We start from the raw sequence: 56,054 nt of genomic DNA on the forward strand, positions 1-56,054 counted from the left end.
GGCGCGCTCGGCGAAGCGGACCGGGTGCTCCTTGCGGGGCGACAGCGAGTTGATGCCGGTGCCCAGGTGGATGCGCTCGGTCTTCGCGGCGACGTAGCCCATCGCGACCTCGGGGGCCGACATGTGGGAGTACTCGGTCAGGGCGTGGTGCTCACCGAACCAGACGTACTTCCAGTTGTGCTTGTCGGCCTTGATCGCGAGCTCCAGCTCACGCATCAGCGCCAGGTGCTCGGAGGGGCGGTCGTGGGCGGCGAGGCCCGGTATGAATCCGTTGAGGAAGAGACCGAACTCCACAGGGAGCCCTCCTTGCTGGTCTGGGCTGGTCTTGGCTGGCAGGGTCCGGTCCGGCTGCGCGCAGGCAGGCGTCGCCACGGTCCGGCGGGGGTCGTGGCGTAACGGTTACACAAACCGGTGCGGGCCTCAAGAGCGGGCGGGGCACTCCCTTGCCTTTTTTGTGTAACCCATATTTTATTTCGTCAGGGCGGGCGCCCGAAGCGCGCCCGAGCCCCTTCGCACGGCTTCACCACGAGGAGCACACCCCATGGCCGTCATCGACGTCGACGCCCACTTCGAACCCGCGCGGGACTGGCTGGACCAGTTCCCGAAGCTGCGGGACCGGCTCCCGGCGTGGCTGCCGGACGACGACCCCGAGTTCGCGCCGAACACGCCCGAGCACTTCGCGTACGCCGCCTTCCCGCTCCGGCAGGCCGCCGCCCGTGACGGGCGCGTCCCGATGTCGGACATGACCACGCCGTTCATGCGGGCGATCTTCCCCGAGGAGCGGCCCGCGGACTTCAACCTCGGCGGGCACTCGCAGTGGCAGGAGGTCGACACCGCCGCCCGCATACGGCTGCTGGACCAGCAGGGCATCGCGCTCCAGAACATCATGAGCGGCCTCGGCATGGTGTACATGTCCCTCATCCGCGATACGGAACTCGGCAAGCTCGCCGTGGGCTCCCTCAACACCCACATGGCCGAGGCGACCGCCGGTCACCGTGACCGCCTTCTCCCCGTGACGCTGCTGCGCTACGACGACCTCGACTGGTCGATCCAGGAGCTGACCCGGATGCGCGCGCTCGGCAGCCGCGCCTTCCACGTCACCACCGAAGCTGTCGGCGGAGTCCCGCTGTTCCACCGGGACTTCGACCGCTTCTGGTCCACTGCCGAGAACCTCGGCATGATCGCCATCCTGCACGTCGGCCTCGCGAACGCGGCGTTCGATCCGGGATACGCCAACACCCCCGACCCGAGCGTCCTCACGCACATCGCCACGGCGCAGACCCACCAGATGGGCGAGGTCTTCCTCAACGCGATGGTCTTCGGGGGAGTCTTCGAACGGCACCCCAAGCTCACCGCGCTCATCGCCGAACTGGGTGTCGGTTGGGTGCCGTACACCGTCGCCAACATGGACGGTCGGGCCACCCCGGAGTCGGCCGTGTTCCTGCACGAGTACAAGCTGCCGCTGAAGCCTTCGGAGTACGTGCAGCGCAACGTGCGCATCACGCCGCTGCCTAACGCGGGCCAGCTGCCCTTCGACCTGTTCGAGCAGTTGCCGGGCGTCGCGGTGTTCTCCTCCGACATCCCGCACTTCGAGGGCAACCTGACCCCGGTCGAGTTCTATGAGAAGGAGCTCGCGGAGACGGCGGCCGACGTCCGGGACGGCTTCCTCTCGGGGAACATCGCCGAGTCCTATGCCCGGATGGGCGACCCGCTGGCGCTGCCTTCCTGAACCCCGCGCCCGCGCGCACCGTCCGTATTGATCCGAGGAGACCCGCACTATGCACGACCGCCTTGCCGTCCACGAGCTCCTGCAGCGCTGGTGGTTCATCTACGACGAAGGTGACTTCGACGCCTGGGAGGACGCCTTCACCGAGGACGTGTGGTTCACCACCCGGACGGACACCGGCAACCACCCGCACGAGGAGTTCATCGCCTCGGACAACCGCGGCCGCGCGGACGTCCTCACGTGGCAGCGCGAGCACCGGCTCGGCAGCCCGTACCCGCTGCGCCACAATGGCACGAACATCCACATCACCGCGCAGACGGACGACGAGGTCTCGGTGTCGTCGTACATCTTCGTGACCACGACGCAGGACGGGCTTCCCTCGAACCTGGCCAGCGGCATCGTTCGAGCCGTGCTGCGGCGCGAGGAGGGGGTGTATCGCTTCGGCGAGGTGCACGTCGTCCTCGACACCATGAAGGCCGTGACGCTCGCCGAGCACCGAGCGGTTTGATCCCGGCCCGGACGACAGCGTGGGGCGGAACCGACCATCCGGCCGGCTCCGCCCCACGCGTGTCTCCTCCGGGCGTGGAGACTGGCCTACAGCTGGAGGGACTGCACCTCGTAGTACTCCTCGAGCCCGAGGCGCCCGAACTCCCGCCCGGTTCCCGAGAGTTTCATACCGCCGAACGGGGCCGCGGAATTGAAGGCCCCGCCGTTGACGTCGACCTGGCCGCTGCGCAGTCGGCGCGCGACCGAGACGGCGGAGTCCTCGTCCGGGCCCCACACCGCGCCCGACAGGCCGTACGGCGTGCCGTTGGCGATCCGCACGGCGTCGTCGACGCCCTCGTACGGCAGCACCACGAGCACGGGGCCGAACACCTCCTCCTGGGCGATTTCGCTGCCCGGATCGGCGTCGGCGATGACCGTCGGACGGACGAAATAGCCGCGGTCCAGCCCGTCTGGCACCGCCGCGCCCCCCGTCGCGATGGCTGCCCCGTCGGCGACGGCCCGGTCGATGAAGCCGCGAACACGGTCGCGCTGCGTCGCGGAGACGAGCGGTCCCTGCTTGGTGGCCGACTCGCGGGGGTTGCCGGGGGTGAACCGGGCGGCGATGGCCGCGGCCAGCTCGACGGCCTCGGCGTAGCGCTCGCGGGGGACGAGGAGACGGCTGATCGCCAGACAGGTCTGCCCGGAGTTGAGCAGGCAGCTGCTTACCGTCGCCTTGACCGCGCGTTCCAGATCGGCGTCGGGGAGGGCGATCGCGGCGGACTTGCCGCCCAGCTCCAACGCCACGCGCTTGATCCCCCGCGCCGCCGCCGCGGCGACCGCCCGCCCGCCGGCGGTCGAGCCAGTGAAGGAGACCATGTCCACGTCCGGGTGCCCGGCCAGTGCTGCCCCGATCTCCGGACCGACGCCGCTGACCATATTGAAGACCCCAGGCGGCAGGCCGGCTTCGTGGATGGCTTCCGCCAGGACATACGGCACCAGGGGTGCGACCTCGCTGGGCTTGAGAACGACCGTACTGCCACTCAGAAGGGCGGGCACCACCTTGCCGATGGTCTGGAGCAGCGGATAGTTCCACGGGGTGATGGCCGCGACCACGCCGACGGGGGAGCGGTGGATGCGCGAATTGCGGAACCGGACGGGCTCCTCGATGCCGTCGGCGGCGCCGATGAAATCCCGGACGGCGGCCAGCGGAAGCTGCGTCTGGAGCTTGTCGGCGATGCGGTGCGGGGTGCCGACGTCGTCGACGACGGCCTCGGTGAGCTGCGACGCCCGGGCCTCGAGCGCTTTGTGCAGCGACTCCACGGCGGCGACGCGCTCTGCCTGCGGCCGTGCTCCCCAGGCGTCCTGGGCCGCGCGAGCCGCCGCGACTGCGCGGTCCGCGTCGGATGCGGACCCACGGGGGACGTAAGCGAACACCTCCTCCGTCGTGGGGTTGGTCACGGCGATCCGATTCTGGCCCGATGCTTCGAACCACTGGCCGTCCACGTACAGCGGTTTCGCGGGGGAACGGGACATGAAGTGCCTCCTTGCGCGCCCGGGCGGTGCGCCTCGGCGAAGGCCCGGGCCTTGACGTTCAACCCTGGTGATGATGTATTTCATGTACAGGAATTACAAGATCCTGTCACCGTCGGGTCACGTGAGGCGCACCGCCTCCGAGCACGCGCAGAGCGCGGAGACCCAGGAAGGCTGCCTCTCGTGTTCGAAGGACGTATCGCGCAATTCGTCGCGCCGAACGAGCCGTTCGAGATCCGTGAAGTCTCCCTCGCCGGCCGCGGCGTGCGGCCCGGCGAGATTCTCGTCAAGGTGACCCGGGCCAACGTCTGCGGCAGCGACCTGCACGCCTGGCACGGCCGCTTCAACACCCGCGGCCTGGGCGGCAAGCTGCCCACGGTTCTGGGCCACGAGATGGTCGGGGTGATCGCGGGGCTGGGCGAGGGCGTCTCGCGCGACGCCGACGGCGCGGCGCTGGCCGAGGGCGCGCGGGTGGTCTTCCCGTACTTCTTCCCGTGTCGCGTCTGCCGATACTGCGTGGCCGGGCGCAGCGCGAGCTGCGCACGCATGACCATGGCGATGCTGGCGAGCTCGGCCGAACCGCCCTACTACGTCGGAGGATTCGCGGACTACTTCCTCCTGCCGGCCGGCGCGCTCGTCTACACCGTCCCCGACAGCCTGTCCGACGAGGTGGTCAGCGGCGCCAACTGCGCGCTCGCCCAGGTCATGCAGGCTTTCGACCGCGCACAGCTCACCTTCGGGGAGACCGTGGTCATCCAGGGTGCCGGCGGACTTGGCTTGTACGCGACCGCGCTGGCCAAGGCACGCGGGGCCGCCACGGTCGTCGTGGTCGACGCCGTGGCCGAACGCCTGGAGCTGGCCCGCGAACTCGGTGCTGATGCGGTGGTGGACATCAGTGCCGAGAGTGACGAGCGGGCCCGCGTGAGGCGCGTCCACGAACTCACCGGAGGCGGTGCGGACGTCGCGGTCGAACTCGTCGGCTCCCCGGGCGTCGTCAATGAGGGGATCAAGATGCTCGGGCGCTTTGGCCGTTATCTGAGCGTCGGCAACATCGGCCACGGCCAGGCGTACGATGCCGACCCGTCGCGTCTCACCCTCACCAACAAGAGCATCATCGGCGTGTCCCTCTACGAGCCGGATGCGCTCGGCAAGAGCCTGGTGTTCCTCGAATCGGTACGCGACCGGCTGCCCAAGCGCTGGCTGGAGAGCACCACCTTCCCGCTCGCGGAGATCAACGACGCGTTCCTCGCCGCCGACCGCCGCGAGGTCGTCCGCGCCAGCATCGTGCCGTAGCCCATACGTCTGATTTCGTCACGCCAGGAGCCAGAGTGAGTGATTCGGAGAGCCGCGAGCTCGACTACCACGTCGCGGACCACATCGCGACGATCACGCTGAACCGCCCGGACCGCAAGAACGCCTTCACCATGGAGGTGGTCGACGCGTGGGCGGACGCGTTGCGCAGCGCCCAGGCCGACCCGGACGTACGCGTCGTCGTGGTCACCGGCGCGGGAGACGCGTTCTGCTCGGGCGTGGACCTCGAGGCCTTCGCCGAACGCGAGCGCACGCCGTGGGCGGAGAAGAGCCTGCTGACCGACCGCATCCATCAAGTCGCCTTCGCTGCCGAAGCGTTGACCAAGCCGTACCTCGCCGCGGTCAACGGCGTCGCGGTCGGCGCCGGCATGGACATGGCACTCATGGCGGACATCCGCATCGCCGCGCGCTCCGCCCGCTTCAGCGAGGGCTACATCCGTGTCGGCCTGGTCCCCGGCGACGGAGGCTGCTGGTACCTGCCGCGCATCGTGGGCACGGCGACCGCGCTGCGCCTGCTTTGGACGGGCGACTTCGTCGACGCCGACGAAGCACTCGGAATGGGCCTGGTGAGCGCCGTGCACGACGACGCCGACTTCGCCGCCTCAGTCCGCGCCTTCGCGGCGCGCCTCGCGGCCCAGCCCCCGGTGGCCGTCCAGCTGATCAAGCGCGCCGTCCGCGAAGGCGAGCGGCACGACCTGCGCACCGCACTGGACCTCATCTCGTCGCACCAGGCCGTCGTCACCGCGACGCAGGACTCCCAGGAGGCACTCGCCGCCTTCCGGGAGAAGCGCCCCGGCACCTACACCGGCCGCTGAGGCGCACATGACGACCACGACATCACCCGAAGCACCCGAGCTCGCGGACCTGCGCACCCAAGTCCGCGAACTGACCGGCCAGTGGCGGGCCGACGGCCGCTACGAGCCGCGCAGCGACAACTGGATGCGCGGCTTCGACCCCGACTTCAGCCGCGAGCTCGCGGCCCGCGGCCTCATCGGCATCACCTGGCCGCGCACATACGGGGGCGGGGGCCGCAGCCAGGCCGCCCGGCTGGCCGTGAACGAGGAACTCTTGCGCGCGGGCGCCCCCGTCGCCGCGCACTGGATCGGCGACCGGCAGATCGGCCCCGCCGTCCTCCGCCACGGAACCCCCGAGCTACGGGCGGAGATCCTGCCGGGCATCGCCGCGGCCCGGTACGTCTTCTGCCTGGGCATGAGCGAACCGGAGGCCGGCTCCGACTTGGCCGCGGTCCGCACCACCGCCGCGCGGGTCGACGGTGGCTGGCGGGTCAACGGGCGGAAGATCTGGACGACCGGCGCCCACAAGGCCACCCATACCTACCTGCTCGCCCGCACGGAGCGCACCGAGCGCAAGCACGAGGGCCTCACCGAGTTCATCGTGGACATGGACACGCCCGGTATCGAGGTGTCGCCGATCGTCGACCTCGCCGGTGACCACCACTTCAACGAGATGACCTTCACCGACGTCTTCGTCCCCGAGCACCGGGTGCTCGGTACGGTCGGGAACGCCTGGCGGCAGGTCACCGAGCAGCTGTCCTTCGAGCGGGGTGGGCCGGAGCGGTTCCTGTCCACGTACCCGCTGTTCGCCCTGACGCTGCGCGACGCCGAGGCGCACGGTGCCGACACCGAGGAACGGCTCGGCCGGCTCGTCGCCGACCTCGCCACGCTGCGGCGCCTTACGTGGCAGGTGGCCGCGAGTCTCGATCAGGGCGCCGCACCTGTCGTCGACGCCGCCACCTTGAAGTACCTGGGCAACGCCTTCGAGAACGACGTCGTCGACTTCGCCCGCCGCGTGTGCACACCCGATCGGGCCGAACTGCACGCGGCATGGGCCCAGGCGTTGCTCGCGTCTCCGGGGTTCACGATCCGAGGCGGCGCCGCCGATGTCCTGCTGTCCATCATCGCCAAACAGGAGACCCGGCCGTGAGCGAGTATGCCGAGGAACTGCGAGGACTCGTCAGCGACGTCGTCGGCGGCACGCCGGTCGAGGCGCGGTCGTCGGATGAGGTGTGGCGCAAGCTGGCCGAGCTGGGTTTGCCCCTTGTCGGGGTCGACGAGGCTGCGGGCGGGTCCGGCGGGAGCTACGACGACCTCGTGACCGTCGTGCGCGCCCTGGGCGAGCACGCGACCGGCCTGCCCGTCGGCGAATCCGCCCTCGCGTCATGGGCGCTCGCGCACGACCGCGCCGCGGGGGAGCGGGTAACACTCGCCTTCGGCATGGACGCCGTGTACGAGGACGACCTGTCGGTGGTGCGCATCCCCTGCGTCCCCTGGCTGCGGCAGGCGAGCGCAGTTGTTGTCTACGGCCGAAGCGGCGGAGCCACGTACGTCGACCTCGACGCGCCGGGTGTCGAGGTCCACGAGGGTGTGAACCTGGCCGGCGAGCCACGCGACGACCTGGTGCTGCGCGGCGCGGCGATGCCGAACCTGCCCGGGGCACCGGACCTGGCGGAGGCTCGTGCCCGCTTCGGACTGCTGAGGTCTGTGGCCGTGGCCGGCGCGGCAGTCGGGGCGTACACGCTGACGCGTGGATACGTCATGCAGCGCGAGCAGTTCGGGAAGCCGCTTGCCCGCATACCCGCGGTCGCGACCGCGCTGGCCACGATGCGGGTGGCGACCGTGCGACTCGACGCCGCCCTGGAACGGGCCGTCGCGAACCTTGCCCGTTCCGGCGGCACCTCGCAGCGGTTCCTCGCCGCCGCGGCCGCCGCCGGAGTCACGGCGGCCGCGACCGCGGCCACCTGCGCCCGAACGGCGCACCAGCTGCACGGGGCAATGGGCGTCACGGCCGAGTATCCGCTGCACCACTACACCAAGCGGCTGTGGTCGTGGCCCGAAGAGGCGGGCGCCGAGGCCGACTGCGCCCGGTACCTGGGGCAGCTCGCGCTCGCCGGGGGAGAGGCGGCCGTGTGGGACGAACTGACCTGCTGAGCACGCGAGAACGGAACTGCGAAAGGATCACCGCCCCATGACCCGCCCGCTCCGCTACGGGATGACGCTGCCGTTCTCCGCACCGCTGCCCGACCACCCGCGCATCGCAGGCGAGTTGGCTGCGGTCGGCTACACCGACATCTGGAGCTGCGAGGTCGACGGCCTCGACGGCTTCACGCCGCTGGCCCTCGCCGCGACCGGCGCCCCCGATGTCCACCTGGGCACCGCGATCGTCTCGCCCTTCACCCGCGGCCCCGCCGTCCTCGCGATGACCGCCGCCGCGCTCGCCGAACTCGCGCCCGGGCGCTTCCACCTGGGCATCGGCTCGGCGTCCCGGCCGATCGTGCAGAACTGGAACGCGGCCGCGTTCGAGCAGCCGTACGAACGCGTGCGCGACACCGTCCGATTCCTCCGCGCCGCACTCGCGGGGGAACGGGTCGCCGAGCGGTACGAGACCTTCGCGGTCGACGGCTTCCGGCTCGCACGTCCGCCGCAGACGCCGCCTCCGATCTACCTCGCCGCGCTGCGCGAGGGCATGCTGCGGCTGGCCGGCCGCGAGGCCGACGGCGTGATCCTGAACTGGCTGTCCGCCGACGACGTCAAGAAGGTCGTGCCCTACGTACACGAAGGTGGCCCTGGGAAGGAGATCGTCGGCCGCATCTTCGTGTGCCCGACGGACGATGCCGACGCGGCCCGCGCGGTCTGCCGCCGCATGGTCACCTCGTACCTCAACGTCCCCGGCTACGCGAACTACCAGCGATGGCTGGGCCGGACCGAGCTGCTGCAGCCGATGTGGGACGCCTGGGCGGCAGGTGACCGCCGCCGCGCGCTCGCGGCGGTCCCGGACGAGGTGGTCGACGACCTGATCGTGCACGGCACCCCGGCGCAGTGCCGCGCGGCCATCCAGCGCTACGTCGACAACGGTGTGACCGTTCCGGTCATCATGTTCGTCGACCCGGGTCTGGGGACCGACCCGTTGGAGGACGCGCTGGCGCTCGCGCCGGACCCGGCGTGAACCGCCCGCTGCCGAGCATCGGGGCCGGCACGCTCAGGCGCCCGCGGCCTCCCACACCGCGCGGGTCGTGGTCAGCGCCGTGTCGGCGAAGGCGTCGAGGTTCGCGGCGCGCCATTCGTCCGACAGGAGTTCGACGCTGACGACACCGTCGTAGCCCTTGCCGACGAGTTCCCCGCAGAATCGGGCGAGGTCGAACTCGCCCTGCCCCGGCATCACCCGGCGGTGCATCGACTCGGTGTGCACGTCGTCCGACACCGGCGCCGGCGCATCCGCGAACTGGACGAAGCCGATCCGGCCCAACGGCAGCGCCGCGAGGTCGTCCCAGCCGCTGGGGCCGCGGAAGAAGTGCCAGCTCTCCACGACGATGCGCAGGTTGGGATGACCGACGCGGTCCTGCAGGCGCACCGCTTCGGGAATCGAGTCCAGATGCCGGGTGGGTAGGAACTCGACCGAAAGACCGATGCCTTCCCGGTCCAGCGCGGCCGCGCACATGGCGGTGTTGGCCACGACGCCCCTGTCGACCTCACCGGTCACCACGCACAGAACCTCAGCCGGTTCCAGGACCGCCGCTGCCTCAAGCACCCGCGCCAGACTTCTGCGGGTCGCATCCGCATCCGCCGAAATGGAGAGGGACACCAGCTCGTAGCACGGCAGTTTGTACTCCTTCAGCAGTGCCGCCAGCGCCTCGACTGGCAGCCCCGCGCGTTCGTGGGCCAGCACCGAGAAGACGTCGAGGCCGATGCGGTCATAGCCTGCCGCCGCAGCCGCGGCGATCTGCTCGGGCAGGGACGGTGCCAGGCCGTAGTAGGTCGAATGGTTGAAGGTGTTGAAGCTGTACAGCACCCGGCTCCTCCGCGGGCGTCAATCGGCTGCCCGCTCCAGGGCGAGCGCCGGATGGTCGGCGCCGAAGTGGTCGATGAACACCGAGCCGAGCGCATCGGCCGCGACTTCGCCGCGATCCAGAGGGACCGCGACATCCGCGACCAACGGGCCCGCCTGCGCCGCCAGTGCGTCGAGCCGGTCCAGATCGAAGCCATACACGCGCGCCGCGTTGCCGGCAAGCATCGCGCGGACCTCGGCCTCGGGCACACCCTCGAACGTCAGGCGCAGCGACTCAAGCGTGTACGGGAACGAGCCCTCGGCGTGCGGGTAGTCCGAACCCCACATCAGCCGGTCGACGCCGATCTGGTCACGCGTGGCGCAGTCCGCCTGCCGCAGCGGGCTCGCACCGATGAAGCAGTTGCGGGCGAAGTACTCGCTCGGCAGAAGACTCAACCCCTCGGCCATGTCCGCGCCGAAGAAATGCTGGGCGGTGCCGTCGAGCGGCATCGTGCGGACGAACTGGTCGAGCTTCGCCAGCTCCCGGGGCACCCACGCGGAACCCTGCTCGGTGAAGACGACCTTGAGGCCGGGGAAGCGCTCGAACACGCCGCCGAACACGAGGTGCCCCAGCACCCGGTTGGAGAACCAGGTGATCTCCGACAGCAACACCGCCAGGCCGCGCGGGTCGTGCGGATAGTCGGGTACTCCGCCGCCACTGTGCAGATTGACGACCACGTCCTCGCTCTCGCACGCGCGCCAGATCGGGTCGTACACCGGATCGAACAGCGGTGCCTGCGCGGCGCCCGGCGGTACGCCAGGGACGAGGATGCCGCCGAACATCCCGTGCGCCTTGGCCCAGTGGACCTCGGCGACCGCGTCGTCGATGTCGTTCAGCATGATCTGCGCGACCCCGGCTCGCCGTCCCGGTGACGCCGCGCAGAAGTCGGCCATCCAGCGGTTGTGTGCCCGCAGCCCAGCCCAACGGCGCTCGTACTCCTGGCGATTGGTCGGTGGCGGCGGGACGAAGAACTGGGTCTGCGGAAAGAACGGCGGCACGGTGTTCGGGAACACCACTTCGCCCACGATCCCCTGCGCCAGCAGGTCGGCGTCGCGTACGGCGCCGTCCCAGTTGCACTCCTGGCTCTTGCTCAGCAGGTGCTCGGACTCGAACGGATTGACCATCGCCGCCGCCCACGCGTCGAAGGCCTCATGGTGCTCGGTTGTGAGGTAGGGGCGGTAGTCGAGCAGGTCGGCACCCGCATGGCAGTCGGAAGAGATGACGGTGTAGCGGTCGGCAGTCATGAAGCTCCTTCTCGCAGTCAAGGGGCTTAACATGTCTAACATAGCTATGATTAGACCGCTAGAGCGCGACCGAACCCGCGGGCAGGACACGACATCCGCCCGGACGTGGTCGCTACATAGCTATGATCGACACCATGGTGGACAGCCCCGGGAGGGTCAGGGTCGCGCAGCGCCCGGCAGGCGAGGCAGCCGACGAGATCCGCTACGCGGCCATCGCCGAGGTCGTCGCCGGCGTACTCCGCCGCCGCATCCTCGACGGCGAACTCGCCGACGGCGACGTACTGCCCAAGCAGGACGAGCTGATGGCGGAGTTCGACGTCGGCCGCACCACACTTCGCCAGGCCATTCGCATTCTCGAGACCGAAGGCCTGCTCACCGTGCGCCGCGGCAAAGTCGGCGGCTCCGTCGTGCACCAGCCGACGCCCGAGGACGCGGCACGCATGTTCGGCATGGTGATGCACACCCGGCACGTCACCCTCGCCGACCTCGCTCAGGCGCTGCGCCGCCTCGAACCGGTGTGCGTCGCCCTGTGCGCAGGGCGGGAGGACCGGGCCGACGCGGTCGTGCCCCGCCTGCGTGAAGTCCACGAACGCATGGCCCTGACCGTCGACGACGGCCTCGCCTACATCCGAGCCAGCCGCGAATTCCACGAAGCGATCGTCGGCTCATGCGGCAACCAGACCATGCAGATCGTCCTCGGGATGGTCGAGACCCTCTGGGCGCGCCAGGAGCAACTCTGGGCCGAGCGCTCAGCCGCCGAGGTAGGCGCCGACATCCGCCGCGCCGGCGTCCGGGAACACGAACACCTCATCGACCTGATCGCCGACGGCGACGAGACCCTGGCCTACCGCTACGCGGTCCGCCACCTCGAAGGCGCCCACGCATACCCACTCCAGGAGTACGCGGCCCGACCCGTCCAGTCAGGCCCGGCCGGCGCCTGACAGCCACCCGGGTGCGTCGGTGCGCAGAAGCTGTATGCCGCTTCAGCGTGCGAGTGCCGGCTCGTCGGCCAGGCTTTGCTCGGCCCAGATGGTCTTGCCGGATTGTTGGTATCTGCTGCCCCACCGTTGGGTGAGTTGGGCGATCAGGAAGAGTCCGCGGCCGCCTTCGTCGGTGGTGCGGGCATGGCGCAGGCGCGGTTGCGTGTTGCTGGGGTCGGACACTTCGCAGACCAACACGTTCCCGCGGATCAGGCGGAGCGTGATGGGACCGCCTCCCCCGTAGCGGACGGCGTTGGTGACCAGTTCGCTGACGACGAGTTCAGTGGTGAAAGCGAGTTCGTCCAAGTTCCAGGCGGCGAGCTGTCGTGTGGCCAGGTCGCGGGCCGGTCCGACGCAGGCGGGGTCGGCGGGCAGCTCCCAGGTGGCGCTGTCCTCGTCCGGCAGCCGATGTACGCGGGCCAGCAACAGGGTTGTGTCGTCGTTGCGGGGCGCGGTGACGTCGTCGAGCAGGTCGTGGCCGGCTTTGTCCAAGTCCCGGTGCGCGACGTCGAATCGCTCGATCTGGTCCAGCAATCTGCGCATGCCGTTGTCGAGGTCGCGGTCGGGGCCTGCCACCAGGCCGTCGCTGTACAGGACCAGGACACTTCCTGGAGCCAAGGTGATGTCGGTGAACTCGAAGGGCATGCCGCCGACGCCCAGCGGCGGCCCAGGCTCCAGCTCGATGTAGCGTGCGCGTCCGTCGGGCTCGATGACCGCAGGCGGTGGATGGCCGGCCGAGGCCACGCGGCAATGGCCGGAGACCGGGTCGTACTCGGTGTACAGGCAGGTCGCGCCGGCGATCGCCTGCGGGCTTTCGGGTTCGCCGGAGAGCCGCAGGATGAGGTCGTCCACGCGAGCTAGCAACTCGTCCGGGGGAAGGTCCATATCGGCGAGTGCCTGAACGGCGGTGCGCAGCCGCCCCATCGTGCCGCTTGCCGCCAAGCCGTGGCCGACGACGTCGCCGACGACGAGGGCCAGCCGCGTCGACGACAGCGGGATCACGTCGTACCAGTCGCCGCCCACGCCTGCGGCGGTCGCTGTGGGCAGGTAGGCACCGAACGTCTCTGCAGCCGGTTCGTCCGCTCGCCTGTCGGGCAGCAGACTGTGCTGCAGGGCCAGCGCGACACGGTGCTCGCGGGTGTATCGGCGTGCGTTGTCCACGCTGAGCGCGGCGCGTGAGGCAACTTCCTCCAGGAGTCGGGCATCGTCCTCGTCGAAAGGATCTGGGCGCTCGGTGCGCCACAACTGCACAGCACCGAGCAGGTGGCCGCGGGCGAACAACGGGACCGCGAGGCTGCTGTGGCCGCCGACTGGGATCAGCCGCCGGAGAATGTCGGGACCGTCGCCTGGCCTCGCGACTACCTGCGGTAGCAGCAGCGTCGCGCCGCGCTCGATGGTCCGGGCCTCCGGGCTGTCCAGCGGGACCAATGGCTCTTCCCCGACCTGGACAAGATACGGCGGCCACGAGTCCCCGGTCGCGGCGACCGCGGTTCGGATTGCGGCTGTGTAGCCGGTTGACGGGTCTCGCACAGGTTCCTCGCCGGCCAAGACCGCCGTGGCCAGGTCCACGGCCGCCAGGTCCGCCCAGCCTGGCACAAGCAGGTCGGCCAGTTGCTGCGTGGTCTCCGTGACGTCCAAGGAAGCGCCGATTGCCGCTGCCGCTTCGTGGACGATGGCGGCCCGGGCCTCGGCGTGTACCTGCTCGGTGACATCGTTGAATGTCACTAGCAGCCCGAGCGGCTGGCCGCCGCTTGGGGGGACGCGGAGCATCGCGAGTCTGAGGTACAGCGTGTGGCCGTCCTGCCCACGGGCGGCGAGCGGTTGCCGGTCGAGGAGCGGGGCGTCCGCGGCGAGTGCCTGTCGGAGCAGCGGCAGAGCATCGTCAAGGCCGAGAGCTGTCAATGCCGCGTCCGCGGGGTCACCGACCCGGACCGGAGCACGTTGCAGGACCTCCGCACTCGCGTTGGTGGCGATCACCCGCAGGTCGGCGTCGAAGACCACCAGGCCGATCGACCCTTGGGAGAACACGGTCGTCGCAAGACGTTCCGCCCATTCCGATGGCAGCCCGAGCCCCGCCACCAATCGGTGCTGTTCGTGCACGCTGAGACCGCTTCCAGGACCCCGTCGAAAACCTCTCGGTGGCTACCAGTATCGCCCGGCGGCGGGATGTCAGCAGATGGCCTGATGCGGTGCCGCGACGAGCACCTTGGCACGGTGCGTCCACCCTGTGGGTGCCGAAATCCCATCCACCCAGGTCAGGCCACATGCTGGTATTCGTGGACGGTGCCGCCGAGTCGGTCGTGCCGGGTCGGTCGGTCGCGGCCGCTCGCCCGATTCGGGCGCGTTCATGCTGGCCGGCGCGACAGCGGCCTCGGCGCCTCGTGCGGCAGGGGCCACGCGATTGCCGCGGCGAAGTGGCTTTACGCAGAGGCGACTTCATGAATTCGGGAAGCCGGGGGGCGTTCTCTTCGGATCCCGATAAATGAACGCCAGGCATTTGCGTGCATGAAACCCGCTCATGGTGAAGCGGATTAGGCGCCTCCGGTAGGCGTGGATTCCGGTTTCCGTTACGACGCTGTTAAATGTACACCTGGTGCGCCCATTCCTACCTGTGGGTATTACGCAAGGTAGCCTCTCGGCTGCGCATAATTCATTGACTTCGTCTCTCCGATGGGTGTTCCCTGCTCATGGTCCAACCGGCGAGTCGAATGGTCGGACCCGATTGCTCTCAAGGGGGATGGGAAGCAGTGGGCTCTCGTTCAGTCGGCGGCGATGCGGCCGCCACCGCTCTGCCGGGATGGAAATTCGTTCCGCACGTCAGGGATCCTGACCTGCCTTCTTCGGTGTACCGCGCGGCCAGCGATGCGGACTTTGTGGCCATCGATGGGCTCTGGGCCGACGTCTACGGCGCGGAATTCGGCTGGCTGCCCTCAGGCACCGGGCCGGCCTACAAGGACCGGTATCACGAGAACGCGACGTACCTGCTGGCCCGTGTCGAACACCAGGTGGTCGGCACGATGCGCCTCGTCGCCGATTCCGCGGGTGGCCTCCCCATCGAGCAGTTCGTCGGTATCGACGACATCAGGCCGGGACGCCGCCTCATCGAGTGTCAGCGCCTCATGATCCTCCCGGAGTTCCGCAACCGGCGGTTCCCGGAATTCCCGCAGGGGGTGCTGGCGGGCCTGGTCAAGGGGTGCATCCACTGGTGTCTGGCGAACGGTGTCACGCACATTCTGGCCGACCTTTTCACGCAGACCGCCACCACGCCCATCGGCCCGCTGCGGGCGCTCGGCTTCGAGGAAACCGGCAAGGAGTTCGTCGATACCGAGCTTTCCCAGGCCGGTTCGAGCGTGGCGCTGCTGCTCCGGACCGGGGAGTTGTTCTCCCGGACCTTCCGGACCGCCAGTCCGTTCTATCGCTACCTCATGGAGTACGACGAATTCGTCGACGTGTACAACTGACGGGGAAACGGAGTACCGGATGACAAGGATCTCGGCGGACTTTGATGTCGTGGTCATCGGGGGCGGTCCCGGTGGCTCGATGGCGAGCACCCTGCTCGCCGATTTCGGAAAATCGGTGGTGCTCTTCGAGACTGCGAAGTTCCCGCGGTACCACATCGGAGAATCGCTGCTGTCGGGTACGGCGGACCTGCTCAAGCGGATCGGTGTGCTCGACCGCCTGGAGGACGCCGGCTACATCAAGAAGTACGGCGTCGAGTGGGTCTGGGGCGACCGGCGCGAGCCGTGGACCGTGTACTTCAAGGACGCGCTCGCGATGCCGTACGACTACGGCTACCAGGTCGAGCGCGGCCCCTTCGACCAGATGCTCCTGGAAAACGCGCGGGAGCACGGCGTCGACGCCCGCGAGCAGCACAAGGTGACCGATTTCGCGATCGCCCCGGACGGTTCGGCCACGGTCGACTTCGAGAACACCGCGACCGGGGAAACCGGCCGTGTCACGGCGCGCTGGATCGTGGACGCGTCGGGCCAAGGCGGTCTGGTCACCAAGCGCCTCCACACACAGGAGTGGGACGACTACCTCCGGAACATGGCCGTCTGGACCTATTGGAAGGGTGCCAAGCGCCCGCCGGGCCTGGACGCGGGCAACACCTTCCTGCCCACGTTCTCCGACGGGTGGTGGTGGTTCATTCCGTTGCGCGACGACATCACCAGCGTCGGCGCCGTGGTGGACCGCCAGGCCTTCCAGGAGAAAAAGGGCATGGGCCTGGAGGCGTACTACAAGGAGTGCGTCGAGAAGACCCCCGAACTGGCCGACCGGCTCAAGGACGCCGAGCAGGTGGACGAGATCCGCGTCCAGCGCGACTGGTCGTACATCTACGACGGGTTCGCCGGCGACGGCTACATCGCCTGCGGTGACGCCGCCTGCTTCATCGACCCGCTCTTCTCCACGGGCGTCCATCTCGCCATGCTCAGCGGATTCCTCGCCGCCGTCACGGTGAACACCGTCCTGGACAAGCCCGAGTTCGACCGCGGACGCGTCCTGGACTTCTACGAGAACGCCTACCGCAAGGAGTTCGCGCGGCTGCGCGCGCAGGTGTACTTCCTCTACGGCGGCCACGGCAGCAGCAAGGACTCGTACTTCTGGCACGCGCGCAGCCAGTTCGACGTGCCCGGGATCGATCCCGAGAAGGCCTTCATCTCGCTCATCGCGGGCGCCTTCACCCACCGGTCCTGGTACCGGCGCTATCTCGAACGGCTCGACGTCCCGGCAGAGCTGCGCGGCACGATCGAGAGCATCTTCGCCGGGAAGTCGGCCGGCGCGAACATCGACCTCGACTCGGTCCTGATACCAGGCGAGGACTTCACGAAGGCGGACGGCTTCGCGGTGGACGGCGCGCACCTGCGCGAGTCGGTCTCCCTGGAGACCCGGGAAGGCGCCTCGTTGGCCCTCACCCCGGCCATGGAGCTGCTCCTGGAACTGGCCGCCGACGGCTCCCGAACCGGCCGGCAGCTGACGGAGGCGCTCGTGGACCAGGGGGCCTGCGGCCAGGACCAGGCCCAGAACCTGGTGCACGAGTCCGTCAGCTACGGCTTCCTCACCGGCGTCGAGAAGGTGCGCGATGGCGTTCGTTGAGCTCGTGGCCACCGAGGGCGCGGATCCCGAGGTCCGCGCGGTGTTCGCCGCCGTCGAGGAGCAGTACGGGTTCGTCCCGAACATCCTCCGCGCACTGGCCAACTGCCCCGACCTCCTCCAGACGTTCGTGCCGTTCTGGGGGCAGGTCTACAGCTCGCCCACGATCGGTCCCCGCATGCGGGCGCTGGCGGCGCTCGGCACCGCCAAGGCCCAGGACTGCGACTACTGCGTGGCGCACATGACCGCCTCCGCCGTACGAGCCGGGCTCGTGGGCCGGGAGATCCAGGCGATCGGCGACACCATCGTCGAGCGGAACGTCTTTCCCGACCGCGAGTCCGTCGCCCTCGAACTCGCCGAGACCCTGACGCAGGACCCCGACAGCATCACGGACGATCTGCGCGACCGGCTGCGGGCCGCGTTCACCGACCCCGAGATCGTCAACATCGTGGTCGCGATCGGCATGTACAACCTCACGAGCCGCTTCCTGAAAGCGCTGTCCGTCGAGGTGGAGGACCTTTTCGACAACGTTGGCAGGAGCTCCGCATGACCGCCGCCGTGACGCCCCGCGACGAAATCATCGAGACCTACGGCGAGGACGTCTGGAACCTCATCCTCACCGTCTACGTGAACTTCCACGACTCCGAGCTGGAGATCATCGATTTGTGCGCCCGCTGGATCCCCCGGCGCACCGACCTGCGCGAAAAGACGTACCTCGTCCACCACGCCTCCGACGAGGTCACCCACGCGCGCCTCTTCCGCGAGGGGGTGGAGCGTCTCGGGCAGCCGTGGCACGAGCTCGACCATGCCAAGTACAAGATCCAGGACATCGACGACCGGTTCCGCAAGCTGTTCGACAGCGAGGACGAACTGGAGGTCCTGATCGGCCTGAACCTCTACGCCGAGGGCGTCCTGGCGATGGAGGAGCTCTACCAGCTCGGCCGGGGCAAGCCGCAGTACTTCTACCAGTTCGACCGCATCGAACGCGAGGAGCGCAGGCACGTCGGCTTCGGCGTCACGGTGGCCAAGCGGCTGCTCGCCGAGAGCGCGGAGAACCGCAAGCGCGCCACGGCGTACTGCAACTGGTACCAGGAACACCTCGACGGCTACCTCGGCGGCGAGCTCGCCGACAAGATCGGCTGGGCCGTCGAGGCGGGCTTCGTCGCGGACGACTACATCCCCCGCACCAAAGAGCGCTTCCGCTCCACGATGTCCGAGCTCGGCATTCTCGAGGAGGCCTGAACCATGGCGCAGGGATATGAGACCGCGCTCGCGGACGTCGCCCCCGTCCTCAAGAACCTGGTCGTGGAGCATCCGTTCATCCAACGGATCGTGCGGGGCGAGCTCACCGAACCGGTGTACGCGGCCTACCTCCGCGAGACCTTCCACCTCGTCGGCGAGACGCCGCACTTCCTTGCGGCGGCCGCGGCACGCACCGAGGAGGAATGGCTGCAGGACTGGTTCCTCGACCTCGCGGTCGACGAACGCCACCACGACCGGCTGTGCGTGCGGGACTTGAGGAACCTGGGCTACGACCCGGACTCCTACCTCGCGGGCCTGCCCGGACTGGGCACGTGGACCATGGTGGGGCAGAACCACTACCTGGCCGCCATGTCCGACACCGCCGGCATCCTCGGCTTCGCCGCCGCGACCGAGGGGCTCGGAGCCACCCTGGGCCCCCAGGTCGCCGCGGCCTTGCAGCAGTACCCGTTCGCGCTGAAGGCCTCGGCCTTCCTCCAAGTGCACGCGATGGAGGACCAGGACCACATCGCGCGGGTGAAGCAGGCGTTCGACCGCCTCGCCGAGTCGCCGGAGCGCTACGCGCTCATGACGGCCACCTGGGAGTACACCCTGCGGGCGTACGGACAGCTGTTCACCGACGCACTCGAACGGGGCGCGCCGTGACCACTGCCCCGTGCAGGCTGCGGGCGATAGTGGACGCGATGCCGGACAAACCGGCCGGCATGCTCCACTATCGCCGCGGCGGCGAGTCGGCCGGCGCGTCCTATCCCCAGTGCCACCGCGACGCACTCGCGGTGGCGGCACTGCTGCGCGAGCGTGGAGTACGCCCCGGGGACCGGGTCGCCATCCACGGGGACACGTCCTACGCGTGGGTGCTGGCCGACCTCGGCTGCCTGCTCGCGGGAGCCGTCTCGGTGGCGCTCTACCCCAGCGCCCCCGTGACGCGGGCCATCGGCACCGCGGCGGAAAGCGGGTGCCGGCTCGTCTTCACGGACAACCCCGGCTACGTCGCGGGATTCCGCGCGGCAGGGTTCGAGGTGGTGTTCCTCGGCGAAGGCGACGCCCCCGAGGGCGTGACGGCTTCGGTCGGCGACCTGAAATCCGGCGCGGCGCCGCCGGTGACCGAGGCCCGACCCGACGGACCGTTCACGATCGTCTCCACCAGTGGGACCCTGGCCGAACCCAAGCTCTTCGCCGTGCATTCCGCTCCGCTGCTGTTCACCATGGACCGGTTCGCGGAACTCTACGGAATCGGCGGGAGCGACCGCCTGCTGCTGTACCTGCCGCTCTCGCACCTCCCGCAACGCATGATGCTGTACTGGGGGTTGGCCGCGGGCATGGACTTCGTCCTGTCCGACCCCGGCCATTTCGTCGCCGACACTGCCGCGTTGTCGCCGACGCTGCACGTCGCGGTGCCCAAATCGCTGCAGCACGTGCACTGGCGCGCCGTCGAGCAGGCGAAGCGGACGGGCGGTGACCGCGCGGCGGCCCTGCGCGCCGCGTTCGGGCCGTCGATCAGGGCGATCTTCGTGGGCAGCGCGCCCGCCGATCCCCACGTGCTCACCGAACTGCTGGACGCGGGGCTCCCCGTCTACGAGGTCTACGGGACCACCGAACTGGGGATGATCGGCCTGAACCGCCCCGGCGGCACCCGGCCCGGCACGGTCGGCCGCCCCATCCCCTGGGGGCAGGTACGGCTCGCCCCCCAGACCGACGAGATCCTGGTCCGCACTCCCACACCGTTCCTGTACGGCCGGCTCGGCAACGGCGGCATCGCCGTCGAGGAGCGGCCGCCGGGTACGTGGTGGCCGACCGGCGACGTGGGCGAGCTGGACCCCGACGGGTACCTGACGGTGCGCGGCCGCCTGCGCGACTTCCTCGCGTTGAGCAGCGGCGAGAAGGTCTTCGTCCGGCCCATCGAGGAGTCGGCGGTCCGCGCGACGGGCGCCGTCCACTGCGTCCTGTCCCAGACGGAGGCGCCCGGCCTGGGCGCGCTGCTCTTCTTCGACCCCGACCGGCCAGGGGACGCGGAGGCGTGCGGCGCGCACCTGCGCGATCTCAACGCATCCCTCCATCCATGGGAGCGGATCCGGAGATTCGCGCTGATCGACGGCCTCCCCTCGATCGAGCAGGGCACCGTCACCGAAACCATGAAGCTGCGCCGCCACAAGATCGACGAGATCCACGGCCGCGGCGCGGCCTGGCAGTCCGTGCGGCGCGGGCCGGCGGCCGCGTCCACCGCACCGATCAGGGGGGAACAGACATGAGCGCGGACACCGTCGAGCTCAAGGACGGCGCGATCCGCTACCGGATCCGCGGAGACGGCCCGCCGCTCGTCCTGCTCTCCACCCTCATGGGGACCTGGCTGCGGCAGGTCCGCGTCCTGAGCGAGCACTTCACCGTCATCACCTACGACATGCGCGGATTCGGGGACTCGCCATCGGCGACCGGGTTCCCGTCGAACGCGGAGCACGCCGACGACCTGGCCGAACTCCTCACGGCCTGGGGCTATGACGAGGCCGTGGTGGTCGGTCTGTCCCACGGAGGCCTTGTCGCGCAGCACTTCGCGGACCGGCATCACGACCGGCTCGCAGGCTTGGCGCTCGTCGCCACGTTCGCCAAGGCCCACGACGGCACCGAGTTGTTCCTGCGCATGCTGAACGGCTTCCTCGACCGCGACGACCTGCCCAATTTCTGGGAAGTGCTCAAGAGCTTCCTGTTCTCCGCCGCGAACGCCGAGTTGCTGGACCGCCGTGAGGCCGCGCTCAAGGCGGCGATGTTCGACCAGTACGAGGTGGCGAGCCTCCGCAGCATTTACGGGCAGGCGATGGTCCACGACAGCACCGCGTGGCTCGGTGCCGTCACCTGCCCGACGCTCACGATCGGGGGGCGGTACGACATGCTGTTCCCCCCGCCCATGACCGAGGAACTCGCCGGCCTGGTGCCGGGCTCGCGCACCGTCATGCTGCCGGCGGCGCACATCCCGCCGGTGGAAGCGCCCCGGGCCTTCAACGACGTCGTCGTCGACTTCTTCGGGGGCACCCGGTGACCGGGACGGCGGCCTCACAGAGCGCGGGGCGGCTGGTCTCCCTCCGCGACGCGGACGTACGGATCTACGACGAGGGCCGTCCTGACGGCCCGGCCATCGTGCTGCTGCACGGATTCCTCACCTCGGCCCACACCTGGCGGGGGATGCTCCCGCTCCTCGCCCGGGACCATCGTGTGCTGCTCCTCGACCTCCCCGGCAGCGGCCGGTCCCCGGCGCCGCGGACACGCGACTGGACGGCCGACCGGTTCGCGGACCTGCTCGCGGAACTCCTCGACGCGGAGGGCCTCACCGCACCGGTGCTGGTCGGCAGCCAGATGGGTGGCTCGCTGGCCGCGTGGTTCGCCGCCTCCCACCCCGAACGGGTCGGCCGCCTCGTGGTGATGGCGGCCGGCGTGCTGGGGGAGACCTCGACGAACCTCACGCTGTACCGGGCGCTCGCCCACCGGGTGATCGGCCCCAGGCTGGCCCGGCACTTCCCGCGCCGGGCGTTCGAGGGCCGGTGGTGGGCCGCACACGGTCCAGGGCACCTCCGGGACCCGGAGGCCTTCGCCTACTACCTCGCGCAGCTTCGTGCCCGCGGCAACGCCATGGCGGCCTTCGGTCTCGGGATCCGGATGAGCTACGGGGACACCTTCGACGCGCTGGCCGAGCCCATCCGGGGGCTGACGGTGCCGACCCTGCTCGTGTTCGGGGACGCCGACCCGCTCGTGCCCGTGTCGACCGGCCGGCGGTTCGAAGAGCTGCTCGCCGACGCGCGGCTGACCGTGTTGCCGGGCTGCGGCGACTTCCCGCAGGAGGAACGTCCCCGGGAAGTGGCCGAAGCCGTGCTGCGATTCCTCGAAGCCGAACGGACGGTGGAATGACCGACCTGAACGAAGTGCGGCGGCTCCTCGACCAGGAGGGATACGCGTATCTCGCCGAGCTGCCGCAAGGGTTCGACCACTTGGAGTTCCTCAGCGGACTCGGCGAGGTGCTCCCGCAGTACGACGGTCGGCGCGTGTGGGACCTGGTTCCGGAACCGGGGATGGACGACGTCTACCACTCGCGCAACACCCAGGCGCTGGTCCCACATACGGAAGGCTACGAACTGCCCGGGCTCCCGCCGCGGTACGTCGCCCTGTGGTGTGTGCGCCCCGCCGAGGGAGTCGGCGGAGAGACCACACTCGCGGACGGATATGCCCTGCTGGAGCGCTTCAGCCCGGACGACCGCGCGGCGATGCGCGACGCTCGCTACACGTGGCGCTCGAGCGAGGGACTGGCCCGAAAAGGGATCGTGATCGAGAACCGCCATCCCATCGTCACCCGGCACCGGGACCGCTGGATCCTGCGTTTCTCGGAGAACAACGTCGAACCCACCGGCGACCAATTGCTCGGCAGGGTCATCCGCGAAGGGACGCGATTCTTCGAACGCGAGCACCGGGCCGTCTCCATCGTCCGGAACGGGCTGTTGGCCTGGGACAACTGGCGGATGATCCACTCCCGGAACGCGTTCGTGGACCGCGGGCGGCATCTCAAGCGCGTCCTGCTCGGCTCATGAGCGGGTACCCGTTTCCGATCGGGGTCATCGCGGGACTCGGTCCGCTCGCCGGCGCCACGTTCTACCGCCACCTGGTGGAGGAGACGTCCGCCCGCCGCGACGCGGATCACCCGGAAGTCGTCCTGATCTCGGACCCCGCCGTCCCGAGTCGACTCGACCACTTGAGCGGACGCGGCCCGTCCCCCGTCCCGCGGTTGGCGACCGTGGCCCACCGCCTCGAAGCGTACGGCTGCGGGCTGATCGCACTGACGTCCATCACGACGCACGCCTACTACCAAGAGCTCTCCGACACCGTCCGCACACCCATCGTGGACGGGCGCACGGCCGTGGCCGCGAGTCTGACCTCCGCCGGGGTCACCCGCATCGCGCTCGCCGTCACCGGCCCGGCGCGCGATCTGGGGCTGCTGGACAAGCCGCTGCGGGACGTCGGCATCCATGTCCACTACCCCGACGACGGTGACCAGCGGGAGATCCAGACGCTGGTGGACAGCGTCAAGGCCACCGGGGCGACACCGGACCTCGGCCGCCGACTGGACGCGGTGCTCGCTCGGCGGTGGAGCGCCCGAGCGGACGCCATCCTCATCGGCTGCACCGACATCTCGCCGCTCGCCGGCTACCTCGACACCGGCGGTCGCGGCGGCGCCGTCTTCGACGTGTCCAGGCTCATCGCCCGCGCGGTCCTCGCCCAGGCGGCAGCGCGGTGAGCGGCCCCGACGTACTGCGCCGACTGGGACTGGGCGGAGCGCGCACCGACCACGACTGGGAAGCCCTGGCCGCACGCCGAAGCGGCCTTGCCTGGCGGCACCTGGGCCGTTCGGACGTCCCCATGGCCACGCTCGTCGACACCCTGCGCGCGGTTCCCGGGCGCCCTCCGCGCACCGGACACCTTGCGGACTGGGACGACATCTGGCGCGGACGCAGCAGGATCCTCGACTACAACGCCGTCGTCTGCCGTGAGTTGGACATCGGCTACCCCCTGCTCTACGACTTCACCCAGACGGAGACAGCGGGACTCGACGACGGCGACGTCCTCTTCCTCCCCGGATCGCGCGTTCGCGGGGGCCGCCGTGAGCGGCTGCGCCTCCTGCGGTGGAACGGCACGCGGTTCGTCCCCCACGACCGCACGGAGCCGCTCTTCCTCCCCTACGTCCAGGTCGACCGGGCCGGCACGCGGATGCCGTTGGTGCGCCTGCACCGACAGGACGACAGCGCGTCCGTCGCGGCCGACCACCACTCCGCCGTCTGGACGCGGCATCGAGACCGCCTCGCGGAAGTCCTGCGCGTGCTGCTCGACCGGGCCCCCGACGATGCCGCCCTCTCCCAGGTGTTCGCGCGGACGATCCACCGGAACGGCAGCGTGCGGCGTGCCTCCGCGGCCCGGGAACGCGGCGGGATCCGGCTCGGCGAATCCTGGTACCGGACACCCGCGGCATTGGTGGACACCGCCCTTGCCCCGCTGGTGGCGGCCACGGCCGACGAGGACCTGGAGGCGGTCATCCGCGACCTCCCCGAGGAGGCTCCGCTGGCCACCGTGGACGTCGTCGCGCTCAGCTACGCCTTCCTGGGCACACACCGCCCCGAGCGCGCACCCGCGGGCGACGGCGGCCCCGACGTCCACATCCACTGGGGCGCACTCGCCATGGGCGGCCACCCGCCCGGCTCCAAAGGGTACTTCGCGCGGCGGGCGGACTCGGTCCGGTGGATGTACGACGCGGTCGTGTCGGAACTCGCATGGGCCTCGCCGGTCGTGTTCGTCATCGCACCCGTGGCCCCCTTCCTGCTGTGGACACCGGACCGCTGCAAGGACGACCTCGTGGCCATCGGCGACCTGCTGGCACGGATCAGGGCGGCCGAAGCCCCCGGACGCGACCGGGTCGCCGCGCTGGCGCCCGTCGCGCGGCAGACCGTCGCACGGTGGCAGCGCGACCACCCGACGTCCGAGGAGTTCCGCGCCCGGTTCCAGTGGCGCAGCCGCCTCGCCCCGACCCCGGAGCCGCTCCCGGAGAGCAGGCTCCTGGAACCTCCCGGCTTCGGCGAGCTGACCGCCGCCGAAGCCTGCCTCGTGGTCAGCACCTTGGTCGCCGCCACCACACCGACCGAGAAGAAGGACGAATGAGTTCCCCGACACCTGCGGAGCCCAGCCCGCCGACGCTCGACCGGGTACTGGTCACCTCCCGCGACTTCGACGAGTACCTGGCGATGTTCGACGTCGTCCCCGACCGCCTCCTGACCGGACGGGTACTCGACTGTCCGGGCGGAGCCAGCGACTTCGGCGCCCGGCTCCGCGAACTGGGCGGTCAGGCGGTCGCGGTCGACCCGATCTACGGAGCGAGCCTGGCCGGACTCGCCCGGCTGGTCGACGACGAACTGCGGCGCGGCGTCCAGCACGCGCACGACGCCCGCGAACTCTACGACTTCTCGTGGGCGGGCGGGTTCGACGCGTACCTCGACCGGCGTGCCACGGCCGCCCGGCGCTTCCTTGCCGACTACGCCCGCCGCGAGGGCCACTACGTGCAGGCCGCCCTCCCCGACACACTGCCCTTCCCCGACGGGCATTTCACTCTGGCCCTGGTGCCGAACCTGCTGTTCGCCTACGCCAACCTCTTCGACCTCGCCTGGCACGTCCGCGCGCTGCGCGAGCTCACGAGGGTCGCGGCCGAAGTACGCATCCACCCCGTCACCGACACCAGCGGACGACCGTACGCGGACCTGTCACGGCTCACGTCGCTGCTCGCCGACGTCGGCGTCCACACCCGGTCGATCGAAGTCGGCTACCGGCTACGCGAAGGGACCGGCTCGACGCTGATCTGCGGGTCGGACCGATGACACGGCATCGCGGCGGTGTCCTCCTGGCGATCGCGGCGTACGCGCAGTGGGGGCTCTTCCCGCTCTACTGGCCGCTGCTGAAACCGGCGGGCGCGGCGGAGATCCTCCTCCACCGGATCGTGTGGTCGTGCGTGCTCGCCGCGCTGATCATCACGGTTCGGCACCGATGGGCGCAGCTCCGCGCTCTGGCGGCACGGCCGAAGGAACGGCTGCACGTCGTCCTCGCCGCCGGGGCGATGTCGCTCAATTGGGGCATTTACATTTGGGGCGTCAACAGCGGCGCCGTCGTCGAGACGTCGCTCGGCTACTTCATCACACCACTCACGACGGTCGCGGCGGGCGTGTTGCTGTGGCGCGAGCGGCTGTCGGCCGTCCAGTGGTCGGCGGTCGGCCTGGGTGCCGCGGCCGTTTGCGTGATCACCGTCGACTACGGCCGCCCCCCGTGGATCGCGCTCGCCTTGGCACTCACCTTCACCGCCTACGGGGCCTTCAAGAAATCCCTGCAGCTCCCGGGCCTGGACGGCTTCGCTGCGGAAACCCTCGTCCTGGTTCTCCCCGCGCTCGCCGGCCTCCTCGCGCTCACCGTGGCCGGCCGCTCGACCTTCGCCGCGCAGGGCGCGGGCCACAGTCTCCTGCTCGTCGGCAGCGGCCTCGTCACGGCGGGTCCGCTGCTGTGCTTCGGGGCCGCCGCGGTCCGGATCCCGCTGTCCACGCTCGGGATCATCCTTTACGTCGCCCCGATCCTGCAGTTCGTGCTCGGGGTGACGGTCTTCCACGAACACCTGCCGGCGGCCCGCTGGGCGGGCTTCGGCTTGATCTGGCTGGCACTGGTCCTTCCCGCCCTCCGTCCGGCGCGTTCCTCACCCAGGTCAGGACAGCGCGCCGATCCCGCCCACTCAGGGAGTAGAGGAGCATGACAGCACTCGCGCTCGCCCCCGTGTCGCCCCTCGGCAGCCACGCCCTGCAGATTTTCCTTCTGCAAGTGGGCCTGCTCCTGACCTTCGCTACGGCGCTGGGGCGGCTGGCCGTTCGGTTCGGTTGGCCGGCCGTCGCCGGTGAGCTGTGCGCAGGGGTCCTCCTCGGGCCCTCGGTGCTGCGCCATCTGGCGCCCGGCGCCTCGGACTGGCTGTTTCCCCGGCAGCCGGACCAGTTCCACCTCCTGGACGCGGTCGGCCAGCTCAGCGTCATCCTCCTGGTGGGGATGACGGGCATGCAGATGGACCTGGGCATGGTGCGCAGGTGTGGGCGCGTCGCGGCGTACGTCAGTGTGGGCGGCCTGGTCGTTCCGCTGGTGTTCGGGGTCTCGGCGGGGCTGTTCCTGCCGGACTCGTTCGTCGTCGAGGGCACCGACCGCGCGGTGTTCGCGGCGTTCCTCGGTGTGGCGCTGTGTGTCAGCGCCATTCCGGTGATCGCGAAGACGCTCATGGACATGGACCTGTTCCACCGGGATGTCGGGCAGCTCACCCTCGCGGCGGCCATCGTCGACGACATCGTGGGGTGGCTGCTCCTGTCGGTGGTCTCGGCGGCGGCGACCGCCGGGTTCAGCGGCGAACGGATCGCGCTGTCCGCGCTGTCGCTGATCGCCGTGGTCGTCGTCGCGCGTCTGGTGGTCCGACCGCTGGCCCGCAAGGCCCTGCGCGGCGGGGACGGGGCGGCCGAACACGGGACGACGGTCGCCGCGATCGTCGCCCTGGTACTGCTTGCGGCCGCCGGGGCTCAGGCCCTGGAACTTGAGCCGGTCTTCGGGGCGTTCATGTGCGGGATGGCCCTCGTTTCGAGCGGCGCGCTGTCCCCCCGGCACCTGGCGCCGCTGCGCACCCTGGTCCTCGGCGTGCTCGCGCCGCTGTTCTTCGCGGCCGCAGGACTGCGCATCGACCTGTCCGCGCTCCGTTCCCCGCAGGTGCTCGTCGTCGCGCTGCTCGTGCTGTCGCTCGCCGTCGCGGGGAAGTTCGCCGGGGCCTACCTCGGCGCACGGCTGGGCAGATTGGGGAGGCGCGAGGCCGTGGCGCTCGGCGCGGGCTTGAACGCACGGGGGGTCGTGGAGATCGTCATCGCCACGGTGGGGCTGCGCATCAACGTCCTGACACCGGAGATGTACACGATCATCGTGCTTACCGCCCTGGTCACCTCACTGATAGCTCCGCCCGTTCTGCGCAGGGCCATGCGGCGCATCGAACCGACCCAGGAGGAGGCGGATCGGGCGCGGGCCCTCGGTGTCCGGCCGGCCGCGGGGGATCAGCCCGCCGCCGATCCGTCGGCGACGGTCGAGGCTTGAGCGGTGCGCGCCGGGGCGGCAGAGGGCCGGCGTTCGGTGACGAAGAAGACCGCGCCCAGCACCATGGCCATGCCCACCGGCATGCTCCAGGTCAGGGGCTCGCTGAGGAACACCGTGCCCCACAGCACCCCGAACAGGGGGACGAGGAACGTGACGGTCAGCGCGCCGGTCGGGCCGAGGCTGTTGACCAGGCGGAAGAACAGTACGAAGCCCAGTGCGGTGCAGCCCAGCGCGAGCGCGACCACCGACAGCACGACCGTGCCGGAGACGGACTCCCGGGGCGGCATGGCCAGCGCCGGGATCAGCAGGCAGACCGCGGCCCCGAGTTGCTGGCCCGTCGCGGTGACCAGTGGGGGCGTGTCGGGGAACCGGACCTTGGCGTACACGCCGCCCAGCGCGTAGAACAGCGCGGCCAGCAGGCTCGCGGCGACGGCCAGGAGCAGCGTGCCGTCCACCTCCAACGGGCCCAGTCCGACGAGTGCGGCGACGCCCGCCAGCCCCAGGGCGACACCGGCGAGCTGCCGGCGGTGCGGGCGCTTGTGCTGCCAAACGGCGGAGACCAGGAGCGCGAACAGCGGGGTGGTGGCGTTGAGGATCGCCGCCAGCGACGCGGTGATCTTCAGTTCCGCGGCGGCGATGAGGGTGAACGGCGCGGCCGCCATGAGGACCCCGAGGATGAGGAAGCCGGACAGATCGCGGCGGAAGTCCGGAACCTTGCGCACCATCACCGCGATCGCGAGCAGCGCCAGCCCGGCCAGCAGGACGCGTGCCTCGATCGTGCCGACCGGTCCGAGTACCGGGGCGGCCTGCCGCATGAAGAGGAAGGACGCGCCCCACAGCGCGCCGACGGCCAACAGAATGACGAGATCAACCAGACGCATGTCGTCCCCTCGGAGTTGTCGCGTGTACCTCTTGATAGGGCAGGCGCATACATGAAACAAACAAGTACGACTCATTCGACGCATGAGGGATGCTCATGAATCTCGCCCAACTGCGCGCACTGCGGGCCGTGCACGAGGCCGGCAGCGTCACCGGCGCCGCCGACCTCATCGGCGTCACGCAGTCCGCGGTGAGCCATGCGCTGACCGCGTTGGAGAGCGAACTCGGTCTGCGGCTGGTCATCCGCGAACGCAGCGGCTGCCGGCTCACCGAAGTCGGCAGACGCCTGATGCCGCACGCGGTCGAAGCGCTGCGCCACGTGGACCGGTTCGCCGAAGAGGCCACCGCCGCGGCCGGACTGGTCACCGGTCGGCTGCACCTTGGCGCCTTCCCCAGCGCCTGCCGACTGCTGCCGCCGCTGATCCGCAGCTTCCGCAAGCTGTACCCCGCGGTCGAGGTCGTCCTGCTGGAGGGGACCGACGAGGAAGTCAACGAGTGGATCAGCCGCCGGGTGGTCGAACTCGGCGTGGTGACCGGGCCGCGGCCCGACCTGTGCATGGTGCCGCTGGCCGAAGACGAACTGGTCGCCGTCCTGCCGGTGGAGCACCCGCTGGCCACCGAGCCCGACGTGGAACTGGCGGAACTCGCCGACGACCCGTTCCTGGTCTCCAGCGGCGGCTGCGAGCCGATGATCCGCAGCCTCTACCACCAAGCCGGCGTCGCGTTCGAGCCCGTGCACCGGATCCACGAGATGTCCACGCTGCTGGCCATGGTCCGCGAGAACCTCGGGGTAAGCGTCGTCCCGTCCCTGGCCCTCCGCGACGCGGACGACGGCACCGTGGCCCTTCCGCTCCGCCCGCCGGCGCCGCGGACCCTGTTGCTGGCGACACCGTCCGCGGCCGACCTGAGCCCGGCCGGGGCCGCGTTCCTCGACGTCGTCGAGGCGACGTTCGGCCCCCGTAGCGGTCCGCAGTCGCGGGCCCACCACCCGCCCGAGCCCCGCACGCGCTGGGCCCGGCGACCCGGTTCCCGGTCGATCGCCTGAACCCGGGTGACCCGCCGCGTCGTCCGAGCCGCAGGCATCCGCGGATGCCGCCACCGCGCGGCGATCAGGCGCCGCGGTAGGCCGGTGGTCCTCGCAGCGTCGGCCCTCGGCCGCACTTGTTGCCGGAATCCGACGGTGGGGCCGCCCGATTTCGGGCGGCCCCACCGGGGTGGTGCTCGGGCGCGGGGTGGGGTCGGTCAGTTCGCGTGGGTTCCGCGGCGGCGGACCGTGAACATGACGCCTGCGCCGAGGAGCACCAGGGCGCCGCTTGCCGCGCCGATCAGCAGGGTCGTGTTGCCGTCGCCGCCGGTGTGGGCGAGTTCGCTGCCGGGGGCGGACGACGCGGGCTTGGAGGTTCCGGACGATGCGGGCTTCTTGGTGCTCGCGGTCGCGGTCGGGGTCTTGGTCTCGGTGCCGCCGCCGGACGCGGCGAACGTGATGGACTTGGTGACCACGGTCGGGCCGCCGGGCTGGCCGATGGTGGACAGGTCGGTGACCGCGATCTCGCAGGCATGCGCGGCGTCGCAGACGCCGCCCTTGGTGCCCACGGCGCCCACCACGATCTTCAGGGTGGCCGAGGCGCCGCCGTCGGCGCCGGCCTTCTTGGTGGCCGCCCCGCCTGCCGCGCAGCCGTCCTGGCTGGTCGCGCCGGCCGCGCACTGCGCGAAGATCAGTGTGTCGCCGGCGCCGAATCCGCTTGCCGTGACCGTGACTTCCTGGCCTGCGGTGAGGCCGCTCGACGCCGAAACGGATATCGCCCCCGCGGCAGACGCCGGGGACGCGGTGGCGATGGCGAGCCCCGCGGCCGCGGCGATGTATGCCACGAGCGCGACTCCACGCCGCAGCAAGGGTGTTGCGGACTGCACAGGGGCCTCCCTGTCGTCGGATGATGAGTCCAGCAGCGTGCGGATCGACCGCAGATGAAACGGTGTTTCTTCTGAAGAAACGAGGTTCTGCTGGGTGCGCCGCAGCCTAGGCAGCCGGTCGGCAGGTGGTCAATCGTCTTCCGCGGACTTCCGGGATTTCTTTACTCTTGTTCCGATGTATGGAACAGAGTTAACACTTGAGCGGCTCATGGGTGGTATTCGTAGAAGCCGCGGCCGGGCTTGCGGCCGAGCCGTCCCGCGGCGACCAGGCGTCGCAGCAGCGGCAGGGCGTTGACGATGAAGCCGGCGCGATCGGGTGCGCGGATCGCCGTCTTGCCCAGGCCGCCGACGACGAACTCCTCGGCACGGCGCACCGCATCGTCCTCGGTGAGCTGGGAGGGGACGACCTCGACGAGGCGTTGCCGCGGCACCGGGTTGAAGAACCGACGCGCGGGTCGCCGCTCGCGTCGGCGTGGAAGGGGTGCCGCACCGGGCAGCGGCGTGCCCGGTGCGGCGCCGTGAACGGACCGCCGAGCTCCCGAGCCGCGGTCCGCGGCGGCGGACGGGTCGCCCCGGCCTCCGTCCGCCGTGGCTCCGGTTACATCCCGTCGCCGTCCCAGCGGCCGAGCGAGCGGCTGCGCACGGGGAGCGTGGAGATGATCGGCGGCAGGGGCTGGTCCACGCCCCGCTTCCAGGCACGACCCACTCCCCAGTTGTGCCGCTGCCCGTCGTGGCGTTCGTCCGGGTGCTCGAGGCTCTCCGGGGCCGGCCAGCCCAGCGTGACGTGGGAGTGCGTGCCATGGTCGTGACCATGACCGCCGTGGCCGTCGTGGTCGTGGTCGTGGGTGTGGTCGCCGTCGCCGTGTCCCTGGGCGAGGCGTGCCAGGTCGAAGGCCTGCGCCATGGCGACGAGGCTGCGGTCCGGTCCCGTGCCGTGCTGGACGTAGTCCGTGTCCGGGGCGCCGTGTTCCTTCTGGAAGTTGAGTGCGGTACCGAGCACGCGCAGGTCCTCGTCGCTGCGCCAGCTCTGTCCGCCGGCCAGGTCGTGCGACGAGTACGACCAGGTCATGCGGCCGCCCTCGGGCCCGTAGTTGACCGCGTCGCCGCCCCAGCGCACCCACTCGTTCTGGGTGTACCAGTTCTCCAGCTCGCCGTCTGAGCGCATGAGCCACGTGGTGCCGCCCTCCATGGCGACGAAGTGGCCGTGCTTGACCCGCGCGGGGCGGAAGAAGTAAGTGCCCGGGTCGAGGTCGCCGAAGTTGTACGACATCTTTCCTTCGAGCGTGTACGCCTCCTCGTAGCACGGGTGGTGGGCGAGGCGGTGGTCCGCCCAGCCTTCCGCCGAGTGCACGAGCCGCGTGTAGAAGCCGCTGACCGGGTCGACGTGCAGGTACTTCACGAACAGGCCCGGCATCGGTCCCGCGTTCGGCACCGCGATCCAGTCCATGCCCGCGCTGTCGTGCACGGTGACCTCGCCGCGCGCGTCGGCGCGGGGCGGGGCGGCCACGGAGTCGACGGGGTCGAAGCCGGCGTCGCCGTATTCGCGGTAGTGGAGGATCCGGGTGCCCTCGGCGAACCGGACCGCCTCGACGGGGACGCCCTTGGGCGCGTGAACGTAGCTGCCCTTGCCGATCACCCGGTCCCCGTAGCGCATCTCGCCCTCCACCACGTAGTACTCGGTGTCGGCGTGGTGGATGCCGGGCCCGCGCCCCCAGTCGGTGTGGAAGTCGATGCGCAGCGACGACGAGCCGTCCTCCTCGTCGACCGACAGGCGCCGCTCGCTCGCCCGGCCCTCGCCGGCGACCAGTTCGGCGGCGTGCCAGACGTAGTCGTTTTCCTGGATGGTCTCCACATGGGGTCGCATTCGACATCCCTTACGCAGTAGAAATGTTTCGATAGTCGGGACGACGTTCCAATCCTGTGGTCATGACGTTAAGCCAGCATCGCGCGGGAGGACAAGAGTGGGCACTACGCCTGGGGGCGCACCCCTGACCATCGTGGACGGGCTGCGCGGCTTCGCGGCCGCGCAACCGCACACTGCCGCCGTCATCGACGGCGACCGCACGCTCGGCTATCGGCATCTCGACGAGCGCGCGAACCGGGTCGCCAACACGCTCCTTGCCGCAGGGCTCGACCGTGGCGAGCGTGTCGCGGTCCTGCTGGGCAACCGCCTGGAGTACTGCGAGATCGCGGCCGGCATCGCCAAGGCCGGCATGGTGATGGTGCCGCTCAATCCGAGGCTCACGTCCGCCGAAGTGCGGTATATAGTCCGGCACTCCGGAAGTCGGGCCCTGATCGCGGACGACGCGGGCGCGCCCATCGCGGGCGAGTCCGCCGCAGGCCTGCCCTTCGTGCTCTCGATCGACGGAACCACGTTGGGGGGCGCCTACGAGGATGCGTTGGCAGGCGCCGAATCCTCCGACCCCGACCTGCCGTTGGTCGAGAGCGATGCTTTCTGCATCGCCTACACGTCGGGAACCACCGGAAACCCCAAGGGAGTCGTGATATCCCATCGCTCCCGCGCTCTCACGTTCTACATGAGCGCCCTGGAGTGGAACCTCGGCATCGGCCGCCGGTCGCTGGCCGTCGCGCCGATGTACCACGGCGCCGGCTTCGCGTTCGGCTACGCGCCCGTGCACACCGGAGGGACGGTGTCGATGCTGCGGTCCTGGAGTCCCGAGAAGTGCCTGGCCCTCCTCGAACGCGACCGCATCCAATCGGTGTTCCTCGTGCCGACGCACGCCTACATGCTGCGCGCGCTCGGCGACGAGGCGATCGCGTCGTACGACCTGTCCGCACTGGACACGATCTTCTTCAACGCCGCGGCGCTGCCCGGGCCGCTCAAGGCCTGGGTGCTGGACGCCTTCCCGCAGGCAGGCGTGCACGAGCTGTACGGGTCCACCGAGTCCGGCATCATCGCCAACCTGCGTCCCGCCGACGCGCGTCGCAAGACCGGGTCCGTGGGGCACCCCTGGTTCCAGACCGAGGTGCGGGTCCTCGGTGCGGACGGCACGCCGGCCGCACCCGGTGAACCGGGTGAACTGTTCAGCCGTTCCCCGTACTTGATGAACGGCTACTTGGACAACGCGGCGGCCACCGAGGAGTGCACCACCGGGGACGGCTTCGTGACCTGCGGCGACATCGTCGTCCGGGACGAGGAGGGCTACCTCTATATCGTCGACCGCAAGAAGGACGTGATCATCAGCGGTGGCGTCAACGTCTACCCGCGTGAAGTAGAGGAGGCGGTCCTCAGCCATCCCGCCGTGGACGACGTCGCCGTGGTCGGGATCCCGCACGAGAAGTGGGGCGAACAGGTCGCCGCCGCGGTGGTACTGGCCGCCGGGGCCGATCTCACGTACGAGGAACTGGCCGCCCATGTACGGCCGTTGCTCGCCGGATACAAGGTTCCGCGGGAGCTCGCCGTGGTCCCGGAGCTGCCGCGCAACGCGGGCGGCAAGGTGCTCAAGCGGGAGCTGCGCGACCGCCTCGGCAAGCCTGGGTGATCGCCGACGGGGCGCGGAGACCGGTTCAGCCGCGCCGCAGATACGCCCCCGAAGGCTCGCCGACCACGGCGCCGTCGCGGTAGCGCACCTTGCCGCCCACGACCGTGTGCACCGGCCACCCGGTGAGGTCGACGCCCTCGAACGGGCAGTGGTCCTGACCGGAGCGGCAGAGCTCGGTGGTGACCGTCTGCGTCTTGCCGAGGTCGACGACGGTGAGGTCGGCGTCGCACCCGGGGAGCAGGTTGCCCTTGCCGGGCAGGTTGTAGGCGCGGGCCGGGTTGGTCGACACCGCCTCCACGATCCGGGAGAGCGGGATGCCCCGCTTCAGGTGGCCTTCCGAGAGCATCACCGGGTACAGCAGCGCGGTGCCGCCGAACCCCGGTGTGGCGGGCCAGATCTGATCGCCCTTCAGCTCCTCCATGCAGCAGGCGTGGTCGGACGCGACCCAGTCGATGTCCCCGGCCGCGAACCTGGCCCACAGCGCCTCGTTGTCGGCGGTGGTGCGGATCGGCGGGTTGACCTTGCCCCCCAGGCCGCCGCGCGCGTCGAGTGTGTCGTGGTCGAGGCACAAGTGGTGGAGCGTCGTCTCGAAGCGCATGTCGATGTGCGGGTACGCGTCGCGCGCCTGCCTGGCCGCCGCGGCGGCGTCCGCGCTCGACAGATGCAGCAGATTGACGTTCGTGCCGGTGTGCGACGCGATCGTGGTGGCTTCCCCGATGGCCACGCGTTCGGTCAGCGGCGGCCGGCCCTCGTGGTAGGCCTTGAGCGTCTGCGGGTCCCCGGCCGCCTTGACCCGGTCGATGAACACGCGCATGAGCTCGCTCTGTTCGCAGTGCAGCGACAGGGACAGCCGCAGGTGCGGATGCTCGGCCTGCGCCTCGGAGATCTTCTCCATGAGCAGGAACAGGTGGCCGAGGTCGTACTCGTCGCCCATCGTGAAGGCCCGCGCGTCGCGGCTGTTGGAGGCCAGGTCGAAGCCCTTGTAGAACATGTAGTACTTGAACGACGTGACCCCGTGCTCGCGCACCAGCTCGGGGATCTCCTCGATCTGCTTGACCGTCATGGGCGCCAGGTGGAAGCCGTAGTCGGTCCACGCCTTGCCCTCGACGGCCGCGAGCACCTCGGGGAACACCTCGCGGTACGGGCCGGTCCGGTTCAGGTAGTGGGCGCCGGTGCGGAAGTACGAGATCACCGTGGTCGCGCCGCCGACGAGCGACGAGCGGGTCTCCTCGAAGGCGTCAAGGCCGAGGTCGCGGTAGATGCCGATGTGGAAGTGCGCGTCCACCGCGCCCGGCAGCACGACCTTGCCCGCGGCGTCGAGTACGTCGTCGGCCTCCGCGGTCGCGATGTCCTCCGCGATCACGGCGACCTTGCCGTCCCGCACGGCGAGGTCGGCCCGCAACTGCGCGCCTCCGGGCATGACGATCGTCCCGTCCTTGACCACGAGTTCGTAGTTGGCCATGGGTCGCTGCTTCTCCTGTCGTGCGGTCGTCAGAAAGTGATACAGCGTTTCGCTGAATGGAATGCTGTGGCTATGATGACAATACGACCGCCGGTGGGGTCCGCCAAGGGAGATGGAGGAGAACCCTTTCCATGACGACCGATCCGCACACGGCCGAGCGCCGCCGCGACCCTCCGCTCTCCGGAGTACGTGTTCTGGACGCCGCAACGCTGTTCGCCGGGCCGATGGCCGCGACCATCCTCGGCGACTACGGCGCCGACGTCGTGAAGATCGAGCACCCCAAGCGCGGCGACCCGGTGCGGGACCACGGGCCGAGCCGAAGCGGCGTGGGGCTGTGGTGGACGATGCTCGGCCGCAACAAGCACACGATCGGTCTCGCGCTCAACACCGAGGAGGGGGCCGATGTCATGCGCCGGCTCGCCGCCGACGCGGACGTCCTGATCGAGAACTTCCGCCCCGGGACCCTGGAGCGCTGGGGGCTGGACCCGGCCGAGCTGCTGGAACGCAACCCACGCCTCGTGGTCGCCCGGGTGACCGGCTTCGGCCAGTTCGGCCCCTACGCCCGCCGGCCCGGCTTCGGCACGCTCGCCGAGTCCATGAGCGGTTTCGCGGCCATGACCGGGGAGCCCGACGGCCCGCCGACCCTCCCGCCGTTCGGGCTCGCCGACGGCATCGCCGCCCTGACCACCGCGCAGGCGGTGATGACCGCGCTCTACGAGCGGGACGCCCGCAGCGGCCGCGGCCAGATCGTCGACCTGGCGATCATCGAGCCCATTCTGTCGGTCCTGGGCCCACAGCCGATCGTGTACGACCAACTGGGCACCGTCCAGCGGCGCACCGGGAACCGCTCGGTCAACAACGCGCCGCGCAACACCTACCGCTGCCGGGACGGCAAGTGGGTGGCCGTGTCCACGTCCGCCCAGTCGATCGCCGAGCGCGTCATGCACCTGGTCGGGCACCCCGAGGTCACCCGCGAGCCGTGGTTTGCCTCAGGTGTCGAACGCGCGGCACACGCACACGAGTTGGACGGCTACGTGGCCGCCTGGATCGCCGAACGGGATCTCGCCGACGTCGTCGCGGCGTTCGAAGCGGCCGAAGCCGCGGCCGCCCCGATCTACGACATCGCCGACGTCTTCGCCGACCCGCAGTACCAGGCGCTGGACACCATCACGACGGTCCAGGACCCGGTCCTCGGCCCGGTGCGCATGCAGAACCTCCTCTACCGGCTGTCCGCAAGTCCGGGCCGCATCGCCTGGACCGGCCGGCCCCGCGGCGCGGACACCTACCGCGTGCTCCACGATCGGCTCGGCCTCACCGACCAGGAACTCGACCGGCTCGCCGCGGCGGGCGTGATCGCGGGGGAGACCGCATGACCTTCGACTGGACCGCGCTGGCCGGCTCCCGGGTGATCGACCTGGCGCAGCCGATGCGGCGGGGCATGCCCCAGTCTCCGAACCACCCGCCGTTCCAGATGTCCCTCGTGCGCAGGCACGGCGACTACATCAGGGACGACGGTTCGTCGGCGGCCAACGAACTGATCGTCACCGGCGGTCACGTCGGAACGCACGTCGACGCCCTCGCCCACGTGAGCCATCGCGGCCGGCTGCACGGCGACGTCGACGCGTTCACCGTCACCTCGCACGAAGGCTTCGGCGTCCTGGGCATCGACGAGTTCGTGCCGTATGTCGGCCGCTGCGTCCTCCTGGACGTGGCACGGGTGCACGGCACCGAGACGCTGCCCCCCGGGTACGGCGTCACCGCCGCGGACCTGGCCGCCGCCGAAAAGGCCTCGGGAACCGAGGTACGCCCCGGAGACGCCGTCCTCGTCGGCACCGGATGGTCGCGTCTGTGGGACCGGCGCGAGGAGTTCGTGGGGGCCGAAGCCGGAGTCCCCGGGCCGGACGAGAGCGCCGCCGAGTGGCTCATCCAGGCCGGGGCCCGCCTGGCGGGCGGCGAGACCATCGCCTTCGAGCAGATCAAGCCCGGCGCCGGGCACGCGCTGTTGCCCGTGCACCGAATGTTCCTCGTCGACCACGGCATCAACATCGTCGAGACCATGCGGCTGACCGAGCTGCTCGACACCGGCGTAGGCGAATTCCTGCTCGTGCTGGCCCCGTTGAACGTCGTGGGAGCCACCGGCGCGCCGGCCCGGCCGCTCGCCGTGGTGGCGGCCACGTGAGCGCCCCCCGCACCCACGTGCGCGAACTCGCGGACTTCGCGACCGCCTGCCGCGACGAGCCCCTGCCCTGCGAGGTCACCGAGGACGTCGTCCACCGCATCCTGGACACGCTCGGCAACTGCCTCGCCGGCCGCGCCGCATCGGAAGGAGAGCGGGCACCGGACGCCGCCGTCCTGCGCGTGGTCGGCGGATGGGGAGGCCGACCCGAGGCGACCGTGATCGGATCCGGCGAGCGGCTGCCCGCGCCGAGCGCGGCCCTGGCCAACGGAACCTTCGCCCACCTCCTCGACTTCGACGACACCCACCTGCCCAGCGTCCTGCACCCCACCGCGAACGTGGTGCCCGCCGCCCTGGCCGTCGCCGAGGCCGTCGGCGCGAGCACCCCCCGCCTCCTCGCCGCCACGGCGGCCGGCGTCGAGGTCACCAACCGCCTCGGCATGGCGTCGTACTCGACCGCGCTCGGCAACTCGGTCTTCTTCGAGAAGGGCCTGCACGCCACGTCGATCTGCGGCGCGCTCGGCGCCGCGACGGCCGCCGGCCTGCTCTACGGCCTCGACGCCGACGCGCTCGCCTCCGCGCTGGGCATCGCCGCCAGCATGGGCGCCGGGGTGATCGAGGCCAACCGCACCGGAGGCACCGTCAAGCGCATCCACTGCGGGTGGGCGGCACACAGCGGGGTGGTGGCGGCCGCGCTCGCGCACGCCGGGGTGACCGGCCCGCCGACCGTCCTGGAAGGCCGGTTCGGCTTCTTCCGCGCCTACCTGGACGGCGGCTACGACGCCGCGGCGCTGCTCGGCGACCTCGGCACCCGGTGGGAGCTGCTGCGCACCGTGTACAAGCCCTACCCGAGCAACCACTTCACGCACCCGGCCATCGACTGCGCCCTCGCACTGCGCGCCCGGGGCCTGGCCGTGGAGCAGGTGGAGAGCGTCGAACTCGGGGTCGCGGAACCCGTGCTGCGCACCATCGCGGAGCCCCGGGAGAACAAGATCCGGCCGGACAGCGGCTACCACGCCAAGTTCAGCGGCCCGTACACCGTGGCCCGGGCCCTGCTCGGCGGCGGCGGACTCGGGCTCCACCTCGACGACTTCGCGGACGACAGGGTCGCCGATCCCCGGTTGCGCGAGCTGGCCGCACGCGTCGACGTCGTGGCGGACCAGCGCGCCACGTCCCTGTTCCCGAACTCGTTCGCGGCGGTGCTCCGGGTCACCACCCGCGACGGCGACGTCCTCGAACATCGCGTCGACTCGTCGCTGGGCGGACCGGGAAATCCGCTCTCCCGCCGGGAACTGCTGGAGAAATTCCGCCTCAACGCCGTCCGCGCGCTGCCGCGGGCCCGGGTCGACGCGCTGCTCGAATCGGTCGTCGCGATGGCCGACGGCCGCGGCGACTTCGGGGAAGTCCTCAAGCTGACCAGGGTCTGAGCGATGCCGGCCCCGGCCTCTCGCCACACCATCCCACCACGGCATCCACGAACACGATCGGAGGTCGGGCGATGACCGACACACCGCCTCCCGCGCCGGGCCCCGCGTACCGCGCGGTGGCACTGCAGACCGCCACACACGCGGTCAACGCCCTCGGCGTCGACGAAGCGCGCGCGGCGATCGGCGCGTCCATCGACCGGATCGCCGCGCAGATCGCCGCCGCGGTGGCCTGGCACGGCCCGGACACCGCGCTGGTCGTACTGCCCGAGTACGCGCTGACCGGCTTCCCGATGGGCGACGCGATCGGCGCGTGGGCCGACAAGGCCGCGATCGCGCCGGACGGGCCCGAGTACGAGCGCCTGGCCGCAGTCGCCCAGCGACACCGCATCCACCTCGCGGTCAACGCGTACGAGACCGACCCGCACTACCCGGACCTGTACTTCCAGGGCTGTGTGGTCCTCGGCCCCACCGGCGAGACGCTGCTGCGGTACCGCCGCCTGCACTCGATGTACACCCCCAGCCCCTACGACGTGTGGGACTCCTACCTGGACCACTACGGGCTCGACGGCGTCCTCCCGGTGGCCCGCACCGCCATCGGGAACCTCGCCGCGGTCGCGAGTGAAGAGATCCTCTACCCCGAACTCCTGCGCGCCCTCGCCTTCCGCGGCGCCGAGGTGTTCGTGCACTCGACGAGCGAGGCGACCAGCCCCGACCCCACGGTCAAGGAGTACGCGCGCCGCTGCCGGGCCGCCGAGAACCTGGCCTGCGTCGTCACCGCCAACAGCGCCGGCATCACCGGCATCCCGCTGTCCGGCGACTCCACCAACGGCCACTCGGAGATCGTGGACCACCTCGGCCGCTCGCTCGCCCGCGCCGCGAGCGGCGAAAGCCTCGTCGCCGCCGCCGAGATCGACCTCGCCGCAGTGCGCCGGGAACGGCTCCGCCCGTCCATGGCCAACCTCCCCGCCCGGGTGAAATCCACCTTGTGGGCGGAGGAATACGCCCGCCACCCCGTCGACGAGCCCAACGGGCTCAAGGGCGTCGCCCCCGAACGCGCCTTCTTCGCCACGCGCCACCGGGAGAACATCGCCCGAGCGCAGGCCGCGTCGCGCACCGGGACGCCGTGATGGGCGGCATCGAGGTCAGGTCGCCCCGCACGGGCGAGGTCGAACGCCTCCTCGACCCGCCCGGCGAGAACGAACTCACCGCGCGGGTCAACGCACTGCGGACCGCGCAGCCGACCTGGGAGGCACGCGGCCCGGAGGGCCGAGCCGCCGTCCTGCGCACCTGGGCCGACGTCCTGGACAAGCACGCCGAAGCGCTCACCGACGCCCTGATCCGCGACACCGGCCGCGACTACGAGTCACGCATGGAGACCGCGCAGGTCGCGGCCATGGCCCGGCGCTGGGCAGCGGCGGCGGGACCGCTGCTGGCCCCCGCCGAACGCTCCACGGCCCTCCCCGGGATCGGCATCGAGACGGGCTCACGCGCCTACCCGCTCGTCGGGGTGATCAGCCCCTGGAACTTCCCGCTGTTGCTCGCTCTCATCGACGCGATCCCGGCCCTCGCCGCCGGCTGCGCCGTCCTCGTCAAACCCAGCGAGGTCACCCCCCGCTTCATCGCACCGCTGCTTCGGACCATCGACGAAGTCCCCGAGATCGCCGAGGTGCTGCAGGTCGTCGAAGGCGGTCCGGAGACCGGCGCGGCGATGGTCGGCCTCGTCGACGCGGTGTGCTTCACCGGAAGTGTGGCCACCGGGCGCCTGGTCGGCGAAGCGGCACAGCGCGCGTTCGTCCCCGTGTTCCTCGAACTGGGCGGCAAGGACCCGGCGGTCGTCCTGGACGGCGCCGACCTCGACCGGGCGAGTTCGGCCGTCCTGTGGGGGTCGGTGGCCAACGCGGGGCAGTCCTGCCTGTCCATCGAGCGCATCTACGTCCAGGACGGCAGCCACGACGAGTTCGTCAGGCGGCTGACGGCGAAGGCGGAAAGCGTCGGCCTGGCCCTGCCCGGCCCCGCGGACGGCGCCATCGGGCCGCTCATCGACCCCGGGCAGGCCGCCGTCATCGGGGCCCATCTCGCCGACGCGACCGCCAAGGGCGCCACCGTGCACACCGGCGGCCGCATCGAACGGCACGGCGGCGGCCACTGGATACGGCCCACCGTGCTGACCGGCGTCGACCACACCATGACCGTCATGCGCGAGGAGACCTTCGGCCCGCTCATGCCGGTCATGCGGTTCGGCAGCGCCGACGAGGCCGTCGCCCTCGCCAACGACTCGGTGTACGGGCTGTCCGGTGCGGTCTTCGCCGCCGACCAGGACACCGCCAAGGCCCTCGCCCGCCGCCTGGACGTCGGCGCGGTCAGCATCAACGACGCCGCGCTGACCGCCCTGGTCCACGAAGGCGAGAAGAACTCGTTCCGCTACAGCGGCCTCGGCGGCTCGCGCATGGGCGAGGCCGCGCTGCGGCGCTTCGTGCGCCGCCAGACGCTCATCACCAACTCCGCCACGGGCCCGGACCCGTGGTGGCACACCCCGTGAGCCCGACGCCCGAACCCCTCATCCGACGACCTCGAGGAACGCCATGGGAATCCGCGAAGGAATGCCCCTGCTCGCCAAGCACGAAGGCGACTGGGAGGGGACGTACACGTACGTCGACCCGGAAGGCAAGATCATCGACCAGCACCGGTCGCATCTGACGTGCGCCTTCCCGGCGGACAGCGAATACCCGTACCACCAGACCAACACCTACACGTGGCCCGACGGCCGCACCGAGGTGCACGAGTTCCCGGGCACCTATGACGGCTACGGCCGCATGCACTTCGACACCGAGCGCATCAAAGGTGTCACCTGGGGGCTCGACGAGAACACCATCTACCTCACCTGGATCTACAAGGAAAAGGGCTCGGACCTGCGACTGTTCGAGCTCATCGTGCTCTCCGACGACGGCAACCACCGCAGCCGCACCTGGCAGTGGCTGCGCGACGGCAAACTCGAGATGCGCACCCTCATCAACGAGACCAGGGTGTCGGCCGGTGCGGCGGCACAGGCCAATCCGTTCGGCGAGCAGATCATCGCGGCGGTGGTCGACCATATGAACCTCGACCACCCCGAGGACTCCCTGCTCATCGTCCGGTCGCTCGGGCAGCGTCCTGAGGCCACATCCGCCGAGACCGTGGGCCTGGACGGCGAGGGGATCGACTTCAAGGCCGTCGTCGGCGGCGCAGAGGAGACGGTCCGGGTGCCGTGGAGCGCCCCCATCTCCGAGCGCCCGCAGATCCGGGTGGAGGTGACCCGAATGTATTACGATGCGTGTGCTGCGCTGGGGGTGGAGCCCAGGCCCGCCGAGGAGCACTAGCGACACCACCGGAGCACTGGACCAGAGCACAGCCCGGCGCCCGCGCCGGGCTGTTCCTCATTCACGCTGTTCTTCACGCACAGGGAGCCGCGCGACAGTGCCGAGAATCTCCGGGGTTTCGCTCGAAGACCACCGCGGCCGCACCAACGCGCGCATCTTCGAAGCCATGGCGCGTCTCCTGGACGAGCGCGGCTACGACGCCGTCACCCTCGCCGAGATCGCCGCCGCGGCCGGGCTGGCGCGCACCGCGATGTACAACTACTACCCGGACAAAGAGACGCTGCTCATCGCGTACACGGCGCACGAAACCGCGCTCTACCTCGACAAGTTGCGCGCCGCCCTGGAGACGGTGTCGACGCCCGTCGACCAACTGCGGGTGTATGTGCGCATGCAGCTCGAACACCTGGCGACCGGGCACATCGCGGCGGCCTCGGTGGCCGGAGTCCTCACGGACGAGGGCCACAAGAAGATGGCGGAGCATGTCGCCCCGCTGTGGGGCACACTGCGGCAGATCATCGCCGACGCCGTCGCGGAACGCTACCTGCCCGACGAGGATGTCGAGCTGCTGCTGCCCCTGGTCACCGCCACCATCGCCGGCCGCAGCACCGCGGATCTGTCCGCCGACCGCCTCGAACACGCCATCGACGCGACCGTGACCTATGTCCTCCGCGGCCTCGGCGCCCGGCTCACCGCGGACGGCAGGCCCCGGCGCTTCCCGGCCGCGCGCTGAGCCCCACCCCGGACAGGCCGAAGCGGCGGCAGGGGATCTCCCCGCCGCCGCTCCCAGCCGCGACCCTGTGCGGCCCGCTCTCAGTCCTGGAGGGCGATCGCCTGCTCGGGGCACGCGGACACCGCCGTGCGGGCGTCGGCGAGCTGCTCCTCATCCAGATCCTGGGTCACGAGGACACGCGGATAGCCGTCCTCATCCGATTCGAACACCAGCGGCGCGAGCCGCGCGCAGTAGCCGCGGCCCTCGCAGCGTGACGCATCGACGGTCACCTTCATGCTCGCTCCTTGCCTGACGGGGGGATTCAGTCCGGGAACCGGACACGGAACCGGGTGTCGGCCGAGCTGGTCGGCGCGACCCGGTCGGCGCACACGGGGCACGGCGCCGCCATGTGTGCCTGGATCTCGTCGGCGAAGTTGTCGACGAGAGTGCGCAGCAGTGCGGCGAGTGCGTCGGGCAGCGCGCAGTTGCCGCGGCCGGGCAGGGCGGCTGTCCGCCGTCGGAGCACCGCCAGGTGCTCCGGTGTTCCGGCGCCGCGTGCGATGGCGACGAGCTGCGCCGCGGAAATCTCCGTGCCGCGCACGCACGCCCCGCACTGGCCCGCGCTGGACGCCGCCAGGTACGAAGCCGCGTCAGCGGCCGCCCCCACCGGGCAGTCGTCCGCCCCCACCAGCACGACGGCGCCGCAGCCGAGCAGGGCGCCGCGTGCGCGCATGCCGTCGTGCGACACCGTGGTGTCGAGCATGTCGGGGCGCCAGATGCCGCCGGCGAATCCGCCGAGGAGCACCGCGGCCAGGCCGTCCGCCCCGCCGCGCAGCCGCTCCACGACCGCGCGGAGCGCCGCGGAGGAGGAAGCCTCGGTGATCCAGGCCCGCGCACCGTCGACGACAGTGAGCAGGACCGTGCCGTCGCCCGCGGTGCCCGGGGCGGCGCGCGCGGCGAGCGCCACGCGGGCCAGCGACTCGACGTTGGACACCAGGGTCGGACGGCCGCCGACCCCCTTTTCGTACGGCCGTGGCGGTTTCGGCAACGGCTTGGCGACGTCGCCGCCGATCGCGCGGACGACCGCGGTCTCCTCGCCGGCGACGTACGCCGGCTCCACCTCCACCACCGTGGGGGAGAAGCCGGCACCGTACACCTGGGCCGTCGCGGGGTCCGCACGCAGCTCGGCGAGCGCGTTGCGGAGTGCCTCGGCGGCGGCAGGGTCGGAGACATACAGGTGGGTGGTCTCCGACCCGACCGCGTGGGCCGCATGGCGCAGCCCGTCGATGACCAGATGCGGGCGGTTGCGCATCAGCCACCGGTCCTTGGCGGACGCCGGTTCGCCCTCCTCTCCGTTGGCGACCGCGACGCGCGGGCCCGCGGCGGCGGCCACGGCGTCCAGCTTGACCGCGGTCGGGAAGCCGGCGCCCCCGGCGCCGCGCAGGCCGGCCGTGCGGACGGCGTCGCGTATCGCCTGCGGCGACGGGAGACGCGGGTAGCCCCCGGACTCCCGGTACGCCCTCAATGATTCGCGCCCGGCCGGGTCGGTGCCGAGCAGCGGTCCGGATCCGGCGACCGCCGCGGTGACACGGGAGGCCTGCGGCGGGCCGTGCACGCTGCCGTGGGTCTTCATCGTGGTCGTGGTGCCTTCGGGGTCAGCTTGCGGCGGCGAGGTAGCGCGGCAGGTCGCGGCCGAGCTCGGCGAGGACCTTGGTGTTGACCCGGTACGCGACGAGGGCCTCGTCGATGACCTTCTGCTGCTCCTCATCCGACCAGGAGACGGTGTCCAGCAGGAGCCGGTAGTCGACCTTGAACGCCTTGAAGTCCTCGATCGCGGGGAAGTCGTAGAAGGCCACGCCCTTTCCGTCGCCGAGCTGTTCGGGGAAGGCGCGGACGAGTGAGGCGCGGATGACCTGGCCGCCGGACAGGTCGCCGAGGTAGCGGGTGTAGCTGTGCGCGACGTAGCCGCCGGGCCAGTCGAAGCACACCTCGCGCATCCGCGCGACGTACTCCTTGGTGGCCTCGTTCGGGGCGATCCTGTCGCGCCACTCGGCGCCGAGCAGGTGCTCCAGGTCTTCTTCGAGCGCCTTGGTGCGCAGCAGGCCGTCGAAGACGAACTTGCCGCCGACCGCGTCGTCGCGCATGGCCTCGGCGGCCTCTTCGAGCACGACGTAGGCGAAGTAGTGCTGCGCGACCATGTCGCTGTAGCCGGAGATGTTCAGCTTTCCGCCGAGCATCGCCTGCATGTACTCGGTGTACTCGGCCTTCTCGTGGTCGTCCCACGTGATGCTCTTCAGTGCCTCGGAGAACTTGGCGCTGGCCGACGTGGCATCAGGAGCCGTGGTCATAAGGGGGTTCCTCCGAATCCGGGAGTGGAACTGGGGCCGCCGGCCTGCAAAGGGGGCGCGTGCGGGAGGCGAACGGAGCGCGGAACGAGGGCTCGCGTAAGGCGATCGCGGCAGCCGTGCGCCGATCTGCGGACCACTTTACGACACGTTGTCGTAAAGAACCAAGAGAGAATGGAACATCGTTTCAAAAATGCGTCAGGCGTGCCCGCGTCGGAACGCGGGCACGCCAAGTCGTCTCTCCGAAACGATGTTTCGCCAAATATCCGAGACTGCTACAGGGTGGCGATCAGGTCGATGATCCGGTCCTGGCAGCGCCGCGTCACCGACGCGTCCAGGCTGTGGGCGGGCGGCGACAGCTTCACCGAGTCGGCGATGCCCGCGAAGGACAGGATCTTCGCGCGGACGTCGTCCGCCGTGCCCGACGCGGTGACCGCGTCCACCATGTGGTCCGGAGCGGCGTCGGCCAGGTCGTCCGCGGACAACCCGCCGCGGAACGCCGCGACCACGGCCTGCTGCTCCTCGGCGAGACCGTGGAACGCCCAGAAGTCGGCGTATGTCCGCACCGACGCGTAGAACCCGACCGTCCCGGCGGCCCACCGCTTGGCGCGGGCCGGATCGTCGTCTATGGCGCAGAGAACCGAGGCGACGACGTCGATGCGGCCGCGCGAACGACCGCCCCTGGCCAGACCCTTCTCCAGTTCGGGAAGCACCGCCTCGGACAGGTATCGCGCCGAGTGCAGCTCGTGCGAGATCCAGCCGTCGGCGATCTCGCCGGCCAGCCTGGTCATCGCCGGGCCCATCGCCGCCAGATACACCGGAATCGTGTCCCGCTGCTGGTGGAACGGCCGCTGGTAGCCGCGGATCCGCATGGGCTCGTGCTCGCCCGGCAGGTCGATCGGGACTCCGTTGCGGGCCAGGTCCCAGAATGCCCGCAGGTTCCGCACCGTCTCGCGCAGGTGCGCGACCGGCTTGCCGAACCGCGCGTTGTGCCAGTCCTCGTTGAGCCGCTGCACTCCGGTGCCCAGCCCGAGGATGAACCGGCCCCGGGACAACTCGTCCAGGTCGAGGGCCTCCAGCGCCTGCACCATCGGGCTGCGCGTGAACGCGAGGGCGATGCCCGTTCCCACCCTCGCGGTCTCCGTGGCCTGCGCCAGCGCCGCGACGGGCACCGTGGCGCTCCGGTGGAGCTCCGGCACCCACAGGACCTCGGCCCCGGCCCGTTCCGCACGCCGTGCGGCGTCCGCGAGTTCGTCCAGGGTCTCGCCCCAGGGGCCGTACGTGATCCGCATCGTCGGCTCCGTCCTCATCGCTGCCGGGCCGCGGCCAGGGTGCGCCGAGCACTCCGGACCACCGCGAAGTCCACCATGCGCCCGCTCTCGTCCACGAACACCCCTTCTCCGGAGGCGGAGGCCGCCTCATAGCGGGCGATCAGTACGCGAGCCTTCTCGACCTCGTCGTCACTCGGGGTGAAGACCTCGTTGACCACGGCGAGTTGGTTCGGATGGATGCACGCCCGGCCGAGGTAGCCGAGGCGTTGCAGCGCCAGCGTCGACTCACGCAGCCCACCCGGGTCGGTGAAGTTCGTGCTGACCGGTCCGACCGGCGGCTCGATCCCGGCGGCCGCGGACGCCAGCACGACCTGGCTGCGCACCCACAGCAGTTCGCGCTCGTCGGGACCAGGCGTCACCCCGATGTCGGCGCGCAGGTCCGCCTCGCCGACCTGGAGCCGGACCACGCGCGGCGCGGACGCGATGTCCCGCGCGGCGAACACGGCCGCGGCGGATTCCAGCAGTGGCGACAGCGCGATCCGACCGGACGGGATGCCCCGCTCCCGCTCCAGCGCGTCGACCAGAGCGGCGCATTCGGCGACCGCGTCCACCGACTCCGCCTTGGCGATGCAGATACCGCTGATTGCGGGACTCACCACGGCCTTGAGGTCCACCCGGCCTGCGGCAGCAGGGTTGATGCGCACCCACAACGCGGGTGTTCCGTCCGCCACGCGTTCGGCCAGGAAGTCCGCGACCACGCGGCGCGCGGTGTCCTTGGCGGAGGCCGCCACCGCGTCCTCCAGGTCGATGATGAGCGCGTCCGCGCCACGCGCCACGGCCTTGCGGAGCACGTCGGGCCGGTCGCCGGGCACATAGAGGTGGGACCGCAGGGCAGTCCCGACGGGAGGGTTCAACCGACCTTCTCCTTGCCGGAGGTCAGGGCGCGGGCGATGACCGTGCGCATGACGTCGCTGGTGCCTTCGCCGATGACCATGAGGGGGACGTCGCGGTACAGCCGCTCGACGGTGAACTCCTGCGAGTAGCCGTGGCCGCCGTGGATCCGCATCGCCTCCAGGGCGGCGGTCGCGGCGGTCTCGGAGGCGAACAGCTTGGCCATGCCCGTCTGCATGTCGACGCGTTCGCCGCGGTCCGCGCACGCGGCCGCCCAGTAGACCAGCAGCCGGGAGGCCTGGATGCTCGTGGCCATGTCGGCGAGTTTGATCTGGATCGCCTGGAAGTCCGAGATCGGCTGACCGAAGGCGTGGCGGTCGCGGGAGTACTTCAGGGCCGCGTCGTAGGCGGCCTGGGCGACCCCGAGGGAGCGCGCGGCCACGTTGATGCGGCCGGTCTCCAGGCCGGACAGGACCTGCTGCATGCCGCGGCCCTCGACGCCGCCGAGCAGGTTGGCGGCCGGCACCCGGGCGCCGTCGAGGACCACCTCGCACGACTCGGGGCCCTTGTAGCCGAGCTTCGGCAGGTCGCGGCTGACCGTGAAGCCGGGGGTGCCCTGCTCCACGAGCAGCACGCTCATTCCCTTGTGCGCGGGTGCGGCGTGCGGGTCGGTCTTGACCAGGACGGGGAGCGGATCGGCGTACCGTGCGTTGGTGATCCAGGTCTTGCTGCCGGTCACCACATACGCGTCGCCGTCCCGGACCGCGCGCGTGGTGATGCCCTGCAGGTCGGTGCCGGCCCCCGGCTCGGTGAGGGCGATCCCGGACCGCCGTTCCCCGGTGGCGAGTTCGGGCAGGTAGCGGGACTTCTGCTCCTCGGTGCCGTACCGGGCGATGATCCAGCACGCCAGCGAATGCGAGCCGAGGATGCCGGCCACCCCCATCCACCCCCGGGAGATCTCCTCGAACACGATCGCGAAGCTGACCATGTCGAGGCCGAGGCCGCCGTACTCCTCGGGCACGGTCATGCCGAACAGGCCGAGCTGCTTCATCGTCTCGACGATCTCGGCCGGATAGCGCCCGGTGTGCTCCCACTCCTGCGCCACCGGGGTGACCTCACGGGCCACGAAGTCCCGGATGGTGTCCCGGAACATGCGTTGCTCGTCGGAGAGTTCGAAATCCATCGTCAGTCTCCTCGCCGCCCGGCGGACGGGACCGCGCAGGCTCGGAAGGCGGGCAGGTGGCGGCCGTCCGCGAGGGGCAGCCAGGTGAGTTCGAGTTCCGCGTCGAAGGCCGTGCCGTCGTCCGGCACGCCGGTGAGTCGGGTGAGGATCAACGGCCCCTCCGCGAGGCGGACGCGCGCCACCGTGTAAGGGACCGCCACCCCGGGCGCCGGGGCGCGATGCACCACGGTGTAGCTGTCCACCGTCCCCAGGCCGCACGCCTCGACCCAGGTGTGTGCGTCGACCGCACCGCACGATGTGCACACCCGGCGCGGGTAGTGCTGCACGGCGGCGCAGGCGCCGCACTTCTGCAGCAGCAGGCGCCGCTCGCGCGTGGCGTCCCACCATGGGGCGGTGAGGTCGTCCACCGGCGGCAGCATGTCGTCGGTCATCGGTCCACTCCCAGCAGCACGGTCGCGGAATGGCTGAAGATGCCGCCGGTGCCGTGCGCCACCGCGACCTCGGCGCCCGGGACCTGCCGCGCGCCGCACGTGCCGCGCAGCTGACGCACGGCCTCGACCAGCAGCAGCACGCCGTACTGGCCTGGATGGCAGTACGACAGGCCGCCGCCGTTGGTGTTCACCGGCAGCCGCCCGCCGGGCCGGGTGTGTCCGTCGGCCACGACCCCCGCTGCCTGCCCGGGCGGGCACAACCCGAGCGCTTCGAGGGACAGCAGCGGGGTGATGGTGAAGGAGTCGTACACCATGGCTACGTCGACGTCGCCGGGGGCGAGCCCGGCACGGCGGTACGCGGCCCGCGCGGAGCGGTCCGCGCCGGTGTCGAGGATGTCGTCGCGGGTGGCCATCGCCGTGTGGCTGGTCGACTCGCCGTAGCCGAGCACCACGGCCGGCGGATGCCGCAGGTCGCGTGCGCGCTCCAGGGAGGTGACCACGACCGCGCCGCCGCCGTCGGTGACCAGGCAGCAGTCGGCGGTGGTCAACGGTGACGACACCATGGGCGCGGCGAGCACGTCGGCGACGGTCAGCGGCCCCGCGCCGTGCCGGAACGCCGCGGGGTTGAGCAGCGCCCATGCCCGCGCGGCCACGGCGACCTCGGCGAGCTGTTCGCGGGTCGCGCCGTACCGGTGCAGGTAGGCCTGCGCGGCCATGGCGTAGTAGGAGATCGGGTACAGCGGCGCGTACGGTACCTCGAACTGGGCCTCGGGCAGGTGGTCTTCGCGCACCCCGCCGAGGCTGCGCGACCGTGCCGAGCGCTGGTTCGACGCGTACGAGACGACCACCACCTCGGCCTGCCCGGCGGTGATGGCCTGCGCGGCGCGCGCCACATACGCCTCGAACGCCGACCCGCCGACAAACGACGAGTCCACCCACGCGGGCCGCAGCCCCAGGTAGTCGGCGAGCGCGGTGGTAGAGAAGCGCCCCACGTTGTTCGTCGCCATCCCGTCGACGTCCGCCAGCCGTAGCCCGGCGTCGTCCAAAGCCCGTTTCACAGCTTGGACTTGCAGGTCCAGGACGGACATTCCGGTGCTGCCCAGGTCGCACTCGGCAGCTCCCGCCAGCGCGATGCCGCTCACCGGACGTGCACCTCGAGGTGGGCGGGCGCCACGGCCACCCGCGCGTCGGCGCCGACCACCCCGACCGACGCCGCCAGGGTGACCAGCGCGGTGCCGTCGGCGAGGCCCTCGCAGGCGGTGACCCGGGCGGTGCACCGCACGGTCTCCCCGGCGAACACCAGGTTCCTGAACCGGAATTGCAGGCGGCGCAGGAATGCGGACGGGCCGAGCGCATCCTGCGCCTGCTCGGCGAGCAGTGCGGCGAGCATCTGGCCGTCCACGACCGGTGCGGAAAGCCCGCGTTCGGCGAGGTACCCGGGGTCGTAGTGCAGGCGGTGCCAGTCCCACGTCGCACCCGCGTAGGCCACCATGTCCGTGAGCGTGACGGCACGCTGCAGCGGGGGCAGTTCGGTGCCGGCCTCGATCGCGGTCATGCGTCCACCTCGCCGAGTGCGATGTGAATGATGGTCTCGGTGTTGACGAGGAGGAGAGTGCCGTGCTGATCGGTGAACGTCGCCTCGCTGGTCACGATGAGCATCTCCTGGCCGGCGCCGGAGGTGCGCTCGCTGATGTCCGCCAGGCGCCATGTCACCGTGACAACGTCGTCGGGGTACGCCGGCCGGTGGAACACGTAGTCGTTGCCGCCGCGCACCATCCGGCAGTTCGGCGGCTCGATGCCCCAGCTGTGTCCCGCGAACCCGTCGGCGTCCCGCTCGGTCCCTCCGAGGTACTGGTTGCTGTCGCACAGCAGCGTCGGCGGGGCGATGACATCGGCCCAGCCGACCGCCCGCGCCCTGTCGCGATCGGTGTAGAGCGGATTGGCGTCGCCGACCGCGGCGGCGTAGTAGCGGATCGATGCCCGCGACAACGGCTCGGCGGCGGTGTAGGCGCGGATCTCCCCGACGCGCGCCCGCAAGTCGTCGGTGAGCAGCGGCATCAGGCCCCCTCGGGTATCGCAGCCACCGCGGCCACGTCGAGGAGCGCGCCGGAGTACGCCGTGCCGGTGCACACGATCCCCGTGGACACCGGGTAGGGCTCCTTCAGGAGCGCGCGCCGGACCTCGGCGACCTCGCGGTAGTCGGCGAGCGCGTCGGCGGCCACGAACTCGACGGTGGACAACAGGTGTTCCGGGCCCGCACCCACTGCCTGCATGGTGTGCAGCAGTCGCCCGTAGAGGGTCTCGGCCTGGCCACGCAGGTCCGGCACACCGGGCGGCGCCGCGAGGCCGCTGAGGAACAGGAGTCCACCCGCGCGGACGGCCGGACTGCGTCCCATCGTGGGGTCGGCCAGGCCCCGTGGGTCCACGAGGGTGGCGGGGTGCCGGGACGCAGTGGCCTCCAGGGAGACGAGGACGCCGGGACGCAGCTGGGCCTGCGTGTGCACCCGCGTTCCCGCCGGGAAGACCGGGCCCGGCAGGTCGCACCGCACCCGGTCCAGATCCGCGGCCGCGCGCTGGGCTTCGGGACTCAGGAACTCGACGGCCGAGACGAGCGAGCCGAGGTCCAGGCCGATTCCGTCGAGCAGGCGGGCGGCTTCCTCCAGGCAGTAGCGGTACTGGCCGGCCGGATCGCCGGGGGCCACGACGGCCCCGTCGGCGTCGACGGGAGTGAGCGAGGGGAGCAGGACGGTGCCGCCGTGTTCCACGCGCACCTCGGCCGGTCGGTCAGACGGCGGATCCGCGGTCGCGTGGACCTCGACCTCGATGAGCGCCTTGCGGCGCACCAGCCGGTCGACCACGACCGTGACGACCACAGGCCGGTGCGCGCCGAACAGTTCGCGGCGTACCGCCTCGGCTTCGGCGTAGTGCGGGAGGCCGGCCACGGTGACGTTCTCCACGACCCGGGTGACATGCGAGAAGTCCAGCCCCGCAGCGGCCAGCACCGCGGCCTGTTTGGCGTAGGCGACGCCGGCCTGTTCGGCCATCCCGCCGGCCACGTCGGGACGGCCGGTGGCCGGGTCGAGGGAAGAGCCGGAGTGTCCGGAGCACCAGACGTCCGCGCCGTGGCGCAGCGCGAGCGAGAAGGTGAATCCCCGCGGGTCGTACCAGGGGAAGACGTCGGGCTCGATGGGCGAAGTAATGGTCACGGCTCAGTCCTTGTCGACGCGGGCGGCGAGCTCCGCGATCCGGGTCAGATCGGCTTCGTCGTCCAGGTGGAGCAGGCGGTCGAGCAGTTCCTCGGCGGTGCCGCCGCCGCCCGTGTTGCCGAGGAACTTCGCGTGCAGGGCGGCTTGGGGGAGCGGGGTGTCCGGTCCGCCGTGGCTCCGTCCGACGCGGCCGGTCAGCACGCGGCCGTCCGTCAGCCGGACGGTGACCCGGGCCGCAGCGTCCGCGGCCACCTTCGGGCCGGGGACGGTGACGGTCCGGATCGTTTCGGCCAGGGCGGCGACATCGGGACGGGCGAGGGACACGTCGGCGTAGGTGTCCAGCGTCAGGACCCCGTCCGTCAGGAGCGCGGCCAGGCTCCACGGGAGGGAGAACCTGGCGTCGTAGGCGTTTCGCGGCCGGGCCTTCGCCTCCGCGGGCTCGCACACGACGGCGGCCGAGTCCGGGTGGACCTCCACCGTGATGTGTGCGACGTCGGCCTCGGCCAGCCGCCCTGCGGCCGCCACGACCGACGCGCCGGCGTCGAGCGCGGCATGCATCAACTGGCAGGACGGATAGGGCTTGATGGTGATGCGGGTGGTCTCCCACGTGCTTCCGAGCCGGTCGGTGACCTGCTCCGGGCGAGCCTCACGCGCGGACAGCGCGGCGTAGACCCCGCGCGGGCCTTCCAGGACGGTGGTCGGCCCGCTCGCGCCCAAGGCGGCCAGGCGCGCGGCGATCACTCCGGACATCGACGCGGAGCCCGGGTGGAGCTGCTTGGTGGCGTCGCCGGTGGAGAGGAATTCCAGGAGCCCGCCGGCGCTCGAGCCGGCGATGCCGAGGGCCGCCGCGGTGGTGGGGGCGTCCAGCCGGAGCAGCTTGGCGGTGACCGCGGCGGCGGAGAACACCCCGGCCACCTGGGTGGCGTGCAGCCCGCGCGCGTGGAACCCGTACGGGCTCGCCGCGGCTATCCGGCACGCGGTCTCGTAGCCGACCACACAGGCCGTCAGCACCTCGGTGCCGGTCGCGCCGACCTGCTGGCCGACCGCGAAGGCCGCGGGCAGGACGACGGCGGTCGGGTGGATCAGGCCGCCGGCGTGGGTGTCGTCGAAGTCGAGCCCGTGGACCAGGACGCCCGTGGCGAACGCGGCCACCGGTGCCGAGAGCCGCTCGGTGGTGCCGAGCACCGAGGACTCCGGGGGGCCGCCCAGGCCGACGGCGAGGGCGATCCCGTGGTCGACGGCGTCGAGCCGCCGCGCGGCCAAGGCGGTGCCCACGCCGTCGACGAGGTGGCGGACGGCGGCCGCGCGCACCTCGTGCGGCACGGCCGCGTCCTGGAGCCCGGTGCCCCAGCCGGCGAGTTCTTCGGCAACGGTCGTCACTCGGCCGCCTCCCGGTAGCGGTCCGGGATGCCGGGGACGGTGTCGGTCGAGCCGAAGGCGCCGTTCCGGACGAGCTCGGCGACGCGGTCGTCGGTGAATCCGGCGACCTCGCAGAGCACGTACCCGAAGTCCTCGTTGCGCCGCGGCGCGCGCCGGTCGGGGCGGGGCAGGTCGCCGACCCGGACCGCGGTGGCGGGAAGCCGCAGGCGGCCGTAGCGGGGGTGGTCGGTCTCCACGACCATGTCACGCGCGTCGGTGTGCGGGTCGGCGAGGGCTTCGGCGACCGAGTTGACCGGGCCGCAGGGCACGCCGACGGCGTACAGGTCGGCGAGCCAGCGGGCCGCGGGGCGGGTGCGGAAGAGCGGCTCCAGCAGCGCGAGCAGCGCCTCGCGGTTGCGCTCCCGGTCGGCGAAGGTGGCGAACCGCGGGTCGGCGGCCCACTCCGGGTGTCCCACGACCTCGGTGAGCCGGTGCCAGAACTTCTCCTTGGGACAGCCCACCACGATCCATTTGTCGGCGGTCTCGAAGAGCTGGAACGGGACCAGGGAGGGGTGCGACGAGTGCCGGGTGCGCTGCGGCTCGTACCCGGCGTTGAGGTGCCAGGCGGCCGGGTAGTTCAGCAGCGCGAGCGCGGTGTCGAACAGCGAGACGTCGCAGTCCATGCCGATCCCGTCGCGGCGGGCCGCGTGCACGCCCGCCAGCAGCGATATCGCCGCGATGAACCCCGCCGAGTAGTCCACCATCGACAGCCCGGACTTGGTGGGCGGCCCGTCGGGCTCACCGGTGACGTCCATCCAGCCGAGCAGGCCCTGAAGGATGTAGTCGTAGCCCGGCTCCTTCACACGCGGGCCCGACATCCCGAAACCGGACAGCGAGCAGCACACGATGCGCGGGTTGAGGTGCTTCAGGTCGGCGTAGGTGATGCCGATCTTCGCCGGGACGTCGCCGCGCAGGTTCGAGTAGACGACGTCGGAGACCCGCACGAGCTCCTCGAAGACGGCACGCCCCGACGCGGAGGCCAGGTCGAGCGACAGGCTGCGCTTGTTGCGGTTGAACACCTCGAAGAACAGCGAGTCCTCGCCGTCCGCATACGGCGGGACGTAGCGGCCGACGTCGCCGTCCGCGCCGGGGTCCTCGATCTTGATGACCTCGGCTCCGAGGTCGGCGAGGTGCAGCGAGCCCCACGGGCCCGCGCCGTACTGCTCGACGGCGATGATGCGGACGTCCTCCAGGGGACGCCGGGCGGTACCCATCTCAGGCCTCCAGCGGGCCGGCGGTGCAGGTCGGGAAGTAGTCCTGCCCGAGGCCGGACGTGCGGGCGGGGACCATGACCGACCGTGTCCAGGTGACCAGTTCGATGCCGTCCTGGTTGAGTCCACGGGTCTTCATGGTGAGGATGCCCATGCCGGGCCGCGAGCCGCTCTCCCGCTTGTCCGTGATGAGGCTCTCCGCGTAGACGGTGTCGCCGACGTACACCGGGTTGAGCAGCCTGATGTCGGTCCAGCCGAGGTTCGCCACGGCGTTCTGGCTGGTGTCGATGACCGACAGGCCGAGCACCAGGGCCACCGTCAGGCCGGAGTTGACGATGATCCGGCCCCCGGTGATCGGGTTGGTCGCGGCGAGGTGCGCGTTGAAGTGGTTCTGGTTGGTGTTGCAGGTCAACAGGGTGAACCAGGTCGAGTCAGCCTCGCTGATGGTGCGCCCGAACGGGTGCTGGTACGTGTCTCCGACCTCGAAGTCTTCGAGGAAGCGGCCGAGTTGGGCCTTGTGGACGGTCATACCCG

55 protein-coding genes are annotated in these 56,054 nt (G+C 70.9%); 31 read left to right on the forward strand and 24 right to left on the reverse strand.

Annotated elements, in window-relative coordinates; genetic code table 11:
• Positions 1–294: LLM class flavin-dependent oxidoreductase (locus QI554_RS40355; protein WP_281477785.1), on the reverse strand; the 294-nt coding region annotated here is incomplete at its 3' end.
• A 247-nt stretch (positions 295–541) separates the two neighbouring features.
• On the opposite strand from QI554_RS40355, the gene QI554_RS40360 reads away from it, so the two are divergent.
• Entirely contained in the window at positions 542–1,729 is a 1,188-nt protein-coding gene (locus QI554_RS40360; RefSeq protein WP_281477786.1) for an amidohydrolase family protein, read from the forward strand.
• A 49-nt stretch (positions 1,730–1,778) separates the two neighbouring features.
• Positions 1,779–2,234 carry a nuclear transport factor 2 family protein gene (locus QI554_RS40365; protein ID WP_281477788.1) on the forward strand — a complete coding sequence of 152 codons (456 nt, stop codon included), beginning with the start codon at positions 1,779–1,781 and terminating at the stop codon, positions 2,232–2,234.
• Between the two features lie 86 nt (positions 2,235–2,320).
• Here QI554_RS40365 and QI554_RS40370 read toward each other — a convergent pair whose 3' ends face one another.
• Complete coding sequence (locus QI554_RS40370) at positions 2,321–3,745, reverse strand: aldehyde dehydrogenase family protein (protein WP_281477790.1); 1,425 nt, start codon at positions 3,743–3,745, stop codon at positions 2,321–2,323.
• Positions 3,746–3,925: 180 nt separating this feature from the next.
• Here QI554_RS40370 and QI554_RS40375 point away from each other — a divergent pair, with 180 nt between their 5' ends.
• Genes QI554_RS40375 through QI554_RS40395 form a run of 5 tightly spaced genes read left to right on the forward strand, consistent with a single transcriptional unit; the run spans position 3,926 to position 9,016 of the window.
• Positions 3,926–5,035, forward strand: a complete 1,110-nt coding sequence (locus tag QI554_RS40375) for a zinc-binding dehydrogenase (RefSeq protein WP_281477792.1) — start codon at positions 3,926–3,928, stop codon at positions 5,033–5,035.
• A 35-nt stretch (positions 5,036–5,070) separates the two neighbouring features.
• Positions 5,071–5,868 (forward strand): enoyl-CoA hydratase/isomerase family protein, encoded by a 798-nt coding sequence (locus QI554_RS40380; protein WP_281477793.1) that lies wholly within the window; start codon positions 5,071–5,073, stop codon positions 5,866–5,868.
• A gap of 7 nt (positions 5,869–5,875) precedes the next feature.
• Positions 5,876–6,997, forward strand: coding sequence for an acyl-CoA dehydrogenase family protein (locus tag QI554_RS40385; protein WP_281477794.1), 1,122 nt, complete (start codon positions 5,876–5,878; stop codon positions 6,995–6,997).
• A complete protein-coding gene (locus QI554_RS40390) occupies positions 6,994–8,001 on the forward strand; it encodes an acyl-CoA dehydrogenase family protein (protein ID WP_281477796.1) in 1,008 nt (335 codons plus the stop codon). The genes QI554_RS40385 and QI554_RS40390 overlap by 4 nt, the downstream gene beginning before the upstream one ends.
• A gap of 37 nt (positions 8,002–8,038) precedes the next feature.
• Positions 8,039–9,016: an LLM class F420-dependent oxidoreductase gene (locus tag QI554_RS40395; RefSeq protein ID WP_281477797.1), complete on the forward strand. Its 978-nt coding sequence runs from the start codon at positions 8,039–8,041 to the stop codon at positions 9,014–9,016.
• 33 nt (positions 9,017–9,049) lie between these two features.
• Here the strand turns inward: QI554_RS40395 and QI554_RS40400 are convergent, their stop codons facing one another.
• Together QI554_RS40400 and QI554_RS40405 are read right to left on the reverse strand one after the other, a co-directional pair.
• Positions 9,050–9,859, reverse strand: coding sequence for a sugar phosphate isomerase/epimerase family protein (locus QI554_RS40400; protein WP_281477799.1), 810 nt, complete (start codon positions 9,857–9,859; stop codon positions 9,050–9,052).
• 18 nt (positions 9,860–9,877) lie between these two features.
• A complete protein-coding gene (locus QI554_RS40405) occupies positions 9,878–11,140 on the reverse strand; it encodes an amidohydrolase family protein (RefSeq protein ID WP_281477801.1) in 1,263 nt (420 codons plus the stop codon).
• A 134-nt stretch (positions 11,141–11,274) separates the two neighbouring features.
• On the opposite strand from QI554_RS40405, the gene QI554_RS40410 reads away from it, so the two are divergent.
• Positions 11,275–12,081, forward strand: a complete 807-nt coding sequence (locus tag QI554_RS40410) for a FadR/GntR family transcriptional regulator (protein ID WP_281477802.1) — start codon at positions 11,275–11,277, stop codon at positions 12,079–12,081.
• 42 nt (positions 12,082–12,123) lie between these two features.
• Here QI554_RS40410 and QI554_RS40415 read toward each other — a convergent pair whose 3' ends face one another.
• Positions 12,124–14,220, reverse strand: a complete 2,097-nt coding sequence (locus tag QI554_RS40415; RefSeq protein ID WP_281477803.1) for an ATP-binding SpoIIE family protein phosphatase — start codon at positions 14,218–14,220, stop codon at positions 12,124–12,126.
• 647 nt (positions 14,221–14,867) lie between these two features.
• Between QI554_RS40415 and QI554_RS40420 the strand changes: the two genes are divergently transcribed.
• From QI554_RS40420 to QI554_RS40485, 14 genes are read left to right on the forward strand one after another with little or no spacing between them, the layout of a single operon-like run.
• Positions 14,868–15,581, forward strand: a complete 714-nt coding sequence (locus QI554_RS40420; RefSeq protein WP_281477805.1) for an N-acyl amino acid synthase FeeM domain-containing protein — start codon at positions 14,868–14,870, stop codon at positions 15,579–15,581.
• Between the two features lie 19 nt (positions 15,582–15,600).
• Positions 15,601–17,214: an NAD(P)/FAD-dependent oxidoreductase gene (locus QI554_RS40425; RefSeq protein WP_281477806.1), complete on the forward strand. Its 1,614-nt coding sequence runs from the start codon at positions 15,601–15,603 to the stop codon at positions 17,212–17,214.
• The gene (locus QI554_RS40430; protein ID WP_281477807.1) at positions 17,201–17,761 is read left to right on the forward strand and encodes a carboxymuconolactone decarboxylase family protein; all 561 of its coding nucleotides are present in this window, start codon (positions 17,201–17,203) and stop codon (positions 17,759–17,761) included. The genes QI554_RS40425 and QI554_RS40430 overlap by 14 nt, the downstream gene beginning before the upstream one ends.
• Positions 17,758–18,453 (forward strand): ferritin family protein, encoded by a 696-nt coding sequence (locus tag QI554_RS40435; protein WP_281477808.1) that lies wholly within the window; start codon positions 17,758–17,760, stop codon positions 18,451–18,453. The genes QI554_RS40430 and QI554_RS40435 overlap by 4 nt, the downstream gene beginning before the upstream one ends.
• A gap of 3 nt (positions 18,454–18,456) precedes the next feature.
• Positions 18,457–19,116 carry an iron-containing redox enzyme family protein gene (locus tag QI554_RS40440; protein ID WP_281477810.1) on the forward strand — a complete coding sequence of 220 codons (660 nt, stop codon included), beginning with the start codon at positions 18,457–18,459 and terminating at the stop codon, positions 19,114–19,116.
• 38 nt (positions 19,117–19,154) lie between these two features.
• Positions 19,155–20,720, forward strand: coding sequence for an AMP-binding protein (locus QI554_RS40445; protein WP_281477811.1), 1,566 nt, complete (start codon positions 19,155–19,157; stop codon positions 20,718–20,720).
• Positions 20,717–21,502, forward strand: a complete 786-nt coding sequence (locus tag QI554_RS40450; RefSeq protein WP_281477812.1) for an alpha/beta fold hydrolase — start codon at positions 20,717–20,719, stop codon at positions 21,500–21,502. The genes QI554_RS40445 and QI554_RS40450 overlap by 4 nt, the downstream gene beginning before the upstream one ends.
• Complete coding sequence (locus QI554_RS40455) at positions 21,499–22,365, forward strand: alpha/beta fold hydrolase (protein WP_281477813.1); 867 nt, start codon at positions 21,499–21,501, stop codon at positions 22,363–22,365. The genes QI554_RS40450 and QI554_RS40455 overlap by 4 nt, the downstream gene beginning before the upstream one ends.
• Entirely contained in the window at positions 22,362–23,039 is a 678-nt protein-coding gene (locus QI554_RS40460; protein ID WP_281477814.1) for a TauD/TfdA family dioxygenase, read from the forward strand. The genes QI554_RS40455 and QI554_RS40460 overlap by 4 nt, the downstream gene beginning before the upstream one ends.
• The gene (locus tag QI554_RS40465; protein WP_281477816.1) at positions 23,036–23,743 is read left to right on the forward strand and encodes an aspartate/glutamate racemase family protein; all 708 of its coding nucleotides are present in this window, start codon (positions 23,036–23,038) and stop codon (positions 23,741–23,743) included. The genes QI554_RS40460 and QI554_RS40465 overlap by 4 nt, the downstream gene beginning before the upstream one ends.
• Entirely contained in the window at positions 23,740–25,155 is a 1,416-nt protein-coding gene (locus tag QI554_RS40470; RefSeq protein ID WP_281477817.1) for a DUF6025 family protein, read from the forward strand. The genes QI554_RS40465 and QI554_RS40470 overlap by 4 nt, the downstream gene beginning before the upstream one ends.
• A complete protein-coding gene (locus QI554_RS40475; RefSeq protein ID WP_281477818.1) occupies positions 25,152–25,865 on the forward strand; it encodes a hypothetical protein in 714 nt (237 codons plus the stop codon). The genes QI554_RS40470 and QI554_RS40475 overlap by 4 nt, the downstream gene beginning before the upstream one ends.
• Complete coding sequence (gene rarD / locus QI554_RS40480) at positions 25,862–26,782, forward strand: EamA family transporter RarD (protein WP_281477819.1); 921 nt, start codon at positions 25,862–25,864, stop codon at positions 26,780–26,782. The genes QI554_RS40475 and rarD overlap by 4 nt, the downstream gene beginning before the upstream one ends.
• Complete coding sequence (locus tag QI554_RS40485) at positions 26,779–28,140, forward strand: cation:proton antiporter (protein ID WP_281477821.1); 1,362 nt, start codon at positions 26,779–26,781, stop codon at positions 28,138–28,140. Before rarD ends, QI554_RS40485 begins: the two co-directional genes overlap by 4 nt.
• Here the strand turns inward: QI554_RS40485 and QI554_RS40490 are convergent.
• Positions 28,101–29,021, reverse strand: coding sequence for a DMT family transporter (locus QI554_RS40490; RefSeq protein ID WP_281477823.1), 921 nt, complete (start codon positions 29,019–29,021; stop codon positions 28,101–28,103). The two genes, QI554_RS40485 and QI554_RS40490, sit on opposite strands and share 40 nt — an antisense overlap.
• 95 nt (positions 29,022–29,116) lie before the next feature.
• Here QI554_RS40490 and QI554_RS40495 point away from each other — a divergent pair, with 95 nt between their 5' ends.
• Positions 29,117–30,064 (forward strand): LysR family transcriptional regulator, encoded by a 948-nt coding sequence (locus QI554_RS40495; RefSeq protein WP_281477825.1) that lies wholly within the window; start codon positions 29,117–29,119, stop codon positions 30,062–30,064.
• Between the two features lie 197 nt (positions 30,065–30,261).
• Here QI554_RS40495 and QI554_RS40500 read toward each other — a convergent pair whose 3' ends face one another.
• The 3 genes from QI554_RS40500 to QI554_RS40510 form a co-directional block, all read right to left on the reverse strand.
• Positions 30,262–30,888, reverse strand: coding sequence for a neocarzinostatin apoprotein domain-containing protein (locus tag QI554_RS40500; RefSeq protein ID WP_281477827.1), 627 nt, complete (start codon positions 30,886–30,888; stop codon positions 30,262–30,264).
• A 248-nt stretch (positions 30,889–31,136) separates the two neighbouring features.
• A complete protein-coding gene (locus QI554_RS43660) occupies positions 31,137–31,643 on the reverse strand; it encodes a 3-hydroxyacyl-CoA dehydrogenase NAD-binding domain-containing protein (protein ID WP_425528135.1) in 507 nt (168 codons plus the stop codon).
• A complete protein-coding gene (locus tag QI554_RS40510) occupies positions 31,529–32,794 on the reverse strand; it encodes a DUF4437 domain-containing protein (RefSeq protein WP_281477828.1) in 1,266 nt (421 codons plus the stop codon). Before QI554_RS40510 ends, QI554_RS43660 begins: the two co-directional genes overlap by 115 nt.
• A 97-nt stretch (positions 32,795–32,891) precedes the next feature.
• Between QI554_RS40510 and QI554_RS40515 the strand changes: the two genes are divergently transcribed.
• A complete protein-coding gene (locus QI554_RS40515) occupies positions 32,892–34,433 on the forward strand; it encodes a class I adenylate-forming enzyme family protein (protein WP_281477830.1) in 1,542 nt (513 codons plus the stop codon).
• Positions 34,434–34,458: 25 nt separating this feature from the next.
• On the opposite strand, the gene QI554_RS40520 is transcribed toward QI554_RS40515, so the two are convergent.
• Positions 34,459–35,895 carry a dihydroorotase gene (locus QI554_RS40520; RefSeq protein WP_281477831.1) on the reverse strand — a complete coding sequence of 479 codons (1,437 nt, stop codon included), beginning with the start codon at positions 35,893–35,895 and terminating at the stop codon, positions 34,459–34,461.
• Between the two features lie 131 nt (positions 35,896–36,026).
• On the opposite strand from QI554_RS40520, the gene QI554_RS40525 reads away from it, so the two are divergent.
• From QI554_RS40525 to QI554_RS40555, 7 genes are all read left to right on the forward strand, one after another.
• Complete coding sequence (locus QI554_RS40525; RefSeq protein WP_281477832.1) at positions 36,027–37,268, forward strand: CaiB/BaiF CoA transferase family protein; 1,242 nt, start codon at positions 36,027–36,029, stop codon at positions 37,266–37,268.
• On the forward strand, positions 37,265–38,074 hold the full coding sequence (locus QI554_RS40530) for a cyclase family protein (protein ID WP_281477834.1): 810 nt from the start codon (positions 37,265–37,267) through the stop codon (positions 38,072–38,074). Before QI554_RS40525 ends, QI554_RS40530 begins: the two co-directional genes overlap by 4 nt.
• Positions 38,071–39,498 carry an MmgE/PrpD family protein gene (locus tag QI554_RS40535; protein ID WP_281477835.1) on the forward strand — a complete coding sequence of 476 codons (1,428 nt, stop codon included), beginning with the start codon at positions 38,071–38,073 and terminating at the stop codon, positions 39,496–39,498. The genes QI554_RS40530 and QI554_RS40535 overlap by 4 nt, the downstream gene beginning before the upstream one ends.
• Positions 39,499–39,569: 71 nt before the next feature.
• On the forward strand, positions 39,570–40,625 hold the full coding sequence (locus QI554_RS40540; protein WP_281477837.1) for a nitrilase-related carbon-nitrogen hydrolase: 1,056 nt from the start codon (positions 39,570–39,572) through the stop codon (positions 40,623–40,625).
• The gene (locus QI554_RS40545) at positions 40,625–42,037 is read left to right on the forward strand and encodes an aldehyde dehydrogenase family protein (RefSeq protein ID WP_281477839.1); all 1,413 of its coding nucleotides are present in this window, start codon (positions 40,625–40,627) and stop codon (positions 42,035–42,037) included. Before QI554_RS40540 ends, QI554_RS40545 begins: the two co-directional genes overlap by 1 nt.
• A gap of 43 nt (positions 42,038–42,080) precedes the next feature.
• On the forward strand, positions 42,081–42,854 hold the full coding sequence (locus QI554_RS40550; protein WP_281477841.1) for a DUF3598 family protein: 774 nt from the start codon (positions 42,081–42,083) through the stop codon (positions 42,852–42,854).
• 166 nt (positions 42,855–43,020) lie between these two features.
• Positions 43,021–43,584, forward strand: a complete 564-nt coding sequence (locus tag QI554_RS40555; RefSeq protein ID WP_281477843.1) for a TetR/AcrR family transcriptional regulator — start codon at positions 43,021–43,023, stop codon at positions 43,582–43,584.
• Between the two features lie 80 nt (positions 43,585–43,664).
• On the opposite strand, the gene QI554_RS40560 is transcribed toward QI554_RS40555, so the two are convergent.
• The 14 genes from QI554_RS40560 to QI554_RS40625 all read right to left on the reverse strand — a co-directional run bounded on the left by QI554_RS40560 (position 43,665) and on the right by QI554_RS40625 (position 56,049).
• Positions 43,665–43,859, reverse strand: coding sequence for a ferredoxin (locus tag QI554_RS40560; protein ID WP_281477844.1), 195 nt, complete (start codon positions 43,857–43,859; stop codon positions 43,665–43,667).
• A 26-nt stretch (positions 43,860–43,885) separates the two neighbouring features.
• Positions 43,886–45,196: an NADH-ubiquinone oxidoreductase-F iron-sulfur binding region domain-containing protein gene (locus QI554_RS40565; protein WP_281477845.1), complete on the reverse strand. Its 1,311-nt coding sequence runs from the start codon at positions 45,194–45,196 to the stop codon at positions 43,886–43,888.
• A gap of 22 nt (positions 45,197–45,218) precedes the next feature.
• Positions 45,219–45,911, reverse strand: a complete 693-nt coding sequence (locus QI554_RS40570; protein WP_281477846.1) for a biliverdin-producing heme oxygenase — start codon at positions 45,909–45,911, stop codon at positions 45,219–45,221.
• A 272-nt stretch (positions 45,912–46,183) separates the two neighbouring features.
• Positions 46,184–47,200 (reverse strand): LLM class flavin-dependent oxidoreductase, encoded by a 1,017-nt coding sequence (locus tag QI554_RS40575; protein ID WP_281477848.1) that lies wholly within the window; start codon positions 47,198–47,200, stop codon positions 46,184–46,186.
• A 14-nt stretch (positions 47,201–47,214) separates the two neighbouring features.
• Positions 47,215–48,093, reverse strand: a complete 879-nt coding sequence (locus QI554_RS40580) for an HpcH/HpaI aldolase/citrate lyase family protein (protein WP_281477849.1) — start codon at positions 48,091–48,093, stop codon at positions 47,215–47,217.
• Positions 48,090–49,253 (reverse strand): acyl-CoA dehydrogenase family protein, encoded by a 1,164-nt coding sequence (locus tag QI554_RS40585; protein ID WP_281477850.1) that lies wholly within the window; start codon positions 49,251–49,253, stop codon positions 48,090–48,092. The genes QI554_RS40580 and QI554_RS40585 overlap by 4 nt, the downstream gene beginning before the upstream one ends.
• Before the next feature lie 2 nt (positions 49,254–49,255).
• Positions 49,256–49,684: a Zn-ribbon domain-containing OB-fold protein gene (locus tag QI554_RS40590; RefSeq protein ID WP_281477852.1), complete on the reverse strand. Its 429-nt coding sequence runs from the start codon at positions 49,682–49,684 to the stop codon at positions 49,256–49,258.
• Positions 49,681–50,826, reverse strand: a complete 1,146-nt coding sequence (locus QI554_RS40595) for an acetyl-CoA acetyltransferase (protein WP_281477853.1) — start codon at positions 50,824–50,826, stop codon at positions 49,681–49,683. Before QI554_RS40595 ends, QI554_RS40590 begins: the two co-directional genes overlap by 4 nt.
• Complete coding sequence (locus QI554_RS40600) at positions 50,823–51,239, reverse strand: MaoC/PaaZ C-terminal domain-containing protein (protein WP_281477855.1); 417 nt, start codon at positions 51,237–51,239, stop codon at positions 50,823–50,825. Before QI554_RS40600 ends, QI554_RS40595 begins: the two co-directional genes overlap by 4 nt.
• Positions 51,236–51,742: an FAS1-like dehydratase domain-containing protein gene (locus tag QI554_RS40605; protein ID WP_281477857.1), complete on the reverse strand. Its 507-nt coding sequence runs from the start codon at positions 51,740–51,742 to the stop codon at positions 51,236–51,238. Before QI554_RS40605 ends, QI554_RS40600 begins: the two co-directional genes overlap by 4 nt.
• Positions 51,742–52,890 carry a RidA family protein gene (locus QI554_RS40610; protein WP_281477859.1) on the reverse strand — a complete coding sequence of 383 codons (1,149 nt, stop codon included), beginning with the start codon at positions 52,888–52,890 and terminating at the stop codon, positions 51,742–51,744. Before QI554_RS40610 ends, QI554_RS40605 begins: the two co-directional genes overlap by 1 nt.
• Positions 52,891–52,893: 3 nt before the next feature.
• Positions 52,894–54,270, reverse strand: coding sequence for an MmgE/PrpD family protein (locus QI554_RS40615; RefSeq protein ID WP_281477861.1), 1,377 nt, complete (start codon positions 54,268–54,270; stop codon positions 52,894–52,896).
• Positions 54,267–55,523: a CaiB/BaiF CoA transferase family protein gene (locus QI554_RS40620; RefSeq protein WP_281477863.1), complete on the reverse strand. Its 1,257-nt coding sequence runs from the start codon at positions 55,521–55,523 to the stop codon at positions 54,267–54,269. Before QI554_RS40620 ends, QI554_RS40615 begins: the two co-directional genes overlap by 4 nt.
• Before the next feature lies 1 nt (position 55,524).
• Positions 55,525–56,049 (reverse strand): MaoC family dehydratase, encoded by a 525-nt coding sequence (locus QI554_RS40625; RefSeq protein ID WP_281477865.1) that lies wholly within the window; start codon positions 56,047–56,049, stop codon positions 55,525–55,527.
• Positions 56,050–56,054 lie beyond the last annotated feature (5 nt).

The organism is Yinghuangia seranimata (genome assembly GCF_029953285.1).
GTDB lineage: Bacteria > Actinomycetota > Actinomycetes > Streptomycetales > Streptomycetaceae > Yinghuangia > Yinghuangia seranimata.

Excerpts from the sequence above, each read along its gene's own strand:
- QI554_RS40360 (WP_281477786.1), top strand. The coding sequence starts at position 542 with ATGGCCGTCATCGACGTCGACGCCCACTTCGAACCCGCGCGGGACTGG.
- QI554_RS40365 (WP_281477788.1), top strand. The coding sequence starts at position 1,779 with ATGCACGACCGCCTTGCCGTCCACGAGCTCCTGCAGCGCTGGTGGTTC.
- QI554_RS40370 (WP_281477790.1), bottom strand. The coding sequence starts at position 3,745 with ATGTCCCGTTCCCCCGCGAAACCGCTGTACGTGGACGGCCAGTGGTTC.
- QI554_RS40385 (WP_281477794.1), top strand. The coding sequence starts at position 5,876 with ATGACGACCACGACATCACCCGAAGCACCCGAGCTCGCGGACCTGCGC.
- QI554_RS40395 (WP_281477797.1), top strand. The coding sequence starts at position 8,039 with ATGACCCGCCCGCTCCGCTACGGGATGACGCTGCCGTTCTCCGCACCG.
- QI554_RS40405 (WP_281477801.1), bottom strand. The coding sequence starts at position 11,140 with ATGACTGCCGACCGCTACACCGTCATCTCTTCCGACTGCCATGCGGGT.
- QI554_RS40410 (WP_281477802.1), top strand. The coding sequence starts at position 11,275 with ATGGTGGACAGCCCCGGGAGGGTCAGGGTCGCGCAGCGCCCGGCAGGC.
- QI554_RS40425 (WP_281477806.1), top strand. The coding sequence starts at position 15,601 with ATGACAAGGATCTCGGCGGACTTTGATGTCGTGGTCATCGGGGGCGGT.
- QI554_RS40430 (WP_281477807.1), top strand. The coding sequence starts at position 17,201 with ATGGCGTTCGTTGAGCTCGTGGCCACCGAGGGCGCGGATCCCGAGGTC.
- QI554_RS40435 (WP_281477808.1), top strand. The coding sequence starts at position 17,758 with ATGACCGCCGCCGTGACGCCCCGCGACGAAATCATCGAGACCTACGGC.
- QI554_RS40440 (WP_281477810.1), top strand. The coding sequence starts at position 18,457 with ATGGCGCAGGGATATGAGACCGCGCTCGCGGACGTCGCCCCCGTCCTC.
- QI554_RS40445 (WP_281477811.1), top strand. The coding sequence starts at position 19,155 with ATGCCGGACAAACCGGCCGGCATGCTCCACTATCGCCGCGGCGGCGAG.
- QI554_RS40450 (WP_281477812.1), top strand. The coding sequence starts at position 20,717 with ATGAGCGCGGACACCGTCGAGCTCAAGGACGGCGCGATCCGCTACCGG.
- QI554_RS40460 (WP_281477814.1), top strand. The coding sequence starts at position 22,362 with ATGACCGACCTGAACGAAGTGCGGCGGCTCCTCGACCAGGAGGGATAC.
- QI554_RS40465 (WP_281477816.1), top strand. The coding sequence starts at position 23,036 with ATGAGCGGGTACCCGTTTCCGATCGGGGTCATCGCGGGACTCGGTCCG.
- QI554_RS40475 (WP_281477818.1), top strand. The coding sequence starts at position 25,152 with ATGAGTTCCCCGACACCTGCGGAGCCCAGCCCGCCGACGCTCGACCGG.
- rarD (WP_281477819.1), top strand. The coding sequence starts at position 25,862 with ATGACACGGCATCGCGGCGGTGTCCTCCTGGCGATCGCGGCGTACGCG.
- QI554_RS40485 (WP_281477821.1), top strand. The coding sequence starts at position 26,779 with ATGACAGCACTCGCGCTCGCCCCCGTGTCGCCCCTCGGCAGCCACGCC.
- QI554_RS40490 (WP_281477823.1), bottom strand. The coding sequence starts at position 29,021 with ATGCGTCTGGTTGATCTCGTCATTCTGTTGGCCGTCGGCGCGCTGTGG.
- QI554_RS40495 (WP_281477825.1), top strand. The coding sequence starts at position 29,117 with ATGAATCTCGCCCAACTGCGCGCACTGCGGGCCGTGCACGAGGCCGGC.
- QI554_RS40510 (WP_281477828.1), bottom strand. The coding sequence starts at position 32,794 with ATGCGACCCCATGTGGAGACCATCCAGGAAAACGACTACGTCTGGCAC.
- QI554_RS40520 (WP_281477831.1), bottom strand. The coding sequence starts at position 35,895 with ATGGCCAACTACGAACTCGTGGTCAAGGACGGGACGATCGTCATGCCC.
- QI554_RS40525 (WP_281477832.1), top strand. The coding sequence starts at position 36,027 with ATGACGACCGATCCGCACACGGCCGAGCGCCGCCGCGACCCTCCGCTC.
- QI554_RS40530 (WP_281477834.1), top strand. The coding sequence starts at position 37,265 with ATGACCTTCGACTGGACCGCGCTGGCCGGCTCCCGGGTGATCGACCTG.
- QI554_RS40540 (WP_281477837.1), top strand. The coding sequence starts at position 39,570 with ATGACCGACACACCGCCTCCCGCGCCGGGCCCCGCGTACCGCGCGGTG.
- QI554_RS40545 (WP_281477839.1), top strand. The coding sequence starts at position 40,625 with ATGGGCGGCATCGAGGTCAGGTCGCCCCGCACGGGCGAGGTCGAACGC.
- QI554_RS40550 (WP_281477841.1), top strand. The coding sequence starts at position 42,081 with ATGGGAATCCGCGAAGGAATGCCCCTGCTCGCCAAGCACGAAGGCGAC.
- QI554_RS40555 (WP_281477843.1), top strand. The coding sequence starts at position 43,021 with ATGGCGCGTCTCCTGGACGAGCGCGGCTACGACGCCGTCACCCTCGCC.
- QI554_RS40560 (WP_281477844.1), bottom strand. The coding sequence starts at position 43,859 with ATGAAGGTGACCGTCGATGCGTCACGCTGCGAGGGCCGCGGCTACTGC.
- QI554_RS40565 (WP_281477845.1), bottom strand. The coding sequence starts at position 45,196 with ATGAAGACCCACGGCAGCGTGCACGGCCCGCCGCAGGCCTCCCGTGTC.
- QI554_RS40570 (WP_281477846.1), bottom strand. The coding sequence starts at position 45,911 with ATGACCACGGCTCCTGATGCCACGTCGGCCAGCGCCAAGTTCTCCGAG.
- QI554_RS40575 (WP_281477848.1), bottom strand. The coding sequence starts at position 47,200 with ATGCGGATCACGTACGGCCCCTGGGGCGAGACCCTGGACGAACTCGCG.
- QI554_RS40585 (WP_281477850.1), bottom strand. The coding sequence starts at position 49,253 with ATGGATTTCGAACTCTCCGACGAGCAACGCATGTTCCGGGACACCATC.
- QI554_RS40590 (WP_281477852.1), bottom strand. The coding sequence starts at position 49,684 with ATGACCGACGACATGCTGCCGCCGGTGGACGACCTCACCGCCCCATGG.
- QI554_RS40600 (WP_281477855.1), bottom strand. The coding sequence starts at position 51,239 with ATGACCGCGATCGAGGCCGGCACCGAACTGCCCCCGCTGCAGCGTGCC.
- QI554_RS40605 (WP_281477857.1), bottom strand. The coding sequence starts at position 51,742 with ATGCCGCTGCTCACCGACGACTTGCGGGCGCGCGTCGGGGAGATCCGC.
- QI554_RS40620 (WP_281477863.1), bottom strand. The coding sequence starts at position 55,523 with ATGGGTACCGCCCGGCGTCCCCTGGAGGACGTCCGCATCATCGCCGTC.
- QI554_RS40625 (WP_281477865.1), bottom strand. The coding sequence starts at position 56,049 with ATGACCGTCCACAAGGCCCAACTCGGCCGCTTCCTCGAAGACTTCGAG.